Source organism: Micromonospora sp. CMU55-4 (assembly GCF_011602315.1).
Taxonomy (GTDB): domain Bacteria; phylum Actinomycetota; class Actinomycetes; order Mycobacteriales; family Micromonosporaceae; genus Micromonospora; species Micromonospora chalcea.
Window position 1 is genome coordinate 1 of the sequence record NZ_JAAOLH010000008.1, and the last position, 56922, is coordinate 56922.

Here is a 56922-nt window from a genome sequence, read left to right on the forward strand (position 1 = left end):
CGCTTGGGGCATTTCGTTCAACCACCCGCCGCTCTCGCGCCGGGCACTTTTACTACGTTACCTCACCGTCTCTGCCGTGTCAAACCGTGTGTCCCGGTCTGTCACGCTTCGTACGGGTCGGCACCGCTGAACCCACGCAGCAGTCACCCGCTGCGTCTGATCATCGGATTTGGCAGGCCGGCCGCTGCGGTCTCCCGCTAGCTCGCCCGGTTCCCTGCCGGTCGACAACCTTACCCGGTCGGTTTCGCTCCGCCAAATCCGCCCTCCGGCATCTTGGCGAGCATCGCCCGGACCAGGTCTTGCGGAGGTGAGAACCTCGTTCGGACCCGGCGCCAATCCCGGTTCGGCGCTTCAGGACTTTCGTCCCGTTTGCCCCGTTCCGCGCTGGCAGAGAGAAAGTTACGCGGCCACAGGTTTGATCGTCAAATCGGTGGGTAGCGGCGCGCGTCACACCCGTCCGACGCGGGCAGGGCGGCGGGAGGCACGGTAGGCGCGGATGCCCAGGACACCGACAGTCGTGCCGATCGCCAGAGAGGCGCCGATCAGCAGGGCGTGCACCCAGAGGAAGCCCGTCGGACTGCCCTCGCCGACGACGCCGGCAGGCCAGGCGCGCTCGTCGTTCCAGATGGCGACCGCGAACCTCGGCCAGATCGCCCAGGTCCACACGCCGACGGCGACCAGGAACAGTGACCAACCACGTGACAGGACCATGGTCGGCCAGTATGCCAGCGGGCCGTACCTGCAGGTCAGGGCGTCGGGGACGGCGACGCGTGTTTCCGGCGTGGCCGCCGGGGCACTGTTCCCGGCGTCGAGCCGATGCGCGGGAGGTGCCACCTATGCAGCCGTTCAACCCCTGGGCCTGGCGGGACCCGTCCGCCCTGGCGGGTGGGTACGACCAGACCCGGCCCGGAGACGTACCGCGGCAGCGCGCCGCGGACACCGACGACCAGCTCGACGCCCCCGGTCCCGGTACGCCGCTCGACCTCACCGGCTACCGGGTGGAGGCGACTGACGGCCGGATCGGGTCGATCGACGAGGCGAACGAGGACGCCGACGCGCGCTACCTGGTGGTGGACACCGGGCCGTGGATCTTCGGGAAGAAGGTGCTGCTGCCGGCCGGCACCGTGGCCCGGGTCGACCACCTGGACCGCGTGGTGCACGTGGACCGCACCCGCGACCAGGTGAAGGAGTCGCCCGCGTTCGACAGCGACCACTTCGCGCACCCGGAGTACCGGGAGCGGGTCGGCAGCTACTACTCCGAGAGCTATCGACAGCAGTAAGCGCGGCAGGAGGCAGCGGCGCGGGCCGGTGAGCGGTTACCGTGTCAGGCATGGTCCGGCCGCGCAGCTGCCTCCCGGAGACCCGTAGCGGTCTTCCGGGCCACGCTGTCGACGGCCGGGAGCAGATCCTCGACGTACTCCGTGCCGGCGGACTCCGATTCCGCGCCGGCGGGCGATGGCGGCGCTCGTTCTGACGAGCCCGCTCCACCGACCCGGGTGACACCCGGGTCGCTTCTCCCCGCCAGCGACCGGCACGAAAGGCGTACGACCATGTCCTCTGCACGCATGCTCACCGGAGACCGCCCGACCGGGCGGCTGCACCTCGGCCACTACGTGGGCAGCATCGCCAACCGGGTGCGGCTGCACCAGCGCTACGAGAGCTTCTTCATCATCGCCGACCTGCACATGCTCACCACCCGCAACAGCCGCGCGGACATCGAGCAGGTGGCGCACAACGCCCGCGAGATGGTCACCGACATCCTCGCCGCCGGGGTGGAGCCGGAACGGGCGACGTTCTACCTCCAGTCGGCGATCCCCGAGGTCGGCGACCTGAACACGCTGTTCCAGAACCTGATCACGGTGCCCCGGCTGGAACGGGTGCCGTCGCTGAAGGAGATGACCCGGGACGCCGGCAAGGACGAGATGCCGTACGGCCTGCTCGGCTACCCCGTCCTCCAGGCCGCCGACATCCTCTGCGTGAAGGGGCAGGTCGTGCCGGTCGGGAAGGACAACGCCGCGCACGTCGAGGTGACGCGGGAGATCGCCCGGCGGTTCAACCATCTCTACGGCGAGGTCTTCCCGGTGCCCGACATGTTGATGTCGGAGACGCCCACGCTGGTCGGCACGGACGGCGCCGGGAAGATGAGCAAGAGCAAGGGGAACGCGATCGCGCTCTCCGACGACGCGGCGACGGTGCGCCGCAAGGTGATGGGGATGTACACCGACCCGAACCGGGTCCGCGCCGACGTGCCCGGCACTGTCGAGGGGAACCCGGTCTTCGAGTACCACGACATCTTCAACCCGGACCGGGCGCAGGTGGCGGAGTTCAAGGACCGCTACCGTGCCGGGCGGGTCGGTGACGTCGAGGTCAAGGAGGCGCTGGCGACGGCGCTCAACCGGTTCCTCGACCCGATCCGGGAGCGCCGGGCCCGGTTCGAGGCGCAGCCCGGCCTGGTCGACGAGCTGATCGTCACCGGCACCGAGCGGACCCGCGTCGAGGTGCGCCGCACGCTCGTCGAGGTCCGCCGGGCGATGGGCCTGAGCAGCGCGTACGCCCAGGTGCGGCGCCGGGCCGAGCGCTACCGCAAGGCCGTCGCCACCTCGGCCTGACGACAGACCGGCCCGGGGTACGCGCTTGCGCACGCCCCGGGCCGGCCGGTTACGCTGCCGACATGGCCAGTTCGCACGCGTACCCGATGACGTCCTCCGACGTCCGGCTCGGCGCGCTGCGACGCCGGCGGTCCCGCGACCGCCTGCGCTGAGCCTTCCCTCCTGCGACCGGCGGATCGAGCCGCCGGTCGTCATCGACCGTTCTCGCTCCGCCGTCGCGTTCCCGTCAGGTGATCCGCGCGGCGGATCCACAGCGAGATCGGCGTACCCATGGATCTTGAAAGGTTGCTCACCGACCGGCTGGCGCCGGCGTTCGCGGCGGTGGCCGGCGTGCCGGTTGACCCGGCCGTGCGGCGCTCCCAGCACGCGGACTTCCAGTCCGACGCGGCGCTGGGCCTGGCCCGGCGGCTCAGCCGGCCGCCGCGGGAGATCGCCGCGGAGGTACGGGGGCGCGCGGCGCTGGCCGACGTCTGCGCGTCGGTCGAGGTGTCCGGTCCGGGTTTCCTGAACCTGACGGTGGCCGACCACGCGCTCGGCGGGCTGGTGTCCGCGCTGGCCGCCGACCCGCGGCTCGGCGTGCCGCCGGTGGCCGAGCCGGAGACTGTGGTGGTCGACTACTCGGCGCCGAACGTGGCGAAGGAGATGCACGTCGGGCACCTGCGGTCGACGGTGATCGGGGACGCGGCGGCCCGGACGCTGGAGTGGCTCGGGCACCGGGTGCTGCGCGCCAACCACCTCGGCGACTGGGGCACGCCGTTCGGCATGCTCATCGAGCACCTGCTCGACCTGGGCGAGGCCGGGGCGGCGCAGGAGCTGTCGATGGGTGACCTGGACGGGTTCTACAAGGCGGCGCGGGCGAAGTTCGACGACGACGAGGCGTTCCGGGAACGGTCGCGGCGGCGGGTGGTGGCGTTGCAGGGCGGTGACCCGGCGACGCTGCGGCTGTGGCGGCTGCTGGTGACGCAGTCGGAGAGCTACTTCCTGACCGTGTACGACCTGCTCGACGTGACGCTGACCGGCGACGACTTCCGGGGCGAGAGCAGCTACCACGACCAGCTCGCGCCGACTGTCGAGGAACTGGACCGGCTCGGCCTGCTGCGGCGCAGCGAGGGCGCGGACTGCGTGTTCCCGCCCGGATCGGTGGGCCGTGACGGCGAGCCGTTGCCGCTGATCGTGCGCAAGTCCGACGGCGGGTACGGCTACCCGGCCACCGATCTGGCCGCGCTGCGGCACCGGACCGGCACGCTCGGCGCGACCCGGCTGCTCTACGTGGTCGGGCTGCCGCAACGGCGGCACTTCGAGATGGTGTTCGCGGTCGGCGCGCAGGCCGGCTGGCTGACCGCGCCGGTGCGGGCCGAGCACGTCGGGTTCGGCTCGATCCTCGGCCCGGACGGGCGGATGCTGCGCAGCCGGGCCGGCGGGTCGGTGAAGCTGGTCGGGCTGCTCACCGAGGCTGTGGAGCGGGCCACCGCGCTGGCCCGGGAACGCAACCCGGAGCTGGGCGAGGCGGAGGCCGCCGAGGTGGGGCGCGCGGTGGGCATCGGCGCGATCAAGTACGCCGACCTGTCCGGGGACCGGCACAAGGACTACGTGCTGGACTGGGAGCGGATGCTGTCGCTGGACGGGAACACCGCGCCGTACCTCCAGTACGCGTACTCCCGGGTCCGGTCGATCTTCCGGCGGGCCGGCGCGGCGGCGCGGCCGGACGCGGACGTCTCGCTCGCCGAGCCGGCCGAGCGGGCGCTCGCGATGGAACTGGTCGGTTTCGCCGCTGTGGTCGAGGAGGTGGCGGGCAGCCTGGAGTTCCACCGGCTGACCGCGTATCTGCACCGGCTGGCTGTCGCGTTCAGCGCGTTCTACGAGCGCTGCCCGGTGCTGCGGGCAGACGGGCCGGTACGCGAGAGCCGGCTCGTGTTGTGCGAGCTGACCGGGCGGGTGCTGCGGCAGGGCCTGGACCTGCTCGGCATCCGCACCCCGGAACGGTTGTGAGGCAGCGGGGCCACCGGAAGCCCGTGCGGCGCTAGCGTGACGCATCGATCGAACGAGAGGCAGGCGGCCATGGCGGATCGACGCGCGGTACTCGCTCCGGGACGGGGCTACGACACCCGGGGGCCGCTGTTCGTCTACATCGGGGAGGCGTTGCGCCGGCGCGGTTTCGAGGTGCACGAGGTGACCTGGCGGTCGATCGGCGATCTGCGCCACGACGCCGCGCCGGAGTGGGTCGCCGAGCAGTTGGATCCGGTCCTCGACGCCGGGGTGGATCTGCTCGTGGGCAAGTCGCTCGGCAGTTTCGCCGCCCCGCTCGCCGCCGACCGGGGCATCCCGGCGGTCTGGCTGACGCCGTTGCTGACCGACCCCGCGGTACGGGAGCCGCTGGCCCGGGCCACCGCGCCGTTCCTGCTGGCCGGCGGCACCGCCGACCCGGTCTGGGACGGTGCGGTGGCGCGGCGGCTCACCCCGTACGTGGTGGAGGTCGCCGACGCCGACCACTCGATGATGGTGCCCGGACCGCTGGCGGCCTCGGCCGAGGCGCTGGGGCGGGTCTGCACGGCGGTGGAGGAGTTCGTCGCCGGCCGCTGACGGGTCAGCGGCGGCGTCGCCGCGTCCACACCACCCCCGCCACCGCAGCGATGAGCGGCAGCAGGCAGCAGAGCGTCAGGATGAACAGGTGCCACGGCTTGATCGCTCCCATGCCGCGAACGATAGGCGTCGCTGTCCACGCCCCGCTACGCGGCGGCTCGGGCGGCCTTGCCGTCCAGCCACAGCGTGTCGCTGTCGTCGCGGTGCGAGCCGGTGGAGCCGACGTGCTTGGCGCTGATCTTCGGCCCGTTCCTGATCACGTGGACCAGGGCCATCGCGTGTCCCCGGCCGAGGCCGTACTCGTCCTTGAGCCAGCCGACGATCACGCCGGCCTTCACGTCGGCGGCGTCGTAGCCACGCTCCCGGGCCTGGTCGACCAGGGCGCGCGGGGTCTTGCCGGTCTTGTCCTCGATCGCGTCGAGGTATGCCTGGAAGGACATCTGCTCAACCCTTCGTCCGGGAGGTGGTGACAACTCCACCCTCCCGGGCGGCGCGGGTCCGATCAACGACGGACCGGGCCACCGTCGTTGCCTCCAGGACAACGATCGGGCGAGACGCCGGAGAGCCCGGCCCGCGTGGTCGCGGGCCGGGCTCTCCACACCTCGGGGTACGCGCTCAGCGCTGAAGCGTGAGCAGTCCGGGGCGGTAGGGCAGGAGGCCGTAGTCGCCGCCGGAGTTGGGGGAGCGGCCCTGGTAGAGCAGTTGGAGGTTGCAGGGGTCGACGGTGAAGGTCTGGTCCGCGGTGGTGCGGATCAGCTCACCGTGGCTGATGTCGTTGGTCCACGTCGCGCCGCTGTTGACCTTGCCGGCGAACGGGTTGGACTCGGTGGCCGCCTGCGGGGTCCAGGAGCCGTTCAGGCTGGTGGCGGTGAACGAGCGGAAGTAGCGGCCCTGCGAGCCGATGGCCTCGACGATCATCAGGTAGCGGGTCTGGCCCTGCAGCTTGTAGACCTGCACGGCCTCGAACAGGTTGTTCGTGCTGTCGGACATGATCGTGGTGTAGTTCGAGCCGAAGCTGCCGGGGAAGTTCCCGATCGGCATGCTGGAGCGGTAGATCTTGCCGTTGTCACCGGCGAAGAACAGGTACATGTTCTGGTCGTCGGCGATCAGCGTCTGGTCGATCGGGCCGGTGCCGGAGCCGGAGATGCTGCCGGTGAACAGCGGCTGCGCCGACGACCACCCGTTGGGGTTGGTGGGGTCGTTGGAGGTGCGGTAGGAGAACGCGGTCGGTCCCCACTGGTACGCCAGGACCCAGATGTTGCGCGGCGCGAAGTAGAACAACGTCGGCGCCACGGTCCCCGACGACATCGCGTTCTGGCTGGCCGACGCCATCTGCGACCAGTTCGAGAACAGACCGAAGTTCATCGACCCCCACGACGACCCGGTGTCGTGCGTCGTCGCGTAGACCAGGTGCTGCCCGTTGTACGGCACCACCGTGAAGTCCTTCAACGACACCCAACCCGACCGCGGCTGCGCCAACGCGCCCGTCGACGACCACCGGTACGACGACGGCAGGTTGCACGTGCCACCCGGCGGCGGCGTGGTGGGAGGCGGCGTGGTGGGGTTGCCGCCACCACCGTCGACGCGGACGAGCTGCCACTGCTGGTTGGCGCCGTTCCAGTCGTCGTACTGGACGATGTTTCCGCCGTCGGCGGTCGAGGCGCCCTGCACCTCCACCACCTTGTTGCTGTTGCGGTTGATCAGCCGGATGTAGCCGCTGTCGGAGTCGGCCAGCCGGAACTGCTGGTTGGTGCCGTTCAGGTCGGACCACTGCACGATGCTGCCGCCGTTGGCGGTCGACCAGTTGTAGACGTCGAGCACCTTGCCGGACAGCCGGGACTTCAGCCGGTAGTAGCCGCCGCCGGAGTCGACGAACTGCCACTGCTGCTGGTTGCCGTTGTTGCGCGTCCACTGGGTGATCCGCGCGCCGTCGTTGGTGGCCAGGTTGTAGACGTCGAGCGCCTTGCCGCTGTTGCGGTTGACCAGGACGTACCAGGCGTTCGTGTCGACGCTCGCGGCGGCGGCGGGCGCGGACACGGCCGCCACGGCGGCGGCGCCGACGAGGACCGCGGCAGCGCCGGTCGCGACTACTCGCGGCAGCCATCCGCGCCGTCGCGGGGGCGACACCGTCGATGGGGATCTACCAAAAGCAAACATGTTCCTCCCTCAGATCACACTTGTGAGCGCTAACAATTAGCACTGGCGCACTGACCCCACACCCGGCCTGCCACGCGGCCGTCCGCGCCCGCTCGGCGACCCATCGCTCCCGCCGCCCCGTGCCATCGACTGTGAGCGATAACACGCCGTTCGTCAAGTCGTAACAGTCGATGGAAGGCGGGCGCGTGACGTTACCGGCCCATGTCAGCTTCTCGACCCAGCACTACCGCTGCCCGCACCACGGCTCGACAGTGCACACGGCTGGAGGGGGTGGGGGAATTGGGGCAGCCGGCGAACGAATCCGTCATGATCCGGGACTGGTTCAGCGTGCCGCGGGTGTCCGCCGAGGACCGGGCCGCGATCTTCGGCGTACGCACCCAGGACCCGCGGGTGGAGTTCGTCGCGCTGACCGTCAAGTACTGGCTGGACGCGCACGCCACCCGGTCGATGACCCGCGAGCGGGTCCTGACCGCGATGAGCGGGCGCATCACCGCCGACAACGTCTGGGACCTGGTCGCGATGCTGGCGAGACTGCGGCTGGCCGAGGCGTTCTTCGACCTGGCCGCCTCGGACGTCGACACCGACGGCGCGTTCCGCCGTCTCCTGCTCGGCCTCGACCCCGCGCTGCTCGACGCGATGCGGCACTACGCGGCCTGGAACGGGATCAACCCGAAGCTGTTCCTCGACGGGTTCGCCGTCGGCGTCGGGGAATCCGTCGCGACGGTGGTGGTCGACCTCGGCAAGCTCGTGCAGTTGATCGGCCGCCTTCAGCAGGAACAGTTCACCACGCTCATCGTGCTGACGGTCGACCCCCGCGCCGGTGTGCAACGCATCGCCGACCAGGCCACCGTCGTACGCCAGGCGCTGGCCGGGATCGTGGCCGCGCTGGACCCGACCACCGTCCCGGATCGGCTGCTGGCGCTGTGGCGCGGCTGGGCGGCCGAGTTCGCCCGCCACCTGGAGAACCTCGACCCGTTCGCCGCCGGCCGGCTGCTCGGCCGCGTCGCCGGCGACCTGTACCAGGTGCTCACCGGCCTGGTGCACCTCGCCCGGCTGCTCGGCGGCGTCGCGGTGCGCGCCGCCGTCCGGTACGTGCCGCTGCTGCTCGCGGGCGCCCGCGAGGCGCGCCTGCTGACCGCACAGATGGCCGCGCTGCTGGTGGCGATCGGCCGGGCCGCGATCGCCGCCACGCCCCGGGTGGGGCTGGCCGTCCTGCGCACGCTCTTCCCGCCGAAGGTGCTCGACGCGCTGTTCCGGCAGGGCCGGGTGCTGCTCGCCGACGCCGAGCTGACGTTGAGCGTGTTCAACCAGGCGGCGCACGCCGAGGCGTTCGCGGGCGCCGGCGCGGGCACCCGGCTCGGCGCGCTGGTCAGCCTCGACGGTCGGCCGGTGCTGATGGCGAGCATGTCGGAGGCGGTGTCGTCGGCCGGCCGGGCGGCGACCCGGGCCGAGCTGAGCGAGGCGCTGGACGAGATCATCAAGCGGGTCGAGGACCTGCGCGAGCTGAAGCCGCCGAAGACACCCCGGGACGTCCAGGCCGCCGTCGTGCGCGCGGCCATCGCCCGGCAACTGGAGCAGCGGCTGACCACCGCGTTCAACAGGGCGCTCCAGACCGCCGCGTACGAGGAGTTCCGCGCGCTGCGCAAGGCCGGGCAGGCGCAACCGTGGCGGCTCGGCCAGCAGGTGCACCGGCGGATGGCCGCCGAGGTCGCCCAGCTCGTCGGCCGGTCACCGGGCCTGGAGGCGTTCGCGGAGAAGTCACTGGCGACAGTGGTCGAGGCGGTCCGCACGGCCCACCCGGAGCTGGCACCCGCGCTGCGCGGCTCCGACGCGGTGCTGCGCCAGACCGTCGCCCAGATGCTGCTCGGCCACCCGGACCGGGATCTGCTGCTGCGCCTCGTCGGCTTCACCGGCAACCCGGCCGCGACCGGGGCGGAGAAGGCCCTCGCCGGCCACCTCGCCGAGCGGTTCCGGTGGAAGGCGTCCACCACCGTCGGGGACCTCCGCTCCGACCTGCTGCTCGTCGACCCCGAGGCGGCCCGCGTCACGAACGTCGACTGGACCTCCTCGACCAAACTGGAGCGCTTCGAGAAGACCTGGGGCACCGTCGCCGACGACCTCGGGGAGACGTTCGACGGTCGCTGGGAGGCGATCGCGGAGGCGTACCAGCGGGCCGCCAAGGGCGGGGTGCCGGCGGAGGTCGTCGCCGGTCTCGAAGAGCTGACCGCGCACGCCGTACGCGAGACGGTCGTCCGCCAGGCCGCCCTCAGCCAGTTGTTCCCCGGATTCTTCGTCACCTCGCACGAGATGACGTACCAGGGGCTGCACTCCCTGTTCACACTGCCGCTGTAGAGGAGCACCGATGGGCAGAGTCGTCGTCGCCGACGCCGATCCGGCGACGCTTGGTTTCAGCACCGCGCATTCCGACAGGTACGTCTACTCCAACTACTTCGTACCGGTCCGGCTCACGTTCGGCGGTGGCGAGACGCCCATCCTGCCGTTCTACGTCAAGCAGGCGCTGATCGAGGCGATCCGCTACGGCGGGCTCGACGGCGACCGGCTGCCGCACCTGCTCAAACAACTCGGCCTCTACGACCTGTGGAAGGCCAACGAGATGGACGCCGCCACCGAGGCGCTGCCCGGCGCCGACTCGGGCATGTCGCACCGGGAGCCGCCGGCGCGACGCCAGACGCTCCTCGGCGACCAGCAGGCGGAGTTCCTCGCCGGCCTGCTCCAGTCCGACGTCGGCATCGCGTTCCTCGACCGCACCCGGATCCGGCCGGTGGGCTTCGCGCTCGGCGAGCACGTCTACGCGCTGGCGCTCGCCCCCGGTGAGGAGGCCGTGCTGGAGCAGCGCACCTACACCAAGCGCGAGCTGACCCTGGAGGAGCAGAACGAGTCGGAACAGCAGACCGACGTCGAGCTGACCAGCGCGCTCACCACCGAACTCCAGGAGGGCTTCGAGCGGCAGAAGTCGCTCACCGACACCTGGGGGCTCAACGCGAGCCACACCGGCCAGTACACCAGCCCGACCGGCATCTGGGGCACCTTCAACGCCAGCCACACCATCGGCTTCGCCACCAGCGTCACCGCGGCGAGCCAGGAGACGAGCCGCCGCGCGGTCAAGGACAGCCGGACCGCCACCTCGAAGGTCGCGGCGCGCTACCGCACCCAGCACAAGACCGATTTCAAGCTCGTCACCGAGACGGGCACGGAGTCGTCCTCGAAGCGCACCGTCCGCAACCCGAACCGGGCCACGCCGATCACGCTGCACTACTTCAAGGTGCTGCAACGGCTGGAGCTGGCCCACGAGCGGTACGGCGCACGGGTCTGCTGGGCCCCCACGATCAAGGACCCGGCGCTCGCCTTCGCCCAGAAGATCACCGGCGGGCGGCAGCGGATCCGCGACAACGCGGTCGCCGCGCTGCCCCCGATGCCGGTGAAGCCGGAGCGCCCGCCGCGTGGCGCGCCCGCCGCGGTGGAGACGCGCGTCGTGTACTCCGCCGTGGTCACGCTCGACAAGTGGGGATTCACCGGCGACATGAGCGCCGACTACGACATCGACGTCACCCTCGACGCCGGCTGGGAGTGGGACGGCAACGTCGACACGATCCGGCAGAACCTCAACCTGATCACCCGCCGCCCGCCGACCGCCATCGCGGCCCAGGTCGTCGGTGTGCCGGTGGTGACGGAGGCGGACGGCCGACCGGTCCTGCGCGTCCGCATCCATGTGGGCGCGGCCAGCTGGCTGGGCGGTCCCGGCGCGCAGGCCCAGATCGCGGCCGGGTTCCGGCGTACCCCGACGGTGGTGGACCAGACCGCCGACGACGCGGCGTACAACGCGCTGGTCGCGGGCTACCTGACCGATCTTCAGGAGTGGCAGGACCGGCGCGACGCGGCGCTGGCGGCGGCGGAGACGGCGGGGGACGAGTTCGAGGCGCGGCTGCGGGCCGGCTTCTCCCCGGTCAACGAGATGGTCTCGCAGATCGTGGAGGCGCACTTCCCGGCCAGCGTGCGGGACGAGGCGTGGGAGATCGACTTCTGGCACCGGGTCTTCGACTGGGAGCGCGCGTCCTTCGTGGCGTACCCCGGGTGGTGGTCCGGCGGCGACGCCCGCGCCCCGGAGCGCGACCCCGGCGACTTCGTCAACGCCAGCTGGGCGAAGCTCTACCTGCCGGTGCGGGCCGGCATGGAGCTGACCGCGCTGCGGTGGATCTTCGGGAAGGTGGTGGCGACGCGCCTGGCGCCGGAGGTGGAGCGGGAGCTGGAGGCGTTCGTGGACGAGCTGACGGCGTACCGGGCCGGCCATCTCGGCACCGGCGACGAGATGCCCGAGCTGACCACCGAGTGCCAGGACGTGCCGGAGCGGGTGTACTGCCTGGCGAAGTGGACCGAGTTGATGCCCACCGACGGCACCCACCTGGAGGTGGTGCAGGGCGCCACGACCGCGGCCGACGCGGTGACCGCCAAGGAGATCAGCGACGCGGAGGCGCTGCGGGCGGCGCTGCTCGACGGCGAGGTGCAGACCAACCGGCTGCGGACCAGGGCGTACGACCAGATGACCGAGCCGGCCGACGTCGACATCCACCTCGGCACGCCGTCCGGGAGCAGCCCCACCGCCTGAGCCGCTCGTCCACCCCGATCCCTCGCCTGACCAGGGGATCGGGGTGGACGAATTCTGGCAAAGTCTGAACTTTCGATTCGTGGCCTAGATGGGCAAAAAGGCGCATAATTGATTCCTTACGGTCGCTCCCTCGGGGCGACGACGACGCCAGCCGGCGAACCGTCCAAAAAGAACCGTCTCCCCACCGGTGGGTCGATGGTGCTGGATCCCCAGAGGCACTAGGTTGGCCGTCGCCGCTGTGCTCGGCCGGCATTCACAAACCTAAGGAACACTCATGACGACCGCACCCTTGCGCCAGGATGAGCCCCCGGTCTCGCTGGTCAGGGTCCGCGCGGAGCCGCTCGACCGGCTCTCCGCCGCGGACATCTCCCCCATCGTGCGCCGGGTGATGGCGGCTCACCTCGATCAGACCCGGATCCCGGCGGCGAAGTTCTCGTCGTTCATCTGATCCGCGATGGCCCCGGGGCCCGCCCGCGCGGCGCTCACCGAGTTCGTCCTCAAGGTGCACGCCAGGTGTGACCTGGCGTGCGACCACTGCTACGTCTACGAACACGCCGACCAGAGCTGGCGCCGCCGCCCGGTACGGATGACGCCGGACGTGCTCCGGGCCGCGGCCGGAAGGATCGCCGAGCACGCGGCGGCCCACGGGCTGCCGGACGTCACAGTCGTCCTGCACGGCGGGGAGCCGCTGCTGCTCGGCCCCGACGGGCTGGGCCGGGTGCTCGCCGAACTGCGGCGCGTCATCGGGCCGGTCACCCGGCTCCGGATCGGCATGCAGACAAACGGCGTGCTGCTCTCCGAGCGGTTCTGCGACGTACTCGCCGAACACGACGTGGCGGTCGGCGTATCGCTCGACGGCGACCGGGCCGCCAACGACAGGCACCGGATCTACCGGTCCGGCGCCAGCAGCTACGACCAGGTGCTGCGCGCGCTCGCCCTGCTGCGCCGCCCGGCGTACCGGCGGCTCTGGTCCGGCCTGCTCTGCACGGTGGACGTGCGCAACGACCCGATAGCGGTGTACGAGGCCCTGCTCGCCCAGGAGCCCTCGCGGATCGACTTCCTGCTCCCGCACGCCACCTGGGACGCCCCGCCGTGGCGGCCGGCCGCCGGGGACACCGCGTACGCCCGCTGGCTGCGCGCCGTCCACGACCGCTGGCGCGCGGACGGCCGACCGGTCCCGGTGCGCCTGTTCGACTCGCTCCTGTCCACCGCACGCGGCGGGCCCAGCGGCACCGAATGGCTGGGCCTCGACCCGGTCGACCTGGCGGTGATCGAGACGGACGGCGAGTGGGAGCAGGCGGACTCGCTCAAGACCGCGTACGACGGCGCGCCGGCCACCGGCATGACCGTCTTCTCGCACGCGGCCGACGACGTGGCGGCCAGCCCGCTCCTGGCCCGCCGCCGCTCCGGCCGGGCCGGTCTCAGCGACGAGTGCCGGCGGTGCCCGGTGGTCGACCAGTGCGGCGGCGGACTCTTCGCCCACCGGTACGGCGCCGGGCACTTCGACCATCCGAGTGTCTACTGCGCCGATCTGAAAGAGCTGATCGTGCACGTGAACGAGAACCCACCGGAACCCGTCCGGCTCGACGCCGGCCTGCCCGACGACTTCATCGACCGTCTCGCGGCGCCGACCGGCGACCGGGTCGCCATCGGCCGGCTCGTCGAGGCACAGATCGCCATCGTCCGCGCGCTGCTCGCCGAGGTGGCCGACCGCCTGCCGGCCGGCGCGGCCGGAGCCGACGGCTGGGAGGCGCTGACCGCGCTCGACCGCAGCGCGCCGGAATCAGTGGCCCGGATCGCGGCCCATCCGTACGTGCGCGCGTGGGCTGTCGACTGCCTCGCCGGCACCGGCACCGGCGCCCGCCAGGGGCCGGGCTACCTGAGCGCGCTCGCCGCCGCCGCCGCGCTCGACGCAGGCGTTCCGGTACGCCTCGACGTGCCGGTGCGATCCGGCCGCCTGCACCTGCCGACGATGGGCACGGTTCTGCTGCCCGAGGTGGGTGACGGCACCGCCCGGGTGGAGATCGGCCCGGGCTCGCTGCGGGTGCGGGCCGGGGACGTGACGGTGGCCGTGAGTCCGGGCGCGGCGGGCGGGCCCCGCTGGTGGCCGACCCGCCGTCTCGTCGCACCAGACGTGTCGGTGCTGCTGGAGGACGGCGACCCGCACCGCGACTGCCACCGGCTGCCCGCCGATGACCGGCTCGACGACGCGGGCGCCGTGCGCTGGGCGGAGACGTTCGCGGCGGCGTGGCAGGTGATCCGGGACGAGGTGCCTGGCCACGCCGAGGAACTGCGTACCGGGCTGCGGGCGGTGGTGCCGTTGCGGCGCAGCGGCGACGGGGTCAGCGAGGCGTCGACCGCCCGGCAGGCGTTCGGCGGTGTCGCGGCCACGGAGACCGACGCCGGGTCGCTGGCGGTGCTGCTCGTGCACGAGTTCCAGCACAGCAAGATGAACGCGCTGCTGGACGTCTGCGACCTGGTCGACGGCACCGGGCCGATCGACATCACTGTGGGCTGGCGGCCCGACCCGCGGCCGGCGGAGGCCGTCCTGCACGGCATCTACGCGCACGCGGCGGTGGCCGACATCTGGCGCGTCCGGGCGGACCGCCAGGTCGACGGCGCGCAGGCGGTCTACCGGCAGTACCGGGACTGGACGGCCGAGGCGATCGGCGCGCTGCAACGGGCGGACGCGCTCACCCCGGCCGGCTCACGGCTGGTCCGGCAGGTGGCCCGCTCGATGTCCGGATGGCCGTCGTGACCACCGCCGTCCCGCCCGCGCACCGGGTCGACACGCTCGCCGCCGACCTGCGGGCGCTCGGGCTCGGCAGCGGTGACGTGGTACTCGTGCACTGCTCCCTGCGTGCCCTCGGACCGGTGGCCGGCGGGCCGGCCACGCTGGCCGACGCGCTGCGGGCCGTCGTCGGGCCGTCCGGCACCGTCGTCGTCCCGGCGCAGACCCCCGACAACTCGGTGAGCAGCCCCGCATACCACGCCGCGACCGCCGGACTCACCGATGAGGAACGCCGGGCGTACGAGGACCGGATGCCCGGCTTCGACCCGGCCGTCACGCCGTCGTTCGGCGTGGGCGCGTTCGCCGAGCACGTACGCCGGTTGCCCGGCGCGGTACGCAGCCCGCACCCGCAGACGTCATTCAGCGCCTGGGGCCCCCGGGCGGAGGAACTGATGCGCGTCCACGACCTGGACTCGCATCTCGGCGAGCGCTCGCCGCTGGCCGCGCTGGAGGCCGCCGGGGCCTGGACCCTGCTGCTCGGTGTCGGCTATTCGACATGTACCGCGTTGCACCTCGCCGAGTACCGGTTGCGCCGCCCGCCGCAGCGGCGTTCGTACCGCTGCTACGTGCTGCGCGACGGTCGCCGGGAACGGCTGGACTTCGAGGCGCCGCACCTCGACGCGAGCCCGTTCGCCGAGGTCGGAGTGGAACTCGACAGGGAACCGTTCACCCGGCGCGGCACGGTCGGGAGCGCCCCGGCACGGCTGCTGCCGATAGCCGCGGCGGTACGCGCCACGGTCGCGTGGATGGACGCCCACATCGGACGGTGAGGGCCTGGTAACCCGAGCGCAACCTCTCTACCCTGATCGATAGACGCCGTATCGTGTCGACCGGGGAGCAGCGCGTGATCATTGACGGTTGGGGGTCAGGCGCACTACCCGTGGAACGGTCGTGTCGCCGTGACCTCTGAGCGGCCCGCGCTGCCGGGCCCGCCCTATTTCTTCCTCAGCTACGTCCCCCCGCCGACGCACAACGACCGCACCCCGGGCGACCACTGGGTCCGCCGCTTCTACCACGATCTCAACCTGGCCATCGACGGCCGGCCCGGCGACCGGTTACGCCGGCAGGGTTTCGCCGACTTCATCGTGCGGCCGCCGGAGGACCGGACGGAACGAAAACGCACCGCGCTCGCCGAGGCCGAGGTGTTCGTGCCGCTGTACTCGCCGGACTATCTCAACCGGGACGACTCGCGCCGGGAACGGGAGTGGTTCCGGCAACGGCTGATCCGGGCCGGCCGCCCGCCCGACGGCGACAACATCCTGCCGGTCCTGTGGATCCCGTCGCCCGCCGCCGTGCACGCGCCCGACCAGGCCCGGGCGGTGGCGATGGCCGCCGACGTGGACGCGTACGCGGCGAACGGCATGAGCGCGCTCTGCCGGCTGCAGAAGTTCCAGCACGCCTACAAGGAGGTGCTGGGCCGGCTCGCGCAGCACATCGTCGACACCGCCGAGCAGACCCCGCTGCAGGCGGCCGAGCCGCCGACCGGCCCGACCGACCTGCCGTCGTCGCCGACCAGCGAGGTGCCGTTCCGGGCGGTGGTGATCGCGCCCGAGCAACCGCACGAGCCGGGCCGGCTCAACGGACGATCCGACACGCACGCCGGCCGGTGGCGCCCGTTCCACGGCCGGCCTCCCGTGGTCGACGACGTGACCGACGCGGTGCAGCGGCTGCGGATGCCGATCGACGTCCGCGACTTCGTACCCGATGCCGGGCTGTTCCGGGGCTGCCCGGGCGTACTCATGATCGATCCTCGGGTGGTCGAGACGCCGGACGGTGCGGAGGCCGTCCGCGCGGCCGCCGCCTCGCTGCACCGCTGGGTGGGCGTCGTGGTCGTCATCGAGGACCCGGCACCCGGCCGTCGCTCCCAGGCGACGGTGCTGCTCGACCGGGCCATCGCGATCTTTCCGGCCGCGGCACGCCCCCTGGCGATCACCACGTACGACGACTGGCGGGCCGGGATCCACGGCCTGGTCGACCGGATGCGCCGCCGCTACCTGGAGGCACGACCGGCCTACCCGCCGCCAGGACGGCCGATCAGCAAACCCCGGCTCTGGGAGAACCCGCCGCCCGACGAGGGAGTGGACACATGACCCGACGCGAGGGACAGGTCGTCACCTTCTACTCCTACAAGGGCGGCACCGGCCGGACGATGGCGCTGGCCAACGTCGCCTGGATCCTCGCCGCCAACGGCAAGCGGGTGCTCGCCGTCGACTGGGACCTGGAGTCCCCCGGCCTGTCGCGCTTCTTCGCGCCGTTCATCGACCGGGACGCGCTGGAGAGCACCGGCGGGGTGATCGACCTGATCCGCGAGTACGAGTGGGCGACCACCACCAAGCAGGACAAGGGCGACGACCGCTGGCACGAGCAGTACGCCCGCGTGCACAAGTATTCGTTCTCGCTGAACTGGTCCAACTTCCCCGGTGACGGGACGCTGGACTTCCTCGGCGCCGGCCAGCAGAACAACGACTACGCGGGCGCGCTCGCCGGGATGAACTGGGACGAGTTCTACGAGCGGCAGGGCGGCGGCTACTTCTTCGACGCGCTGCGTGCCGACATGAAACGCAACTACGACTACGTGCTCATCGACAGCCGCACCGGGTTCTCCGACGTCGCCGACATCTGCACCATCCAACTGCCGGACGTGCTGGTCACCTGCTTCACCCTCAGCGAGCAGGGCATCACCGGCGCGGCGAAGGTGGCGCGGCTGGTCGAGCACCGCTACGGGTCGCGGCGGATCCGGGTGCTGCCCGTGCCGATGCGGATCGACCCGGCGGAGAAGGTCAAGGCGGACACCGGGCGTGCGGTGGCGCGGCAGCGCTTCAGCGGGCTGCCGAGCGGGATGAGCGAGGCCGACCGGGACCGGTACTGGGCCCGGATGCAGGTGCCCTACCAGGCGTTCTATGCGTACGAGGAGCTGCTCGCCACGTTCGCCGACCAACCAGGCGTCAACGGGTCGCTGCTGTCCGCGTACGAGGTGCTGGCCCGGGAGATCACCCGGGGCGAGGTGGAGTCGCTGCCGCCGATGAGCAGCGCGGTACGCGAGCGGGTGAACGCCCGGTTCACCCGTACCTCCACGTCGGTGGAGAGCGAGATCGTGCTCCGGCACGCCCCGTACGACCGGGTGTGGGCGGAGTGGATCGGCCACCTGCTGGTCTCGGCCGACGTCCGGGTGACCGACCCGTGGTTCACCGACGACGAGGTGCCCCGGACCGCCCGGGAGCTGATCATCGTCTCCGAGTCCAACGCCAACGAGGAGGCGGTGCTCGCCGCGCCGGACCGCTCGCCCGACCAGGTGCCGCTCGTCGTCTACGTGGCGGACGTACGGCGCCTGGCGAACGTGCCCGCGGCGCACACCGTCTCGGTGGCCGGCCTGGAGGCGCGGACCGCCGCCGCGCGGATCCTGCGCCTGGTCGGCCGCGAGGGGGTGCCGGCCGACCTGGAGCTGCCCACCGGTCCCCGGTTCCCCGGCCGGGACAACACCGTGTTCGAGGTGCCGGGCCGCAACAAGCGCTTCACCGGCCGCGAGGCGGACCTGCGCGAGCTGCGGACGCTGCTGCGCAGCAGCCCGAAGGTGGTGCTCTCCGGCACCGGGCCGGTGGCGTTGCAGGGCATGGGCGGCATCGGCAAGAGCCAGCTCGCGCTGGAGTACGCCCACCGTTACCGCGCCGCGTACGACATGGTGTGGTGGATCGACGCCGACCAGGTGCCGTTCATCGAGTCGGCCATCGGTGACCTCGCGCCCTACCTGGGCGTGCCGTCGTCGGAATCGAACCGGGAGAACGCCCGTCTGGTGCTCCAGGCGCTGCGCCGCACCGACCTGCGCTGGTTGCTGATCATGGACAACGCGGACGAGATCGAGGGCGTGCTGCCGTACGTGCCGGACGGCAAGGGCCACGTCCTGATCACGTCCCGGAACCTCCAGTGGGTCGAGCGGGCCACCACCGTCCAGGTCGACGTGTTCAAGCGCGCGGAGAGCATCCAGCACCTCACCGAGCGGGTGCCGAACATGCGCGTCGACCAGGCCGACCGGATCGCCGCCCTGCTCGGCGACCTGCCGATCGCTGTCACCGCCGCCGCGGCCTGGCTCGCCGACACCGGCCACTCCGTCGACAGCTACCTCACCGAGATCGCCAAGTTCGGTCCGGGCGCGGTGATGGAGCCGAACAGCAACGTCTCGGTGGAGGCCACCTGGGAGCTGTCGCTCAACCACCTGCGCACCCGCAACCCGGCGGCCTACCGGGTGCTGCAACTCTGCTCGGTGTTCGCGCCGGAGATCTCCGCCGACCTGGTCTACAGCGACGAGTTCGCCGAAGCGCTGGTGCCGTTCCACCCGCAGGCCAAGGAACGGCTGGTCCGCCAGCAACTGGTCCAGCAGGCCAACCGGCTCGCCCTGGTGCGGGTCGACCTGCGGGCCGAGAACCCGGCGGGCGGCGAGCGGGGCCGTGGTGGGCTGGTGCTCATGCACCGCCTGCTCCAGCACGCCGTCCGGTCCCGGATGACGGAGGCGGAACTCGACGAGGCCCGCCGGCAGGTCCACCTCGTGCTCGCCGCCGCCCGGCCCGAGGGCGAGGTCGACGACCCCGACGGGTGGCCGCGGTTCCGGGTCATCTGGCCGCACCTGGAGGCGTCCAAGGCGCCGCTGAGCAGCAAGGTTGAGGTGCGGGCGCTGATGATCGACCGGGTCCGCTACCTCCAGTTGCGCGGCGACCTGGAGACCGGCCGGCGGCTCGGTCAGGAGGTCGCGCAGACCTGGGAGCAGATGCTCGCCGAGGAGACCGACCCGCGGGCTCGCGACGACCTGCGCCGGCAGTTGCTGCACCTCCAGTTCAACCTCGCCAACATCCTCGCCTTCCTCGGCCAGTTCACCGAGTCCCGGGCGCTGGACGAGGAGGTGCTGGCAGCCCAACGGGAACTGCTCGGCGAGGACCACCCGCACACGCTGATGACCGCCGGCGGGCTCGCCCGCGACCTGCGCGGCATGGGCATGTACAACGAGGCGCTGCGCCTCGACGAGATCACGTTCAACGCGTGGAAGCGGAACTTCACCGAGGAGCACCCGCGTACGCTCGCCGCGCTCAACAACCTCGCCAGCACCCAGCGCCTGATGGGCGACTTCCGGGAGGCCCGCAAGAACGACGAGATGGTGCTGGCCGGGCGCCGCGCGATCCTCGGGGAGAACCACCCGGACACGCTCGCCTCCTCCGCGTACGTCGGCATCGACATGCGCGACGCCGGCGACTTCGAGCAGTCGGTCACCCGCCTGCGCAGCGTCCACCGGGAACTGCTGAACACGGCCGGAGCCGAACACCTGATCACCCTGCGGACGCAGACGAACCTGGCGGTGTCGCTGCGCGCGGCCGGGCACGCGGTCGAGGCGGGCAAGCTCCTCGAAGCCGCCTACGAGCTGCTGAACGAGCGGTTCGGGCCGGACAACCCGGAGACGCTCACCTGCCGGCTGAGCCTGTCGATCAACCTGCTCACCGTCGACCTGTTCCAGCGCGCCAGCCGGGAACTGACCGAGGTGCACCGCATCTACCAGCGCAACCTCGGCCCGGCGCACCCGCTGACGCTGGTCTGCATGGTCAACCTCGCCATGGTGGCCCGCCGCGCCGGGGACTTCGCCGAGGCCCGGCAGCTCGCCGGCCGGTCCGCCGACGCGCTCGCCGGCGTGCTGGGCAGCGGGCACCCGTACCCGCTCTCCGGCTGGATGAACCAGGGCATCTGCATCGCCGAACAGCCCGACCCGCCGGAAGGTCGGGAGGCCGCCGACGTGGAGGCGCTGAGCCTGCTGCGGCGCGCGTACGACGGGTTGGTCCGGATCCTCGGCCGCGACCACACGAACACGCTGCGCTGCCAGGCGAACCTGGTGGTGATGCAGGAGCGGGTGGAGAGCGGCCGGCGCGCGGAGCTGGAGGCGGTCACCCGTGAGCTGACCTACCGGCTGGGCGAGAACCACCCGGCCGTCGAGGCCGTCCGGGAGAGCCGGTTGCAGCGGCGCATCATCGACCCGCATCCGATCTGACGGTGGCCCGCTCCACCGGGTTGGCCAGCCAGGCGAGGATCTCCGGCAGCACCTCGACCGCGCCGAAGTGCGCGCTGCGCGGCTGCACGTGCAGTTGCGCGCCGGGGATCTGCTCGGCCAGCCACCGGGTGTGGCTGGCCGGGGCGAAGTTGTCGTCGGCGCCGTGCCAGAGCCGGACCGGCATCCGGATCTCGGCCAGCGTGACGCCCCAGTCGGCGCGCAGCGCCAGCACGTCGTCGATCCAGCCGTCCGGCCCCTGGCGCAGCGCCTCGGCGTAGGCGTCGGTGAGCTGTCGGCGGATCGGCACCCCGGCCACCACCCGGCGGTCGGCCTCGGTCATCTGCTCGACCAGCAGCGCGAGCAGCGAGCTCGGATCGTCCATCGTGCGCTCGGCCCGCAGCCGCAACTGCTCGGCGAGCACCGGCACGGCGCGCTCGGCGGCACCGTAGTCACGGACGTTGGCATCGGTCATGCCGCCGAACCAGTCCAGCCCGGCCGCCCCCGCCGGGGCGAGACCGACCAGGACGGCGGTACGCCGTACCCGCTCCGGCAGCAGCGCGGCGCAGGCCAGGGCGTGCGGGCCGCCGCCGGACCGGCCGACCACCGAGAACCCGTCCAGGCCCAGGTCGTCGGCGATGGCCGCGACGTCGGCGGCGGCGTCCGCGACCCGGCGGCCGGGCAGCCGGCTGGAACCGCCATAACCCGGCCGGTCGTAGGAGATCAAGCGTACGCCGAGGCGGTGGAGCACGATCGAGCGTGGTCGTGGACCGTTCCGGCTGCCGGGTGTGCCGTGCATCAGGAACACGGGCCAGCCGCGTTCCGCCCCGGCGATGTCGACCGCCAGATCCCTCCTTCCTGTTCGGACGATGTGCTCTCGATGCCGGGGCGAGTGTGCCAATCGGGGCCTCCGAACGGGTGGTGGCGGTACGGGTGGCGTGGTCAGACCGCCTCGGCGGCCGGGACCTGGTCGGGCTGGTCGGGCTGGTCGGGCTGGTCGGTCGCTGCGAGGACGCGCAGCGTGTCGAGGGCGGACACCAGCGAGACCTCGGCCGGCGCCCGGTCGTGCGCCCGCAGGTAGTCCACGAGCAGCCGGCACAGGCTCGCCTCGTCGAGGAACTCGTCCGGCAGCCGGTGCGCCAGCAGCTCGGCCATCGTCCGGGGCGGTATCTTCCGCCAGGCCAGGTCGCCGTACTCGGTCAACGCCATGAGCAGCCACAGCGCGGTGCGGTTGTCGACCCGCGCGGCCGCGAACTGCTCGGCCATCTCGGCCGAGACCACGCCGTCCTCCAGCGGCAGCTCCGCGAGCCGCCCCTCGATGTCGGTGAGCACCTCCCGCACCCGGGCCACGTACCGCTGCGGCAGCCGGTCGAGCCCGTGCCGCAGGATGAGCGCGTGCAGGACCGCGTGGTCGTCGGTCGTGCCGAGCGAGTCGACCAGCTCGGGGAACTCGTCGATCAGGTACGGACACGAGATGATCAGCTCCGGCGGCGCTGTCGGTGAGCTGGGCAAGCGGCTCAGCGCCACCCGGGTCAGCCCGCACACCACCTCGCGTGGCAACTGCGCGCCGTCCTCGGCGAGGCATTCCAGCAGGACCGTGGCGCTCGTGCTGGACACCGCCTCCGGGAACTCGACGGCACGCGCCCACAGTCGCCGGTAGCTGCGCTCGTCGTACAGGATCAGCTGGTGCAGTGACGGCACCGGCCAGCGGCGGGTGGCCAGCTCCACCAGGTCGGCGTGGAACCGGGCCGCCTCGAAGCTGGTCGGCGCCTGGCCGCGCCACGTCCGCGCGCCGGCCTGCAACTGGCCGTAGGTGGTGACGTCGCCGAGCAGCCGGGCCTCCTCGGCCGCCACGTTCACCTTCTCCCCCCGCCGTTCCCGCCGCAGCCCGGCGACGATCCGGCCGTCGGCGTCCCGGCGCAGCCAACTGATCATCGCGAGCTGGCCCTTCTCGTCCAGGCCCGCCCGCCACAGCCGCACCGTGGACACCCAGGTCTCGTCGTCCATCAGGTCGCTGTGGCGCACCCCGTCCGGTGACACGAGCGCGGCCAGCGCGACCAGGTTCGCGGTGTACGCGGCGAGCAACCGCACCGGGTCGTACGGCGCGGGCCGGTAGCCGTCCACACCGGCCAGGTTGGTCCGCTGCCGGGCCTCGGCCAGCAGTCCGGCGACCGTCTCCACGATCGCGTCCCGGTCCCCTGGGTGCCGGAAGGCGAGTTCCCGCGCGAAGCCCACCACCGCCTCCCGCTTGACCAGCGGCTGGTGCGAGAGAAGCGCCCGGAACTGGCCGGTGTCCAGCTGATAGCCGAACCCGGCCGGGCTGAGGGTGCGCCGCCGCAGCTCGGCCAGACTCCGCAGCGCCCCGATGACGTACTCGGCGATCAGGAAGTCGCCGATGGTGGTGTGCAGGAACTCGTACGTGCGCCGGGCGTCCTCGCCCTGCACGTCGTCCGGGCCGTACACGACGAAGAAGGCGGCGGTGACCAGTTGCTCCGGGCCGAGCACGTCGCCGAGTTCGAACCGGGAGCCGTCGCCGGCCCCGGGCCCGAAACAGTCGAGGTCGGCGCGGAGCGCGGCCCGGTTCACCAGTTCCCGGTTGCGGTTGAACATGGCGAACGCGGTGATCGCGAGATCGCGCCGCAGTTGGTGTTCGCGGGCCTCCCGCTCGTGCGTCGGGAGGGCGGTCGGCGCCTTCTCGCTCACCTGCCGTCTGATGAACGCGGTGAGCAGGCCGGTGAACAGGTCGGACGATGACATGGCGCCGGGACGGCGGTCGGCCCAGTGCTCGTTGTAGTAGATGGCGAGCAGTGTGAGCAGCAAGGGCTGGCGGGCCAGCTCGCCGTGCCACAGCAGCTCGCGGGCGGAGAGCCGACGGTAGCCGGGCCGGTCCTCGTTTGCCGCGTTGACGGCGGCCAACCAGGCCGTCACCTGGGCGTCGGTCAGGTCTTCCAGCCGCACCAGCGCGGTGCCCTGCGGCACGCTGGCGCGGTCCATCACCAGCATCCGGGACGTGATGATCGGGATGACGGAGTAGCCCAGGTCCCACTGGGTCTCCTGGAACTCGGCCACCCGGTCGATGTACTGGGAGTGGGCGGTGCCGGTGACCTGGACGAGTTCGTCGAACCCGTCGAAGATCACCACCACCGTGGTGTGCTCGGTGGCCCGGCGCAGGTCCGCCCAGCGGATGCGCTCGTCCATCACCTGCTCGATCGCTGCTTCGATCTGCTCGGTCGGCGACGAGTCCCCGGACATCCGGCGCAGCGGCACCACTATCGCGGTGAACCGGCTCGCCGGCAGCCGGGCCGCGATGACCCGGGTCAGCAACGTCTTGCCGGCGCCCGGCTGACCGAGGAGCAGCAGCGGACGGTGCAGGCTCGCCGGATCGGTCAGGTATTCGGAGAGGAAACCGACCAGGTCGCCCCGGCGCGGCTGGTCGTCCCACCAGGCATCACGCTCCGGGGACGTGTGCTTGCCGTACTCGGCGGCCCGGAAGTCCGGGCTGATGAACCCCTCCTCCACCGTGGGCAGACGCAGGTGGAAGTCGACGTCCTTGATCCGCAGCAGCGGCTGCCGGAACACCGCGGCCAGCGAGCCGGTGAGCCGGTCGAGTGACTCCCGGAGCAGGTCGGGTCGGTCGGCCGGGGCCGGGCCGGACAGCTCGGCGAGATTGCGGTACAGCTGCGCCAGCGCGTCCAGCCGGGCCGAGACCTCGGTGGTCAGGTTCCGGTTGTCGATCAGGTTGTGCTCGATCGCCTGCCGGAGCATCCGGAACCCGAACTCGGGGAGGTCCGCGGCGAGCCGGTCGAAACGGTCCTCGTAGTGCCACATGGCGCGGCCCACCACCCGGGACCGCAGCGACGTGAGGTCGAGCCCGCGCCGCACCGACGGCCATGCGGCGAGGCCCTCGCAGAACGCGATGGTGGCGTCGTACAGCTTGACGTAGGCGGCCTCGACGTCGCGCCGGGTGTCGTCCATGCCGTGGACCGAGGACGGCAGCGGGAAGTATCCGCCGTCGATCTCCTTCGGCAGCGTGTGCTGGCGACGGTCGGCCGCCACCATGCCCACCTTTTCCTCGTCGGTCAGCTCCAGCCGGTCGAAACCCGGCCCGACCTCGTCGCGGAAACCGTCGAAGAACGCGGAGAGCGCCAGCACGGTATGGCTGGCCTCCAGCAGCTTGTAATACGATTTTCCGCCGGTCGTGCGGATGCGGCCGGCCTGGTTTCCGGTGGCGTCCCGGACGAGTTGCATGAGCGCGTTCTTCGGGCCGAGCAGAGCGAGCGCCGCGCCCTGGGTGAGCGCCCCGGCGCCGAGGATCCCCGCGCTGACGACCTTGTCGGTCTCGGTGATGCGCGTGCTGCCCGGGGCCAGCAGCTTCAACGCATCTCGATAGCTGAGGCTCGAACGGCGCGGCATGCCGCCCCTTCCGCTGCTGGCGATCGGGATTCTTCAAGGATAGAAACTTCAGTGACGGAAAGCTATCGATTCCGCACCGGGCGGCTGCTTTGCGACGACTTTTCCATTCATTCATCTCATTCATCTGCTAAATGCGGCCAAGGCGTCGGACCCCTATGGTCGAGCGGTGGACGACACACGGGTACGGCAGGCGTACGGGGCGGTCGCGGAGCTCTACATCGAACTGTTCGGCAGCACCGCCGCGGTGCACCCGGACGACCTCGCCCTCATCGGGCGGCACCTGGCCGGCCGGACCGGCCCGGTGCTCGACCTCGGGTGCGGACCGGGGCACCTCACCGACCACCTCCGGTCGCTGGGCGTCGACGCCACCGGGATCGACATGGTTCCCGAGTTCGTCGCGCACGCGCGGGCCACCCATCCGGGCGGCGCGTACCGGCTCGGGTCGCTGGACGACCTCGCCGTCCCGGACCACTCCGTCGACGGCATCCTCGCCTGGTACTCGCTGATCCACCTCCCGCCACCGGATCTCGACGGCGTGCTGGCCGGGTTCCGGCGCGCGATCGTGCCCGGTGGACCGCTCGTGGTCGGCATCTTCGTCGGTGACGAGGTAAGCGCCTTCGACCACAAGGTCGCCACCGCGTACCGCTGGCCGGTGGACGAGTTCTCCGCGCGGCTGCGGCAGGCCGGGTTCACCGAGGTCGAACGCCTGACACGCCTGTACGACGAGACCCACCGCACGCACGCCGCCATCGCGGCCGTGGCGTCCGGCGCCTGAGCGCGCGCCGTCGTCGGCGCCGGGAAAATGGGCGCGAACGTCTGCCGTCCGCTGTGTCAGGATCGGCGTTCGGAGTTCGACGGCCGGAAGGACACCATGCCCGCGTACGCCATCGCCCACCTCCAGGACGCCGCCCCGCACCCGGACATCGCCGAGTACATCGAGCGCCTCCCGGCCACCCTCGCCCCGCACGGCGGCCGGTTCCTCGTGCACGCCACGCCGCACGAGGTGAAGGAGGGCGCCTGGCCCGGCGCGGTCGTGATGCTCGGCTTCCCCGGGATCGCCGAGGCGCGCGCGTGGTGGGACTCGCCCGCGTACCAGGAGATCGCGCCCCTGCGCTCCCGGCACATCGAGGGCGACATCATCCTGGTCGAGGGCGTCCCCGACGACTACTCACCGACCGGCATCGTGCAGGCGATCCGGGCGGCGCTGCCCTGAGCCGGACCGGCCGGCGCGCCCGTGACCTCGGCGTCGTCGTCGGAACGCTGCTCACCGGACGCCACAACGCGATCACCGACGTCCCCGGCGTCCTGGTGGGGCACACCACCGTGGACGACGGCGGCGACCTGCACACCGGCGTCACAGCGATCGTGCCGAGCGGGCTCGGCCCCGGACGGTGGACGCTGCCGGCGGCGGTGTTCTCCGGCAACGGGCACGGGAAACTCGTCGGCTCGACCCAGGTGGACGAACTCGGCGTACTGGAATCCCCGGTCGTGCTGACCGCGACGCTGTCGGTGTTCCGGGCGGCGGACGCGCTGCTCGGCTGGTTGATGGAGCGCCGGCCGGACGGGGTGTCGTTCAACCCCCTGGTCGGCGAGACGAACGACGGGCACCTGTCCGACATCCGCCGCCGCCCGATCATCGAGGACCACGTCCTGGCCGCCATCGCTCAGGCGACCGACGGGCCGCCCGCCGAGGGCTGCGTCGGTGCCGGCGCCGGCACCACCGCGCTGGGCTTCAAGGGCGGCATCGGCACCTCGTCCCGGACCGTGCGGGCCGCCGGCCGTACGGGGACTGTCGGCGCGCTGGTCCAGTCCAACTTCGGCGGCGTCCTCAGAGTGCTCGGCGTGCCGATGCCGGCCGACGAACTGGTCCCCGCCGCCGACCGGGCCGAGCCGCCCGGCAACTCGTGCATGATCGTGGTGGCCACCGACGTACCGCTGGACGCGCGACAGCTCGGGCGGGTCGCCCGCCGGGCGGTGTTCGCCATGGCCCGGGTCGGCGCGTCCTTCAGCGGCACCAGCGGCGACTACGCGATCGGGTTCACCACGTCGGATCAGCAGCCGATCCCGGACGGGGAGATCGACCCGGTGTTCGCGGCCGTGCTGGACGCGGTCGAGGAGGCGCTGCTGAACTCGCTGTTCACCGCAGTCACCACCACGGGCGTGGGTGGCCGTACCAGTCACGCGGTTCCGCACCGGGCCGTGCTCGAGCGGCTGGCGGCGGCTGGCCGGCTGATTCCGGAATCACCGGCGGAAACGCGCTGATTGCTCGCAACCCGGCCCGCCCCGCCCAGCCGCGGTGGCTACGGTTGACGCTGCCGGAGGGTCCGGCCGAGGAGGCGTCGAACTGGCCGTGGACGGCTATGGCGTGCAGGTCACGCTCGTGTTCGTGTTGGTGTTGGTGAACGCGGTGTTCGCGGGCAGCGAGATGGCGTTGGTGTCGCTGCGGGAGAGCCAACTGCAGCGCCTGGAGCGGACCTCCCGGGGCGGCCGGGTGCTGGCGAAGCTGGCGCGGGATCCGAACCGCTTCCTGGCCACCATTCAGATCGGCATCACGCTGGCCGGTTTCCTCGCCTCGGCCGCCGCCGCGGTGTCCCTCGCGGCGCCGCTGGTGGGCCCGCTGGGATTCCTCGGGTCGGCCGCCGAGCCGGTCTCGGTCGTCGTCGTCACCATCATCCTGACCTTCGTCACGCTGGTGCTCGGCGAGCTGGCGCCGAAGCGGATCGCGATGCAGCGTGCCGAGGGCTGGGCGCTGCTGGTGGCCCGCCCGATCGACGCGCTGTCGACGTTCTCCCGCCCGGCGGTGTGGCTCCTGAGCAGGTCGAGCGACGCCGTCGTACGCCTGGCCGGCGGCGACCCCCGGGCGCGCCGGGAGGAGGTCACCACCGAGGAGCTGCGGGACATGGTCGCCGCGCAGCGCAACCTCACCCCGGAGCACCGCACGATCATCTCGGGCGCGTTCGAGGTGGCCGAGCGGATCCTGCGGGAGATCCTCGTCCCACGCCGCGACGTCGTCACGTTGTCGGCGGATCTGTCCGCGCCGCAGGCGCTGCGCGAGCTGGGCAGGTCGGGGCAGACACGCGCCCCGGTCGTGGGTCGCGGCGGACTGGACGACACCGTCGGCGTGGTGCACATGCGGGACCTGCTCGACCAGGAAGGGCCGGTCGCCGACCACGCCAGCCCGGCGGTGTACCTGCCGGAGACGCTGAAGGTGACCGAGGCGATCCGGGAGCTGCGCGCCCAACGGCAGCAGTTCGCGCTCGTGGTCGACGAGCGCGGGTCCATCGACGGCATCGTCACGATGGAGGACCTGGTCGAGGAGATCGTCGGGGAGATCTACGACGAGACCGACCGGGACGTGCAGGCCGTCGTACGGGAGGCGGACGGCGCGCTGCTGATGCCCGGCGGGTTCCCGCTGCACGACCTGGTCGACGTGGGCATCGACCTCGACGAGGCCACCCTCGAAGCCGGGGACTACACGACGGTGGCCGGCCTGGTCCTGGCGCATCTCGGCCACATCCCGAAGGCCCCCGGCGAGACGGTCGAGCTGCCCGGCCTGAGCGCCGAGGTGGCGGAGGTGACGGGCCGGGCCATCACCCGGGTACGCCTGCGGACGACGCCGACGCGCGACGAGCCGGGCTCCTGAGGTCCGGCAGTACTCGTCAGCCTGGCTCGGCGTCGAAGCTCCGGCGGGCCTGCTCGATCTGGGGCAGGTGCGCGTCGGCCCAGTCGAGCAGGACGTCGATCGGCGCACGCAGGGTCTTGCCCAGCCGCGTGATCCGGTACTCGACCGCGACCGGCCGGGTCGCCACCACGTGGCGTTCGACGATGCCGTTGCGTTCGAGCCGTCGCAGCGTCGCCGTGAGCGACTTCTGTGTCACCGCCGGGATCGCGCGGCGCAGCTCGTTGAAGCGACAAGGGCGTTCGCACAGCTCGTTGAGGACGCTCAGCGACCACTTGTCCAGCACCTGATCGAGCAGCTCGCGGTGCGGGGCGTCGATGCGCAGCTCGTCGGCGCGAGCGCCTGCGGTATCGCCCATGAAACCAGGTCTCCTTGAAGTGTCCTTCGTCAACTAGGTATCAATGGTAAACCACCTAGGTCCCCATGGAGGAGACACGATGTCCGTCACCCGCTTCAGCCCTGCCGGTCTTCAGCCGCACACGCCGTACCACCACGTGGCGGTGGGCACCGGCGCCCGTCACATCCACGTCAGCGGCCAGGTCGCGCGACTGGGCGACGGCACCCCTGTCGCACCGGGCGACCTCGGTGGGCAGGTCGCGCAGGTGCTGCGCAACACCGGGCGCGCCCTCGCGGGCGCCGACGCCTCGTTCCAGGACGTGGTCCGGCTGACCTTCTACGTCACCGACTGGACGCCGGACAAGATCGGGCCCTTCATGGCCGGCATCGAGTCGGTCGCCGAGGAACTCGGGCTGCCCCAGCCGCTTCCGCCGGCGTCGCTGATCGGCGTCGAGTCCCTCTTCGAGCCCGACGTGCTCGTGGAGCTGGAGGCGACCGCCGTCGCGGAGTGAGATGGGGCAGGCAGCATCACCGGACAGCGACCCGGGGCCGCGGTCGGCGGATTTCCGCCGGCCGCGGGTTGCCGCGTGGTCGAGGGGATCGGTGAAATCTGATGGACGCCCGCAACGTTGCGATCAGGCCGCGCGTGTAGTCGCCGATGAGGGACTTCGACGACTTTTACGCGGCGAGCTACGCGGACCTGACGGTGCAGGTGTACGCCTACTTCGGCGACCTGCACGAGGCCCAGGACGTCGTTCAGGAGGCGTTCTGCCGGGCGCTCGCCCGATGGCGGCAGGTCTCCGGCTACGACGACCCCGCCGCCTGGGTCCGGCGGGTCGCCTGGAACCTCGCGACCAGCCGCTGGCGGAGACTGCGCGTGATGCGGGCGTTCCACCGACGCCAGCGCGGCGAGCCGGTCGTCGCGGGACCGGAACCGGACCACGTCGCGCTGGTCGAGGCCCTGGCCTCGCTGCCCGCCGCGCAGCGGCGGGCAATGGTGCTTCGCTATCTCGCCGACCTGCCGGTCGCGGAGATCGCCGACCGCGAGGGGGTGCCCGAAGGCACCGTCAGGTCATGGCTGCATCGCGGTCGGGCCACGCTCGCCGCCCGGCTCGGCCCCGAACACATGGAGAAGTCGCATGCCTGAGGACATCACCGAGGAGCAGACCCGGAACGCTTTCGCCCTCATGCGCGCGGAGACTCTGACACACATCCGCCCACCGGGAACCGCGGCGGCGCAGCGGACCGTACGAAACCGGCGCCGCACCGGAATCGCCGCCCTCGCCGCCGGCGTCGGGATCGTGGTGGCGGGTGGCTTCGCCGTGACCCACCTGGCCACCAGCGAGCGATCCGCCACCCCGCCTGCGGCACCGAGCCCGTCGCCGTCCCCGTCGGAACTGCCCGCCGAACAACTCGACCGCATGGCCGCCACAGCAGCCGCCGCGCTCGGGATCACCTCCGTGGACAACAAGCAGCGCAGACGTGAGGGAAAAGGGCCCATCCTCATGATCGGCTCCGAGCCCGCCCGGCGCGGCGGCATCAGTGGCACCGGGTACAACGAGAACAAGACCGGCGTCTACGTGCTCGACGTCCTGTGCGTCGGGGAAGGGACGCTCCGTACGCGGTTCTGGGCCGCGACCTCGGGGGCGGACGAGGCCGGGAATCCGGCCCCCATCCCTCCCGACGCCGCCGAGGCGCGGGTGCCCTGCAGTGACGAGCCGGAGCGCGTAAGCCTCAGCGTGCGCGCGCCCTGGCCCAAGAAGGTCTACGTCTCGATCGAGCCGGACCAGGCGGCCGAGGGGCGCGCCGCCCACGCGTCACTCGTCCGCGTGCCGTAGCACCGCCCTCGGGGCCTCGCTCGGTGCCCTGACCTTTCGCAACTGTCCGGCACACGGGTGGACGGACCAGGGTCGCGTGGTCAGTTCGACCGCTCGAGGAAACGCATGACGAGTCGAATCAGGTACTGACGCGCAGACAGGAGCGGACCAACTTTGCCCCACCGTGGTGGACGCTCACCTCGACCGATGCGGATCATCGCCACCCTGCTTTCTGAGACCTTCCTGTTGAGAAGCTCGTCCGGCACACCGCAACTGGGTTCATCCGCCTCGGTCTCGTTCCACTCGCGGAGGTCGCCGATCGCCGTCAGGATTTCCGTGCGCTCCTCGGTCGATGCCGCGGAATCGGCAGCCCGGCCCAGTTCGGCTAGCGCCTCGGCCGTCCTACCTCGAAAGCCGCTGATGACTTCCAGCGCACCGAGGCGTGCGCCCGGATCGGAGAGGTAACTCAGATAGAGCGTGAGGCTGCTTTCCACGAGTTCTCGGCACAGCGACAACAGATCAACTGCCCGCCCATGCCAGTTGATCAGCTCTGGATGGGCCGCTTCCCCGTTCCCGAGGGTCCTGAGCAACGCGAACGCCTCGTTCGGATGCGGGACGTCACGCCGCTCCAGGCGTTCGACAACATCGCAAATTGCGTACGGTGTTGCTTCGAAGACGTTCTCGTTCCAGGCAAGGTCTTGCACCAGCAGCCTGAACGCGTTCAGGCGGACCTGTTCATCGGGGGATGAGAGGTCGGCAAGCGCGGCTGGAATGTGACTGGATCGCCCGACGAAGCAGACGAGCTCTGACCAGCGAACGTCTTCCGAAGGCATGGGAGGCATGGTCTCGCAATCAGCCAGGCAAGGCTACGGCGATAGCGAGGGCCTTGCCGCGTACATCATGATCCTGCCTTGCCAAGGTCACGACCTGTTGGGGAAGTTGAGACCGTGATCCGGCGGAACGACCCGCTCGCTCTGATGACGATCGTCATGTGCACGGCGGCCGGCGCTTTCGGCCTCGTAACGCCCTCCCGCATCGTCGACACCCAGCAGTTGCTGCTGATGGTTCTCACGCCACTCGGCACGTGCGTACTGCTCATGTACCTCGCGGGGCCGGCTGCCTTCGTGGCGGTGACCCGCACGCATGTCGTCGTGGGCAACCCGCTCGTCAGATACAGCGTTCCACGGTCACTGGTCGACGGAGTACGGCTCGACGGGTTCGACATCGAGCTGCGAGTCTCCGGGCACCCGCCTGTTCCGATTGCCGCCCTGACCCCCAGCGTGGGTGGCCATCACCGGGTGCATCCGGGCGGGTACCAGACGCGCTTGAACAAGATCGCGGCGCTCCTGGACCACACGCCGGCGACGCCCGTAGCCGGCACGATGGTGCGCCGCTACCGGTATGCGCACCTCGGTCTCTTGACGGTGGACGTGCTGGCTCTGGTCGGAATGGTGCTTCACATCAGAACCGAAACGCTCGCGTAGAAGCGAACCGTGCCCCTACGGTCCAGGGTCAGCTGGACCGTAGGGGCACCTGGTCGACCACGCTCACCCGAGCCGTTTCCGGTGACCTGGGTGGGCCACCGGGATCAGCCCGCGGTGCAGGAACGGATCTGCGGTCTGGCGCCGCTGTTGCCGTTCATCATCGTGGTGAAGCCGAAGGTGTTGCCGCTGCCGTTGGACCGCATCGTCATCACGTAACCGGTGCTGTCCCAACTGGGGGAGCCGTTCCAGGTAGTGGAGACCCGCTGCGGCGGGGTCAGAGCCACGACCACGGTCCAGTTGCTGGCCCCCTGAACCGTCACCGAGGTGTTGTACCGGTCACCCCAGACGTTGGGGGTCGTCGCCGTCGCTGTGCATCCGCCGCTGGGAGGCGGAGTGGTCGGCGGCGGAGTGGTCGGCGTGCCGGTCGGCGGCGGAGTGGTCGGCGGCGGAGTTCCGTCCGGGGCCACCGCTCGGCCGGTGCTCGGTGAGATCATGCCCGGGCAGAGGTTGCGGCTGGTCAGGTTGGCCATGATCTGCGGAATCGCGTCGCGGGTGTTCTGAATGCCGTCGTGCATCAGGATCACCTGGCCGTCCTGAAGACGGCTGGCGTTGGAGACGATCTGGCTGACGCTGGCGCCGTTCCAGTCCTGGGAGTCGACGTCCCAGATCACCTGGCGCAGGCCGAGCGACGAGGCGACCGACTGGAGGGTCGAGTTCGTCTCCCCGTAGGGCGGGCGGAACAACTGCGGCCGGACGCCGGTCGCCGACTGGATCGCCGAGTTGGTCTGGGAGAGGTCCGACTGCATCTGGCTCTGGTTCATCGAGGTCATGTGCGCGTGGTTCCAACTGTGGTTGGCCACCCACATGCCCGCGTCGACCTGGGCCCGCGCGGCGGACTGGTTGTTCTGCACGTTCTGGCCGACGTTGAACATGGTCGCCCGTACGTTGTTCGCGCGCAGCACGGACAGCAGCGCGCTGGTGCTGCCGGTCGGCCCGTCGTCGAAGGTGAGGCCGACGTACCCGTTGCAGGTGGCGGCGCTGGACGGAGTGGCGGCGACCGCAAGGCCGGCGGCGCCCAGCGCCACAGTGGAGGCGAGCACTGCCAACCGGAAGGTGAGACGCGATTTTCGGGGAGTGGACGGGCGGCGGGAGCCGCGGATGCTGGCGTACATGCGCAGGTCCTCCTTGGGACGAGTGACACCTGACGACGCATGGCTTCAATCGACGCATGCTGATGTCGCAGTGTTCGGAGTATTGCAGCGGCGTTTCGAACAGGTCAATGATTTTCCGGAAGTTTTCCGGAAGGATCGACTCCCAGCCAGTCGCTGCGCATCCGGACCCATCAGTTGCCATCGCTCGGTGGCTGGGCGACGCGAGGCGGCATGACCGCCGGCGGAGCGCACGAAAAAGGGCCGCCCCGGTTTCCCGAAGCGGCCCCTCAACTGCTGTGCGCCCGAAGGGACTCGAACCCCTAACCTTCTGATCCGTAGTCAGATGCTCTATCCGTTGAGCTACGGGCGCTTGTGCTCGGCCAGTCTACACAACCGGCTTTCGCGCGGAGACTCCGGGATTCGAACCCGGGAGGGGCTTTAAGACCCCAACCGCATTAGCAGTGCGGCGCCATAGACCAGACTAGGCGAAGTCTCCCTGGTGACCCTGAGGTCACCGCGCCCGAGGATACAGGCCCGCACCCGCCCGGGGCAAAGCGGATGCCGGGACCGGCCCTCACGACGCGTTTCCGTCGTGTGCCAGATCACGTCCACGGCTACGCTCCATCGATATGCAGGAGCAGCCGCCGAGCGATCCGCCCCGTCGCGAGCCTGCCGCGAAGGCCCGGCGGACCCGCTCCACCCGACCCACGTTCAGCCCGCCACCCACGCCGGAGCCTCCCGCCGGGAGCGCGACGAGCGACACACCGCCACCCCGGCGTCCGCGCCGGGCCGCGCCGACTGTCGTCTTCCAGCCGCCGGCGGCCGACGCCGCAGCGCCGGCACCGCGACCACGCCCGGCCGCCGAGCCTTCGACAAACGATCCGGGTACGCCTGCCGCCGCGCAGCCCGACCCCGTGCCCGCCGAGCCGGACGTGAGTACGCCTTCCCCCGAGCCGGCCGCGCGATCACGCCGTCCGGCCGAGGAGTCGGTGCCGACCGAGCCGCCGAGCGAGGACGAGACGCCGAAGCGGACCCGCCGTGCGCCCGCCGCGAAGAAGGCCGTCCCGAAGAAGGCCGCTCCCCCGGTCAAGAAGGCCGCTCCCGCCGTCAAGAAGGCAACCCGGACCGCCAAGAGCGCCAAGACCCCCACGACCACGGAGGCCTCGACGGCGGCCACGGACGCCACCGCCGTCACGGCGACCCCTCCGGCACCGGAGACACCCCCGTCAGCGGTCGACCCCGCCGAGCCCGCAGCCGCAGCTGGCGATCAAGCCCTGGCCGTCGATCAACCCGCCGTCAACGAGAGTCGCAAGACCGAACCGCCCGCCCTGGACTCGTCGATAGAAGAGCAGCCGTACGACAAGACCGAGACCCTGTCGGTCACCGTCGACGGCCGGCACGCTGCGCGTACCCAGGAAAAGGGCTGGCGGGCGGTGGGGCCGCAGCTGCGCGACCACCCCGGGTTCGCGCCGGAGCTGCTGGCGCTGGCGGCGGTGGACGCGCTCGGGCCGCGCGCCCGGGAATGGGTGGCGCAGGTCCGGCGGGCCTACCCGGAGGCGGACGCCGACGGGGTGGCCCGGCTGGCGACGCGGCGGTTCGTCCGGATGGCCGGTACGGGTGGGGCGCTGGCGGCCGGCGCCGGGATGTTCGCGCCGGTCGCGGAGCTGGCAGCGGTGCTGTGGACGCAGGCGAACCTGGTGCTGCACCTGGCCGCCGCGTACGGGCGGGATCCGGCGCATCCGGATCGGGCGGCCGAGCTGCTGGTGCTGACGTTGGTGCACCCGGACGAGGGCACCGCCCGGGCGGCGCTGGGGGCGGCTCGCGCGGCCGACGAGCCGGCGGACGGGCCGTGGGGGCGGGTGGCGGAGGCGGCGTGGCGGCTGGCGACGCCGGTGGCGGCGCAGGCGGGCGGGTGGCTCGGGCTGCGGCTGGCCGCCCGGCGCCTGCCGGGTGCGGCGGCGTTGGCGGCGACGATCGGCGGTACGGCGACGGCCGAGCGGGTGGCCGCGCGGGCGGTCGCCCGGTACCGGCCCGGCCGTACCTGATCGACGCCGGTTCGGCGAGGTGGCGGGGTCCGTCGGGCCGCGATACCGCCACCTCGCCGACCCGGCGAAGCCATCAGGCCGGCAGCCGGGATCAGAGCCAGTCGAACCAGGACTTGGGCAGCATCGCGTACCCGACGAACGCGAAGATGTCGAGCAGCGTGTGCGCGACGATCAGCGGGGCGACCCGGCGGGTGCGCAGGTAGAACAGCCCGAAGATCACACCCATGACGGCGTTGCCGACGAACGCGCCGAAGCCCTGGTAGAGGTGGTAGGAGCCGCGCAGCAGGGCGCTCGTGGCCAGCACCGCGCCGATGCGCCAGTTGAGCTGCCGCAGCCGGGTGATCAGGTAGCCGACCACGATCACCTCCTCCAGCACGGCGTTCTGCACGGCGGCGAGGATCAGCACCGGCACCGTCCACCAGAGGTCCGGCAGCGCGGCCGGGACCAGGGTGGCGTTGAGGCCGAGCTGCGCCGCCGCCCAGAACAGCGCCAGCCCGGGCAGGCCGATGAGCGCGGTCAGGCCCGCGCCCCGGGCCAGGTCCGAGCCGGGCCGCCGGAAGTCGACGCCGAGCGTCCGTGCCGGGTCGCCGGGGTCGCGCGCCAGCAGGTGTACGGCGAGCAGCACCGGCAGCAGCGCGAAGACGATCCCGAGCAGCTGGTACGTCAGATCGAGGTAGGGCCGGGCGGACGCTGAGGTGTTCAGCGCGGCGGTCTGCTTGGACAGCCCACCGGTCGCGGTGAGCTTCGCGATCAGCGACACCAGCGCGTACACGGCCGACTGGCCGAGGGACAGACCGAGCACGAGCAGCGTCTCGGTGCCCAGCATCCGGCGGGAGACCGGGCGGGCCAGCTCGTCAACCGTCACCGGACCATGAAATCACTTCGGCGTCCCGGCCCGGCGATCGCACAGTCTGTGCGACCGACGTACACGCTCCGTGGAGATTCTATGGCTGCCGATCCGCCCGTACGGAGAAGGAGCGTGCCCCTGTGGAGAACTTCGCGCGGCTGCTGAAGGAGAGCTGGGCCCTGGTCGAGGAGGACCGGGAGCGGCTCAGCGGTCACTTCTACGCCCGGCTGTTCCTCCTCGACCCGGAGCTGCGCAAGCTCTTCCCGGTGCAGATGAACGGGCAGGGCGACCGGATCCTGGAGGCGATCGTCACCGCCACCCAGACCGTGGGCGACCCGGAGAGCTTCGACGAGTACCTGCGGGCGCTGGGCCGGGACCACCGGAAGTACCACGTGACGGCCGAGCACTACGCGACCATGGGTGTCGCGCTGCTGGACGCGCTGCGCAGCACCGCCGGGGACGGCTGGAACCTGGAGTACGACCAGGCATGGCGGGAGGCGTACGCGAGCATCAGCGCGCGGATGCTGGCCGGCGCGGAGGCGGACGGTAACCCGCCGTACTGGCACGCCGAAGTGCTCACCCACGAGCGGCACGGCCCGGACACGGCGGTGCTGACCGTACGCGCGCTCCAGCACCCGCTGCCCTGGCAGGCGGGGCAGTACGTCAGCGTGGAGGTGCCCCGCTACCACCCGCGGGTGTGGCGGACGTACTCGGTGGCGAACGCCCCGAACGAGGAGAACGTGCTGGAGTTCCACGTGCGGACGCCGCCCGGCGCGGCCGGCTGGGTGTCCGGGGCGCTGGTGCGCCGCACCAAGCCGGGTGACCTGCTGCGGGTGGCCGCGCCGATGGGCTCGATGACGCTTGATCCGGAGTCCACCCGGGACGTCCTCTGCGTGGCCGGCGGGGTCGGGCTGGCGCCGATCAAGGCGCTGGTGGAGGAGCTGACCCGGGTCAACCGCACCCGCTGGGTGCACGTCTTCTACGGCGCGCGCCGCCCGGACGAGCTGTACGGGCTGGCCGGCCTGGAGGACCTGGTCGCGACCCACCCGTGGTTGTCGGTGACGCCGTCGTGCAGCGAGGACCCGGACTTCGGTGGCGAACTCGGTGACGTGTCCGAGGTGGTCACCCGGTACGGGCCGTGGACCACGCACGACTGTTACGTCTCCGGCTCGGCCGCGATGGTCCGGGCCACCCTGCGGGCGCTCGCCGCCGACGACGTCCCGCCGGACCACATCCGGTACGACACGTTCGGCAACCTCTGAACCTTGCTCCCCCCGAGCCGGGTCGCGTGCCCCCGCCCCCTGGGGCACGCGACCCGGCCCCCCGTTTCAGTAGCGCCAGGGGGTGCCGGTCTCGCGGTACTCCTCCACCGGCACGAGCGGCACGCCGGGCGCCATCCGGTCGACGTAGAGCCGCCCGTCCAGGTGGTCGATCTCGTGCGCGACCAGCCGCGCCATCGCGTACTCGAACGAGGTGATCACCCGGCTGCCGTCCCAGAGCGCGTGTTCCACGTCGATCCGCAGCGGCCGGGGCACCAGGCCGCGGTGGTCGAAGAAGGAGAGGCACCCCTCGTACTGCTCGTCGGTCTCGGCGGCGGTGTCCACGACGCGCGGGTTGAGCAGCACCACCGGTTCGGCCGCGCGGTCGGCGGGCCGGACCAGCGCGGCGGACCAGCCGATGCCGAGCTGGGGCGCGGCGAGGCCGACGCCCTTGCTGAACGGGTGCAGCTCGTCCAGCCGGGCCAGCATCGCGGCGAGCCGGTCGATGACCTGCCGGGCGTGCCGTTCCTCGGCCGGCAGGTCGAACTGGCGGGCCGGCTGCCGCAGCAGGTCGTCGCCGCGCTGCACGATGCCCACGGCACGCATCCGGTCGCTGGCCCGAACCCGGGCGCCGCCGGTGGGCGCGCTGTCCGGCTCGGCGTCCGCCTGCGGGCTGCGGAACCGCCACTGCATCCGGTAGCGGGCGTTGAGCGGCGGGTCGTCGGTCCCCCAGTCGAAGATCACCCGGTCGCCGTCGGAGGCACGCTGGATCGGCGTACGCAGCGGTCCTTCCTCGGCCGACAGCGAGGTCTCCGCACCCCACACCTTGGGGTCGAGGTCCGCGGGCAGGTCGAGCCGCACCGCCAGGTGCCGGGTGGGCAGGCGTACGGCCCGCTGGAACCAGGGGCCCCACTTGTCCTGGCCGACCCGGTACGCGTACTCGATGGTGACCCGGTCGCCCGGGTAGAGCGGGAAGCGTCCCTCGTCGTTCTCGAAGAGCAGCCAGATCTCCTTGAACGCGTCCCGGTCGTGCTTGGCCCGCCAGTGCATCGGCTCGCGTCCGTTGCCGTCGTCCCGGTACGCGGTCAGTTGCAGCTCGGCGAAGGTGAGCGGGTGTTCCCGGTGGTGCCGGTTGGAGCGGCCCGGGTCGTTCGGGTAGCGGTCGACGGCGACCCGGACCAGGTAGCGGGTGACCGGTTCGGTGCCCGCGTTGTACAGCTCCCGCCGGATCGCGCAGTGGTAGCCGTCGCCGATGTGGGTGAGCGTGGCCACCTCGCGCTCGACCACGAGGCCGGTGCCGGGCGGCAGCCACTGCCCGGGGACCGGCGGGTCGCGGTGCGCTCCGCCGGCGCGGCCGTGCCGCAGCTCGTCGTACTCCCGGAAGCGCTGCCAGATCGCGCCGCTGGCCTCCAGGACGGCCTCGGCGCGGCGGGCGAAGTCCTCGGTGGGCCGGTGCCGGCGCCCTTCGACGTGGCTGACGTAGGACGGGTCGAAGCCCATCAGCGTCGCCAACTGCTTCTTGGACAGCCCTCGGCCGGTCCGGTGCCGGGCAAGTTCCGCCGCGAACGAGTCCGCGGCACGCTCGATCGGTGAGGTCGTCATCAGCTTCCTCGTGGCGGGAAGCCCATTTTCACGTTGGGTGGCCGAACGTGTACGGAAACTGCCTCGTATTCGACATACACCTTGACATCTGAACGGAGCGCATCGATCCTTACACCGTGCGTCGCCGTTTCCGGCGGCGTTTTTCGTCTTCCGGGCCGGGTAGTACGCGACCGGCGCCGGAGTGACCGGGACCTCCCCGCGACACCGCGACGTCACTTCCCCTCCCGCCGAGGGAGTGGTTAGGCTAGCCTTAGCTTCGGTCGACGGCACGCGCCGGCCGACAGGGCGACCAGACAGGGGACGGCCAGGTGACTGCGGTGATGCCGGGGCGCGACGCCGCCACCCCGTTCGCCCCGGTGACCGCGACCCTGCGCGCCATGTTCGGCACCGACGACCTGCCCGGGCTCGCGCCCGGCCTGCTGGTCCGCGACGAGCTGGACCGCTGGTCCCCGGCCGCCCGGCTGATCGACGGCACGCTGCTTCCCGAGTTCCTGACCCGCGCCGGCCGCCGCTGGGGCGGCACCCCGCACGCCTGTGCCGCGCTCGCGTGGAAGTCCTACAGCTACTGGACGGCGCTCCCAGCGGTGCTCGGCTGGGCGTCGGCCCGGCGGGTGCCGCTGCTCGACCCGGCCGACGTCCTCGTGCACTTCGAGGACCACCACCAGCTGCTCACGCTGGGGCTGCGCGCGTCCACCCCGGTGGCGGTGCTGCCCGGTGACCCGCTGGCGCTGGCCGGCGCGCCGGGTGTGGTCGTGGTGCCGGACGAGGCCGCGCTGCTCGGCGCGCTGCGCGCGTCCCTGCTCGACGCGCACTTCGCCCCGCTGATCGCCGCCATCCAGGGCGAGGTGCGGATCGGCACCCGTACGCTGCTCGGCTCGGTGGCCTCCGGCATCGCGCACGGCATCCTGCGCGCGGCGGACGCGCTGCCCGGCTCGTCCGTGGCGACCGTCGGCACGCTGCTCGGCGCGCTCGACCTGAACGACCTGGTCGAACTGGTGCCCGGCCCGGCCGGCGAGCCGACAGTGCAGCGGCGCACCTGCTGCCTGGCGTTCACGCTGCCCCGGCCCAAGGTGTGCCAGGGCTGCTGCGTCCGCCAGGGCTGACCGCTCAGTCGGCCAGCGGCCGGACGTCCCACAACCACACCCCGCCGGTACGGGTGGGCGTGATCCCGCTCAGCTCCGTCATCGCCCGGCGCAGCGCGTCGGCCTGCGGCAGCCGGGGGTCGAGGATCACCGCGCCGGCCCGCCAGTAGCGCAGGTCGTCCACGGCGGCCACCCGGTCCTGCGGCGTGATCGGCGGAACCGCGTCGGTGCGCCGTACCGTCTCGAAGAACGTGCTGGTGGGACGCGGCGGCGCGGTGAACAGCGCGATCCGGTCCCCGCCGGGGCGGGTGTCCGGATAGAGGAAGTAGCCGCGGGCCAGCGGCATGTCCAGCCGGGTCTCGGCGGACCAGCGCAGCGGAACCGCGTACGTGGTGTCGGGCAGCGGCAGCGTGACGATGCTGCGTCCGTCGGCGACGTAGGGGCGCCAGGCGCCGGAGGTGACGAACGCCGGGGTCGGTTCGAGGCGCTTGGCCGGCAGCGGGGTGGGCAGGATCGGCAGCAGCGCCATCGCGAGCACGGTGACGGTGGCGAACCGGATCTGCCCGCGTGCGTCCGGATGCCGGGCGGCCAGCCGGCGGACCCGCTCGGCGCCGAGCGCGAGCAGCACACCGATGATCGGAGTGAGCGCGAGCGACCAGCGGGTGGGCACCACCGAGTGCAGGACCGGCAGGTTCTCCAGCGCGGCCCACGGGCCGGGGATGCCGGTGTCGCGTCCGTCGTAGCGGATCTCCCGGCCGAGCGAGAAGAGCGCGAACACGAGGCCGACCGCGGCCAGGCCGAGCACCACCGCGTTGCGGCGCATCCACCAGACCAGCGCGGCCACCAGGATCACCAGCGGCCAGCCGAAGAACGCGTTCTCCTCGGTGGCGTTCTTGACCAGCGGTTCACTGCCCCGGGCGTCACCGGCCACCGACTCCCGGGACCAGGCGACGTACGCGGCGAGGTCGGTGGAGTAGCCCCGGATCAGCGTGGAGAGCCCGCTGTACGCGCCGGGACCGAAGAACTGGACCCAGAGCGGGTACGCGAGCAGCGCCCCGGCGACCACCGCGGCCACGGCGAGTCCGGCGGCGAACGGGCGGGCCGCCGAGCGCAGCGCGGGACGGCCGAGTACGAGCGCCAGCACCACCACGCCGAGGCCGATGGCGGTCATCAGCAGGATCTCCAGGTTGAGGAACGCCTGCCAGACGATCACCAGGGCGAGCAGTACGCCGTTGCGCAGCCACCGGCCGGGCTCGGCCAGGCGCAGCGTCCGCCAGATGATCAGCGGCACCACGAACTGGCTGACGATGTTGGGGTGCGAGTTGGCGTGCGAGATCATCGCCGGCGCGAACGCACAGAAGGCGGCACCCAGCCAGGCCGGACCGCGAGACCGCACGACAACTCGGGAGAGAAGGAAATACCAGGACACGCCGGTGGCGGCGAGCCCAAGGGTGAGGAAAATCAGGAATGACCAGCGCGGACCCGCCCAGAGCGTGATCGGGGTCAGCGGCAATGAAACAGATAATACGGACGTATTGGCCATGAGATTGACGACATCCGGCACATTCATCCGGTCCGAGGTGAACGGATAGGCGAAATCGGTGACGACGCGCGCACCATGCGCCATCATCCATTCGAATTGCGCCTGATCTGTCCGATTGTCCCGAATCCCGTTGCGGGGGTCCACCCACAACCGGGCGGTGACCCAGAGCGCGAGCAGCACGAAGCTGAGCACGGCGAGCACATCGATCCGCCTGCCGTGCCCCGTTTTCGCCGGGTCCGCCGCTGATTCCGGAGTAGTCATGACATTTCAGAGCGTAGTCAGGGTATGACCGGCAGGTGCAATGTTCCGCAGACTCACGTACTATGTGCCGAGTTCGCCGACCGCCGATCAGGCACCCCTCCGCATCACAATTCGGCCCCCCTCCGTCCCCCGATTTCCCCCTCAGCCATCCAGATGGTTGACTCTGACGGTCCAGGCGCGGGTCAGTCATATCGTGAGGAATCGACGCATGGCAGAAATCACTGGGGACCAGCGCGTCCAGTCCGAGGTGCTCGAAGGCCTCGCGACCGCTGTCAACCACCGGCAGTGGTTCGTCGAGCTGGCGGTGCCCTACCTCGGTGACAACCCGATCGAAATCGGCAGCGGCCTGGGCGACTACGCCTCCGCGTGGGCCGAGCAGGTGCCCCGGATCACCGCCACCGAGGCGGACCCGGACCGGCTGGTCCAGCTCAAGGAGCGGCTGGCCGACCACCCGGGCGTCGAGGTCCGGCAGATGCTGCTCCCGCACCACGAGCGTGGCGACTACAGCGCGGCCGTCTCGTACAACGTGCTGGAGCACATCGACGACCACGTGGGCGCGCTGCGCAGCATGCGCGACCTGGTCCGCCCCGGCGGCGCGGTGGTCATCATCGTGCCGGCGTTCCAGTTCGCCATGAGCCCCGCCGACATCGCCACCGGCCACGTCCGCCGCTACACCAAGAAGACGCTCGCCGCGGCCATGACCGAGGCCGGCCTCACCGTGGAGCGGATCCACTACGCCAACGCGCTCGGCCTGATCGGCTACTTCATGGCCACCAAGGTCTTCCGGCTGATGCCGAAGGAGGGCCCGATGGTGAAGGTGTACGACACGCTCGTGCTCCCCGTCACCAAGGCCGCCGAGCAGCGCGTCCGCCCGCCGTTCGGCCAGTCCGTCTTCGCTGTCGCCCGCGTGTAAGGAAGGGCCCCTTGTTAACAGACGTCTGTTAACAAGGGGCCCTTCCTTACACCTCACTCCTTGATCTGGTACGTCGGGCGGATGACCGCCCGGGCCAGGGTGTGGAACGCCAGATTGAAGCCGACGAAGGCCGGGCTCGCCCCGGCGGGAATGTCGAGGCGGTCCACGTCCACGGCGTGCACCGCGAACACGTACCGGTGCGGGCGGTCCCCGGCGGGCGGCGCGGCGCCGCCGTAGCCGGTCTCGCCGTAGTCGTTGCGGACGCTGAACGCGCCGCCCAGGTCGCCCTCGTCAACGCCGCTGGGCAGCTCGGTGACGGACGCGGGCACGTTCACCAGCACCCAGTGCCAGAAGCCGCTGCCGGTCGGGGCGTCCGGGTCGAAGCACGTGACCACGAAGCTCTTGGTCTCGGCCGGGAAGCCCGACCAGGACAGCTGCGGGGAGACGTTCTCGCCGCCGGTGCTGCCGTGCGCGTACCGCGCGTCCATCGGCTCGCCGTTGTGCACGTCCTCGCTGGTCAGGTCGAACGACGGCACCGTCGGCAACAGCTCGTACGGGTCCGGGGCGATCGGTCGTTCCAGGGTCATCGAAACGGTCCTTCCGGGTACGCGAATGTCCTGCGCCCCTTCATACCCCGTTGTCCGGGCCGCCGTGCTGTCGGCGCACCATCTCGTTGATCCAGACCGGCGCGTACGGCGACGTGCAGCCCGGCGGCGTGGGGTAGTCCTTGAGCACCCCGAGCCGCTCGCCGATGCCGACCGCGCGTTCCCGGTACGCCGGATGTTCGATCCCGATCTGCGCGAGGCAGTGGTTCATCGCCCACTGGAGGCGCTCCGGCGCGCCGGCCATCTCCGCCTCGATCACGTCGAGCAGACCGGCCAGGTCCAGCCCATCCGGGTTCCGCGCCACCCGCTCGGTGGTCAGCGCCCAGCCGGCGCTCGCCACCACCGGATCGGGATCGGCCGACCAGGCCAGGCGCAGCGGCTCCGCGTGCGGGCTCTTCTTCACCACGTAGCTGACGAGCCAGTCGTGCACCTTCGGCGTACGCGCCTCGCGCAGCATCGCGTCCAGCTCGTCCCGCCCGTACGCCTTCGGCCGGCAGATCAGCAGCGCCAGCAGCCGCGCCGCGCTGTCGCCGGTCGCCCACAGCTCCCGCGCGAGGTCCTGCTGCGTCTTCAGCCGCTTCGCTACCGCCCGCAGCTTGCCCAGGTTGACCCCGTGGTCGTCGCCGTGCCGCTCGTTGACCGCGCGGATCTTCGGGTCGTCGAGCGCGGCCAGCTCGGCCGTCACCTCGGCCAACGTCGTCGTCTCCGCCACCAGGCCCTCCCGCCGTATCCGTGTCCCGCAGCCTACGGCCGCGCCCGGCGCTCCCGCTGTTCCGCCGCCCCGCCGGTCAGCGTCGTCCCGTCTCATCGCGTTCCCCCGATTCCGGCAACTCGCTCGGTGGCAGGCACATCCGGTGCGGCCGAGACTCGCCGTGGGGGTCGCCGAAGAAGAGAGCAGTCATAAGCCGCAGAGGCGATGGTTACTTCCGGGGCGACACGCCCATGTGTCCGCACGCGCGGCAGACCGAGGCGAGGCGGGGTGGGAGTTGGCGGAGGGTGTGGGATTCGAACCCACGAAGACATCGCTGCCTTACCGGTTTTCAAGACCAGCGCCATCGGCCACTAGGCGAACCCTCCCGGCACGCCCCCGAGGGGTGCGCGACCGGGACCCAGTCTGCCACGAACCCCGTACCGGGCAAGCCGCCGTCCCACCTCCGTTGCGAGAATGTGTGCGTGTGGGAGAGTCCGGCAGTGGTGCTGATCAGCGGAATCATGGCCGCAGGCAAGTCCACAGTGGCCGAAGGGCTGGCCCGGCGGCTGCCCCGCTCGGTGCACCTGCGCGGCGACGTGTTCCGCCGCGTGATCGTCAACGGGCGGGCCGACATGACCGCCGAGCCGAGCGACGAGGCGCTGCGGCAGCTCCGGCTGCGCTACGACCTGGCCGCCTCGACCGCCGACCGGTACGCAGCGGCGGGCTTCACCGTCGTACTCCAGGATGTGGTCCTCGGCGCGGACCTGCCGGCCATGGTCGGCCGGATCCGGCACCGGCCGCTCGCCGTGGTGGTGCTCGCGCCCCGCGCCGAGGTGGTCGCGGCCCGCGAGCGGGACCGGCCCAAGACCGGGTACGGGGACTGGCCGGTGGCGGACCTGGACGCCGGGTTCCGGGCCGACACGCCCCGGATCGGGCTCTGGCTGGACACGTCCGACCAGACGCCGGACGAGACGGTGGCCGAGATCCTCGCCCGCGCGTGGACCGAAGGGCAGATCGGGTAAGACTGAGTCATGCGCGCGATCACGATCACGGAACCCGGCGGACCCGAGGCGCTCGTCTGGACCCACGTGCCGGACCCGGAGCCCGGCCCCGGCGAGGTGGTCGTGGAGGTGCGGGCCAGCGCGGTGAACCGGGCCGACCTGTTGCAGCGGCAGGGGCACTACCCGCCGCCGCCGGGCGCGTCCGCGTACCCCGGTCTGGAATGTTCGGGGACGGTGCGGGCGCTCGGTCCCGGCGTGACCGGCTGGTCGGTGGGTCAGGAGGTCTGCGCGCTGCTCGCCGGCGGCGGCTACGCCGAGCAGGTCGCGGTGCCGGCCGGGCAGTTGCTGCCGGTGCCGGCCGGGGTGGAGCTGGTCGACGCGGCGGCGCTGCCGGAGGTGGCCTGCACGGTCTGGTCGAACGTGGTGGACCTGGCCCGGCTGACCGAGGGTGACACGCTGCTGGTGCACGGCGGCGGCAGCGGGATCGGCACGTTCGCGATCCAGCTCGGCGTGGCGCTCGGCGCGACAGTGGTGGTGACCGCCCGCTCGGCGAAGCACGACCGGCTGCGGGAGCTGGGCGCCGCGCACACGATCGACTACCGGGAGCAGGACTTCGTGGACGAGGTACGCCGGGTGACCGACGGCCGGGGCGCGGACGTGATCCTGGACATCATGGGCGCGTCCTACCTGCCCCGGAACGTGGCGGCGCTGGCCACCGGCGGGCGGCTCGTGGTGATCGGCATGCAGGGCGGCCGCAAGGGCGAACTCGACCTGGGGATGCTGCTGGCGAAGCGGGCGGCGGTGCACGCGACAGCGCTGCGGTCCCGTCCGGACGAGCAGAAGGCGGCGATCGTCCGGGGCGTACGCGATCAGGTGTGGCCGCTGGTGGAGGCGGGCCGGGTCCGGCCGGTGGTGCACGCCCGGGTGGACATGGCCGACGCCGCCGCCGCGCACCGCCTGGTCGAGACCAACGACCACCTGGGCAAGGTGCTGCTGGTCCGGTGACGGTCAGCCCTGGCCGGGGCGCGGGAGCATGAGACGCGGGCCGGGGCCCTCGTCGGCGAGCGAGTCGCCGGGGTTGTAGAGCGTGCAGCGCTGCAACGACAGGCAGCCGCAGCCGATGCACCCGTCCAGGTCGTCGCGGAGCTTGCCGAGCAGCCGGATCCGCTCGTCCAGCCGGTCCCGCCAGGCGCGGGACAGCGCGGCCCAGTCGTCGGGCGTGGGGGTACGCCCCGACGGCAGCGAGTCGAGCGCCGCGCGGATCTCCTCCAGCGAGACACCTACCTGCTGGGAGATCCGGATGAACGCGACCCGGCGCAGCTCGGTGCGGGCGTAGCGGCGCTGGTTCCCGCCGGTGCGGGCGGCGTGGATCAGGCCGAGCCGCTCGTAGTAGCGCAGCGCCGAGGGGGCGACGCCACTGCGGTCGGCGAGCTGCCCGATGGTCAGTGTTGCTTCGTGCATCACACGGCCTTGAGTTGAAGTTCGCTTCAAGTCCGAGGCTATCGGTATGACGACGACCACCGCCACCGAGCTGGGCGCGCTGCTGGACCGGGTGCGCGCCGGCCGCGAGTTCGGCGCCAACGTGTACTCGACGCTGGACGTGCTCCAGGTGCTCTACGACCGGGTGCTCCGGATCACCCCGGCCACCGTGGACGACCCGGACCGGGACCGCTTCCTGCTCTCCAAGGGGCACGCGGTCGCCGGCTACTACGCGCTGCTCGCCGCCCGCGGCTTCGTACCGCCCGAGTGGCTGGACGACCAGGGCGGCCCGGCGAGCCGCCTCGGCGACCACCCGGACCGCACGCTCGTGCCGGGCGTCGAGATCGGTTCCGGTTCGCTCGGCCACGGCCTCGGGCTGGGCGTGGGCACCGCGCTCGGGCTGCGGGCCCAGGGCCGCACCGAACCCCGGGTGTACGTGCTGCTCGGCGACGCCGAACTGGACGAGGGCTCCAACCACGAGGCGATCGCGTACGCGGGCGCGACCGGGCTGGGCAACCTGACCGCGATCGTGCTGGACAACCGCTCGGCCACGTACGGCTGGCCGGGTGGCGCGGCGAGCCGGTTCACGGTGAACGGGTGGAGCGCCGCCACCGTCGACGGGCGCGACCACGACGCCCTGCACGCCGCCCTCACCGGGCACGACGATCACCGGCCGCACGTCGTCGTCGCGGTCGTCACGGACGGAGAGTGAGCATGAGCAGCACCATGCGGGACGCGTTCGTCACCAGCACCGAGGAGGTGCTCGCCGATCCGCGTACGACAGTCGTGCTCGCCGACATCTCCGCCGCCGCGTTCGAGCCGGCCGCCGCCCGGTACCCGGACCGGGTGATCAACGTCGGAATCCGGGAGCAGTTGATGGTCGGGGTCGCCGGTGGGCTGGCGCTGACCGGGCAGCGGCCGATCGTGCACAGCTACGCCCCGTTCCTGGTCGAGCGGGCGTACGAGCAGATCAAGCTGGACCTCGACCACCAGGGCGTCGGCGCGGTGCTCGTCGGCATCGGCGGCTCGTACGACCGGGCGGAGGCGGGACGCACCCACCTCGGTCCGGCCGACGTGGCGCTGATCGACACGCTCCACGGCTGGACCGTGCACGTGCCGGGGCACCCGGACGAGGTCCGGCCGCTGCTGCGCGACGTCGTGTGCGGGCAGGACTCGGCGTACCTGCGGTTGTCGATCCGGGCCAACGCGCGGGCGTACCCGGAGGCGGGTGACCTGCGGGTGGTGCGCGACGCCGGGCCGGGCGCGGCGCTGCTGGTGGCGGTCGGGCCGGTGCTGGACGCGGCGCTGGCCGCGACCGCCGACCGGGCGGTGACCGTGGCCTACACCCACCGGCCACGCCCGTTCGACACGGCCGGGCTGCGGGCGCTGGCCGGAACCGAGGTGATGGTGGTCGAGCCGTACCTGGCAGGCACCTCGGCGCGGGTGGTGTCGGAGGCGCTGGCCGACCGGCCGCACCGGCTGCTGTCGCTGGGGGTGGGTCGCGAGGACCTGCGCCGCTACGGCAGCGCCGAGGACCACGAACGCTGGCACGGCCTGGACGCCGCCGGGCTGCGCCGCTCGGTGGACGCGTTCCTCGGCTGAGCGCCCTGGACACGACGCAACCCCGCGGCCTCGGCTCGTGCCGGGATCGCGGGGTTGCGGCGGTGCGGGCTCAGTGCGCGGCGGCGGGAGTGGCCGGGCGGCGGCGGGCGCGCTCGCGGGCCAGGATCCAGATCGCCTCGACGCCGTCCTTCCAGGTGATCTTCTTGCCCTCCTCGCGGCCCCGCGCGCGGTAGCTGATCGGCACCTCGTAGGGGCGAATGCGCTGGCGGAGCAGCTTGCCGGTGACCTCCGCCTCCATGCCGAAGCCCCGGGAGCGGACCTGCAGCGAGCGGTACAGCTCCAGCGGCATCAGCTTGAAGCAGGTCTCCAGGTCGCCGATGTAGGAGTTGTAGAGCACGTTCGCGGCGAGCGTGACGCCCTTGTTGCCCATCACGTACCAGAAGCTGTACGAGCTGTGGCTGCCGAAGGTCCGATTGCCGTAGACGACTGTCGCCCGACCGTCGAGCACCGGCTCCAGCAGACGCGGGATGTCCTGCGGGTCGTACTCGAGGTCGGCGTCGAGGATGACCATGTACTCGCCCTCGGCGCTGTCGACGGCGGTCTTGATGGCCGCGCCCTTGCCGGCGTTGCGCTGGTGGGTGATCACCCGGAGGCGCGCGTCGTCGACCCGGCCCAGAATCTCGCCGGTGCCGTCCCGGCTGCCGTCGTCCACGACGACAAGCTCGATCTCGCACGGGTAGTCGACCGCCAATGCCTGCTTGAGGGCATCCGCGATACGTTCTTCCTCGTTGTAGACCGGCATGAGGATCGAGAGCTTCACGGATTCTCCACGGAGGCGATGTCGGGTCGGGGCATAGCGTAGCCTGGCACATTGCTTCCGTCACGACAGCCCAGGCACCTATTCCTGGCGAATCGGAACCACCACGAGCCGGGCCACGTTCCCGCCGCCGTCCTTCGCTCCGGCCACCGCGACAGTCGTGCCGATCTTGATGTCGTTCGATCGGATCGCGGTCCGGCGCTCGACCACCCGCAGTTTGTCGCCGAACGTCCAGGTCGCTGTGAAACCGTCGGTGGATTTCACGGTCATCGACCGTTCGTCGATCGCGGTCACCTCGCCGCGCTGGACCGCCACCGTCCTGGTGCCGCCGTCCCTGGTCCGCACCACCGCCTCGCCGTGCAGCGTGTTGCGCCGCAGCAGCACCCGGGCCCGGTGGCGCTTGTTCCCCTCCGCCCGCTCGCCCTTGCCGTCCGGCCCGGCCTGCGGCGTACCGGTGGACGCCGGTGCGGCTACCGGTTCCACGTCCAGGTCACCGGCGTCGAGGCCGAGCGCGGCGAGCGCCTGGCCCTCCGCGCCCATGGCGGCGCTCACCTCGACCGCCCGGTCGGGTTCCGCGCCGGGCCGGCTCGCGCCGCACCCGGCGAGTCCGAGCGCGGCGGCGGCGAGCAGCGCGGTGGCGCCGGTGACGATTCGCTGACGTGCCATCTGTGGTCCTTTCCTCGCGGTGACGACCCCGAGCGTTCCGCACCGACACGAGGGAACGGTCAAGCCGATGTTCGAGCCCGGTAAGGATCCGGGGGCACCACGACAGTGAAGGCGGCCCCGCCCTCCGGGGCGTGCCCGGCGGTGATGTCGCCGCCGAGCCGGCGGACCAGCCCGGCGGCCAGCGCCAGGCCCAGACCGCTGCCCACCTTGCGCACCCCCCGGTACCGCTGGTGCAGCGCGCCCCGCTCGAACGCCACGTCCAGGTCGTCGTCGGTGAGGCCGGGTCCGCCGTCCCGGACCTCCAGCGTCCCACCGCCCGCCGGACCGGCGGCCCGGACCGCGAGCACCACCGGCGCCCCCGGCGGTACGACCCGCAGCGCGTTCTCCAGCAGCCCGTCCACCACCTGCCGGATCCGGCCCGGATCGGTGTACGCCGGCACCGGCGCGTCCGGCGTCTCCAGCCGGAACGGCACCCCGAGCGACGCACACCGGCCGGACCAGGCGCGCTCCGCGTCGGCGGCGAGCCGGGTCAGGTCGACCGGCACCGGTTCCAGCGGGAAGTCGACCGCCTCCAACCGGGCCAGCGCCAGCAGGTCGCGGACCAGCCGGTCCAGGTGTTCGGCCTCGGCGAGCACGGTCCGGCCGGTCGCCGGCACCGCGTCGGCCTCGATCACCCCGTCGGCCAGCGCCTCGGCGTAGCCACGGATCGCGGTCAGCGGGGTCCGCAACTCGTGCGAGACGGAGAGCAGGAACTCGCGCTGCCGACCCTCGCTCGTGGCCAGCGCGGCGGCGAGGCCGTTGAGCGCGTACGCCAGGTCGGCCACCTCGTCGGGCGGCTCGACCGGCACCCGGACCGTCCGGTCCCCGGCCCGGAGCCGCGCGGCGGCGGTGGCGGCGGTACGGATCGGCCGGGCCAGCCGGCGGGCGAGCAGCAGTCCGGCGGCCGCCCCGGCGGCGAGTCCGGCGAGCAGCGGCAGCCAGAGGCCGCGCAGCACCTGCTGCCAGGGCGCGGCGCTGCGGGCGCGGGTCAGCACCACCCCGTCCCCGCCGGGCAGCGCCCGCGCCTCGACCAGCCGGCGTTCCCCGTCGACGAGCCGCCGGCCGGAGACGTTGTCGCCGCCGGCCACCCGTGTCACGAGCGGTCGGGGCAGGCCCGGCCGGTCGGCCTGCCCGTCCCGGATCAGGTACACCTCGATCCGCTGCTGACCCAGTTGGCGGATGAGCCGGTCCCCGGCGCCGTCGCGCTGGCGTACCGCCCGCACCCGGAGCACGTCGGCAGCGAGCCGGGCCTGGGCGGCCAGCGCCTCCTGGTCCCGGCGCTCCGCGCCGCGTACCGCCAGGGGCACCGCCACCAGCGCGGTGACGAGCACCGACACGAGCGCCACCGCGCAGGTGGCCACTACCGCGCGGGCGGTGAGCGTCCGCCCGGGGCGGCGTGGCATCGGTCCGGCCGGCTGCTCAGGCATCGGCGGCGTACCCGACGCCCCGGTGGGTGCGGATCACGCTGTCCGGGCCGAGCTTGGCCCGGACCTGCGCCACGTGCACGTCGACGGTCCGGGTGCCGGCGTGCGCCGCGTACCCCCACACGCCGGCCAGCAGTTCCTCCCTGGTGAACACCCGGCCCGGACGGGCCATCAGGTGCGCGAGCAGGTCGAACTCGGTGGAGGTGAGCTGCACCGGCGTACCGGCGGCGGTCACCGTGCGGCGGGCCGGGTCGAGCGTGACGGCGCCGAGCGTGCGGGGCTGCTCGGCGGACACGCCGGACGTGCGGCGCAGCACCGCCCGCAGCCGGGCGAGCAGCTCGCGCGGGCTGAACGGCTTGGTGACGTAGTCGTCGGCGCCCAGTTCCAGCCCGACGACGCGGTCCACCTCGTCGTCCCGGGCGGTGAGGAAGATGACCGGCGTCCAGTCGCCGGCCGCGCGCAGCCGGCGGCAGATCTCGGTGCCGGCCAGGCCGGGCAGCGCGATGTCGAGCACGCAGGCCACCGGGCGCAGCCGCCGTGCGGCGGCCAGCCCGGCCTCGCCGTCACGTTCCAGGTGTACGCCGAACCCGTCCCGGGTCAGGTAGAGCCGGACCAGGTCGGCGATGGCGGGCTCGTCCTCCACCACGAGGACGAGCCCGGGCGGGGCGGCGGTGGTCACCGGCCCATGATGACCGACGGTCGACCGCCCGGCCGGTCAGGAAATGTTCGGATCCGGTAAGGAGAGTGTCAGCGGGCCGGTGCCGGCCGGAGCACTGTGGGCCGGGCGCTCGCCGGCGGCTCGCCGATCGTGGCGACGACCCGCTCGGCCGGAGTCCGCAGGCGGGTACGGAAGGCGTGGTTGAGCAGCGTGTCGAGCTGCCACACCTGCTTCGGGTGGTGGGTACGGATGACGAAACGCTCCCGCGCCCCGTCGATGGCGGTCGCTGCCAGCTCCACGCTGTGCGCCCGCGGGTCGGGGCTCCACGTCACGTTGCTCAGCTCGCGCAGCTCCGTGTTGAGGTGCAGGCGCAGCCGGTGCAGCACGCGGGTCTGCCGGGTGACCACCAGGCGGCGGTGGGTGAGCAGCATCAGGTAGTCGCCGCCGACCGGGTCGTCCGGGCGGCTGCACCGGGTGACCAGGATGGTGGCGTCGCCGGAGCCGACGCACCGGCGGAACACCGGCATGTGCCGGGTGACGGTCTGGGTCGCCAGGCCGGTCTCGGCGGCGGCCGGAAGGAACGTTCGCGAGAACACGTCCATGCCCGGTCCAACGACGCGATGACCAGGGGTGATATGGGTCACGCCCGATTTCTGGAACTTCCACACGTGCAAGTCGCACCTGAGGTGCGACACCGGCGGCCGGTCGGATCAGAGCAGCTCGACGATGGTGGCGTTGGCCATGCCGCCGCCCTCGCACATGGTCTGCAGGCCGTAGCGGATGCCGTTGTCCCGCATGTGCTGGAGCATCGTGGTCATGATCCGCGCGCCGGACCCGCCGAGCGGGTGACCGAGCGCGATCGCCCCGCCCCGGGGGTTGAGCCGCTCCGGGTCCGCCTCGGTCTCGGCCAGCCAGGCCAGCGGCACCGGGGCGAACGCCTCGTTCACCTCGTACACGCCGATCTCCTCGATGCCCAGCCCCGCGCGGCGCAGCGCCTTCGCGGTGGCCGGGATGGGCGCGGTGAGCATGGTGACCGGGTCGTCGGCGGCGACCACTGCGGTGTGCACCCGGGCCAGCGGGCGCAGGCCGTGCCGGCTGGCCCACTCGGCGGTGGTGACCGCGAGCGCGGCGGCGCCGTCGGAGATCTGCGACGCGGAACCGGCGGTGACCACGCCGTCGGCGCGGAACGGGGTGGCCAGCTCGCCCAGCTTGGCCAGCGAGGTGTCGCGGCGGATGCCCTCGTCGGCGGAGAACTTGCCGCCGTCGGCGAGCGCCACCGGCGCCAGCTCGGCCTCGAACGCGCCGGCGTCCTGCGCGGCTGCCGCCTTCTCGTGGCTGGCCAGCGCGAACTCGTCCAGCTGGGTACGCGAGAAGCGCCACCGCTGGGCGATCAGCTCGGCCCCGACGCCCTGGTTGAACGGCAGCGGCGAGTCCGCCGCGACGCCCTCGACACCCCGGTAGCGCTCCAGGATCGCCGCGCTGAACGGCATCCCACCGGCGACGCTGGACCCCATCGGCACCCGGGTCATCGACTCGACGCCACCGGCCACCACCAGGTCGGCCTGGCCGGAGAGAACAGTGGCGGCGGCGAAGTGCAGCGCCTGCTGGCTCGACCCGCACTGACGGTCGAGCGTGGTGCCCGGGACCGACTCCGGCCAGCCGGCGGCCAGCACCGCGTTGCGGGCCACGTTCCAGGACTGCTCGCCGACCTGCGACACACAGCCCCAGATCACGTCGTCGACCAGGCCGGGGTCGATGCCGGTGCGCTCGGCGAGCGCACGCAGCACGTGCGCCGAGAGGTCGACCGGGTGCACTCCGGCGAGGCTGCCCTTGCGCCGCCCGACCGGGGTCCGTACCGCGCCGACGATGACCGCGTCACTCATGTCTACTCCCGGGTAACCTCGCTTGCCCCGATAGTACGTGCTGACCGGACCGGCCGTCCTCCCCCGGCGTGCCGACGGTACGGCTGGCATGCTGGTCGGATGGATCCACAGTCGCCACCGGTCCGGCAGTGGCGGGTGCCCCGGGAGGCGCCGGTGCTCAAGGCGCTCGGCGCGCTCGCGCTGCTGGCCCTGGGGCTGCTCTTCGCCGGCGGTGACCCGGTCCGCCCGGGGCTGGCCGGGCTGGCCGCGGCCGGCCTGCTCCTCTGGGCGCTGCGCGACGTGGTCGCGCCGGTCCGCCTCGCCGTCGACAGGGACGGGCTGACGGTGCTGCGGGGGTTCGCCGGGCGACGCCGGCTGCCGTGGGACTCGGTCGAGGCGATCCGCCTGGAGCGGCGCGCCCGGCGCGGAATCACCGCCGAGACGCTGGAGATCGACGCCGGGGAGTCGCTGCACCTGTTCGGCCGCCGCGACCTGGACGCGCCGCTGGACGAGGTGGCGGCGGCGCTGGACGAGGCCCGCCCCGCCGCGGGCTGAGGCTCAGCCGAGCAGGGCGGCGGTACGGACCAGGGTCAGGCCGATCATCGCGACCAGCACGATCGCGCAGCCCGCCACCTGGAATGCGGTCCGGCGTGACCGGGGGGCGTACGCCAGGATCAGCGACACCACCGCGCCGGCCGCCAGACCGCCGAGGTGCCCGGCCACCGAGATGCTCGGCACGGTGAACGTGAAGATCAGGTTGATCACCAGGATCGGGACGATCGCCGAGGTGTCCCGGCCCAGCCGCCGCATGATCACGAAGATCGCGGCGAACAGGCCGAAGACCGCCGTCGAGGCGCCGGCCGTGGTGCGGTTCGGCGCGGTGAACACGTACGCCGCGACGTTGCCGCCCAGCCCGGCGAGCAGGTAGAGCGCCAGGAAGCGCAGCGGCCCGAGCACCGCCTCCAGCGTCCGGCCGAGCACCCAGAGCGCCCACATGTTCAGCAGCAGGTGCAGCACGCCGAAGTGCAGGAACATGGCGGTGACCAGCCGGTACCACTGGCCGTCGGCCACTCCGCCGATGGTGCCGTCGGGGAAGGCGGCCAGCCCCAGCACCGAGCCCCAGTCGGTCAGCGGGGTGCGGTCGCCCATCAGGCCACCGAGGCCACCGCCGGCCACCGCGTTGCCGCTGCGGGCCGAGGCGATGGAGACCAGCATCATCAGCACGTTCAGCGCGATCAGCGCCTTCGTGACGTTGCCCTGGCGGCCGGCGGCACCGCCACCGAAGGCGGTACGCGCCGGCCGCACGCTGCGGCGTCCCTCGGCGACACACTCCGGGCACTGGTGGCCGACGGAGGCGTCCCGCATGCACTCGGTGCAGATCGGCCGGTCGCATCGAGAGCAGCGGATGTACGTCTCCCGGCCGGGGTGCCGGTAGCAGACCGGAGTGGTCGGCACCGGGTCCCCGGTGGTGTCGCCGGGCTGGCCGGAGCGCTCAGTCATGCGAGCAAAGGTACCCGCGTGTCGCTCAGGCCTGCTTGTGCTCGATCTCGACCCGCTCGATCACCACGTCCTGCAGCGGCCGGTCGCTCGGGCCGGTCGGGGTGTTGGCGATCGAGTCGACGACCTTGGCGGACTGCTCGTCGGCGACCTGGCCGAAGATGGTGTGCCGGTTGTTCAGGTGTGGCGTGGGCGACACCGTGATGAAAAACTGCGAGCCGTTGGTGCCCGGCCCGGCGTTCGCCATGGCCAGCAGGTACGGCCGGTCGAAGCGCAGCTCGGGGTGGAACTCGTCGCCGAACTTGTAGCCCGGGCCACCGCGTCCGGTGCCGGTCGGGTCGCCCATCTGAATCATGAAACCGCTGATCACGCGGTGCGAGACGGTGCCGTCGTAGTACGGCCCGCTGCCCGGCTGACCGGTACGCGGGTCGATGTACTCCCGGGTGCCCTCGGCCAGCTCCACGAAGTTGCGGACGGTCTTCGGCGCGTGGTTCGGGAAGAGCTCCAGCCGGATCGGGCCGGCGTTGGTGTGCAAGGTGGCGTAGACAGCCTCGGCCACGGGTACTCCTCACTCGTTGGTCAGTTCCTTGCGGATCCTCCCATGTGCCCGATCTGGCCATGCGGAGGCATCCGAAGGTGGAGGATGACGAAGGAACAACTCCCAGGAGGTGGGACCGTGTTTGGAATCGGGCGGCGAAAGACCCAGGGCCAGCTCGCCAAGGTGGAGCTGAACCAGGGCATCGGTCACCTGAGGCAAGCCGCCACGCACGCGGCGAAGGGTGCCGGCGCCACTGTCGGCCCGCGGGTCCAGGCAGCCCGGGGCGCCGTCGCGCCGACCGCGGTCATGGTCCGGGACCGGGCGTCCAGCGGGTTCGCGTCGACCGCCGCGGCGCTCGCGCCGGTGCTGCTGGCCGTGCGCAACGCCCGGGTCGAGGCCGCCGGCAAGGCGCAGGGTGGCCGCAAGGCGATGACCGCGAAGCAGTCCGCGATGACGAAGAAGGCGAAGAGCATGAAGGCCGGAAAGAAGAAGCAGCGCAGGTCGCGGGGCATGACCGCGGGCCTGCTGGTGGCCGGCACCGTCGCCGGCCTGGCCGGTGCGATGGCCATGCGCCGCCGCCGCGAGCAGCAGGAGTGGGCCGAGTACGACCCGACCGGCACGCTCGGCACGACGGGCACGCTCGGCGCGACCGGCCGGGACAAGCTGGAGCCGATGCGGGAGGACGTGGACACGATCGTGGTGGAGACCCCGGACGCGAGCGCGAAGGTGACGCAGGCCGGCCCGACCGGCGCCGGCTCCTCGGCCGTGGCCAAGGGCAGCAGCGCGTCGACCGCCACCTCCGGCAGCCAGCCGGTGATCCACCCGAACGACCAGGTCCCCGCCGTCGCCGAGGGCGCCCGGGACGTCTCC

General features: G+C 72.1%; 51 protein-coding genes and 3 tRNA genes (1 of these 54 only partly in view). 29 read left to right on the forward strand and 25 right to left on the reverse strand.

Annotated elements, in window-relative coordinates; genetic code table 11:
* Positions 1–447: 447 nt before the first annotated feature.
* Positions 448–711, reverse strand: a complete 264-nt coding sequence (locus HA073_RS15535) for an SCO4848 family membrane protein (protein ID WP_166456740.1) — start codon at positions 709–711, stop codon at positions 448–450.
* Positions 712–836: 125 nt separating this feature from the next.
* On the opposite strand from HA073_RS15535, the gene HA073_RS15540 reads away from it, so the two are divergent.
* From HA073_RS15540 to HA073_RS15555, 4 genes are all read left to right on the forward strand, one after another.
* Entirely contained in the window at positions 837–1280 is a 444-nt protein-coding gene (locus tag HA073_RS15540) for a PRC-barrel domain-containing protein (RefSeq protein WP_064448820.1), read from the forward strand.
* 270 nt (positions 1281–1550) lie between these two features.
* Positions 1551–2609: a tryptophan--tRNA ligase gene (trpS, locus tag HA073_RS15545; protein WP_064448821.1), complete on the forward strand. Its 1059-nt coding sequence runs from the start codon at positions 1551–1553 to the stop codon at positions 2607–2609.
* Positions 2610–2879: 270 nt separating this feature from the next.
* Positions 2880–4598, forward strand: coding sequence for an arginine--tRNA ligase (gene argS / locus HA073_RS15550; RefSeq protein ID WP_166456741.1), 1719 nt, complete (start codon positions 2880–2882; stop codon positions 4596–4598).
* A gap of 69 nt (positions 4599–4667) precedes the next feature.
* Complete coding sequence (locus HA073_RS15555; protein ID WP_069089879.1) at positions 4668–5189, forward strand: alpha/beta hydrolase; 522 nt, start codon at positions 4668–4670, stop codon at positions 5187–5189.
* Positions 5190–5335: 146 nt separating this feature from the next.
* Here the strand turns inward: HA073_RS15555 and HA073_RS15560 are convergent, their stop codons facing one another.
* Positions 5336–5629 (reverse strand): DUF4287 domain-containing protein, encoded by a 294-nt coding sequence (locus HA073_RS15560; protein ID WP_069089878.1) that lies wholly within the window; start codon positions 5627–5629, stop codon positions 5336–5338.
* 175 nt (positions 5630–5804) lie between these two features.
* Complete coding sequence (locus HA073_RS15565; RefSeq protein WP_166456742.1) at positions 5805–7346, reverse strand: non-reducing end alpha-L-arabinofuranosidase family hydrolase; 1542 nt, start codon at positions 7344–7346, stop codon at positions 5805–5807.
* 306 nt (positions 7347–7652) lie between these two features.
* On the opposite strand from HA073_RS15565, the gene HA073_RS15570 reads away from it, so the two are divergent.
* The 7 genes from HA073_RS15570 to fxsT all read left to right on the forward strand — a co-directional run bounded on the left by HA073_RS15570 (position 7653) and on the right by fxsT (position 20783).
* On the forward strand, positions 7653–9698 hold the full coding sequence (locus tag HA073_RS15570; protein ID WP_205797524.1) for a hypothetical protein: 2046 nt from the start codon (positions 7653–7655) through the stop codon (positions 9696–9698).
* A gap of 10 nt (positions 9699–9708) precedes the next feature.
* Complete coding sequence (locus HA073_RS15575; RefSeq protein WP_166456744.1) at positions 9709–11970, forward strand: hypothetical protein; 2262 nt, start codon at positions 9709–9711, stop codon at positions 11968–11970.
* A gap of 274 nt (positions 11971–12244) precedes the next feature.
* Complete coding sequence (locus HA073_RS15580) at positions 12245–12418, forward strand: hypothetical protein (protein WP_166456745.1); 174 nt, start codon at positions 12245–12247, stop codon at positions 12416–12418.
* Positions 12419–12424: 6 nt separating this feature from the next.
* A complete protein-coding gene (locus HA073_RS15585; RefSeq protein ID WP_166456746.1) occupies positions 12425–14728 on the forward strand; it encodes an FxsB family cyclophane-forming radical SAM/SPASM peptide maturase in 2304 nt (767 codons plus the stop codon).
* Positions 14716–15531: an aminoglycoside N(3)-acetyltransferase gene (locus tag HA073_RS15590; RefSeq protein WP_166456747.1), complete on the forward strand. Its 816-nt coding sequence runs from the start codon at positions 14716–14718 to the stop codon at positions 15529–15531. Before HA073_RS15585 ends, HA073_RS15590 begins: the two co-directional genes overlap by 13 nt.
* Before the next feature lie 129 nt (positions 15532–15660).
* Positions 15661–16851 carry a TIR-like protein FxsC gene (locus HA073_RS15595; protein ID WP_166456748.1) on the forward strand — a complete coding sequence of 397 codons (1191 nt, stop codon included), beginning with the start codon at positions 15661–15663 and terminating at the stop codon, positions 16849–16851.
* Positions 16848–20783 (forward strand): FxSxx-COOH system tetratricopeptide repeat protein, encoded by a 3936-nt coding sequence (fxsT, locus tag HA073_RS15600; RefSeq protein ID WP_064448830.1) that lies wholly within the window; start codon positions 16848–16850, stop codon positions 20781–20783. Before HA073_RS15595 ends, fxsT begins: the two co-directional genes overlap by 4 nt.
* Here fxsT and HA073_RS15605 read toward each other — a convergent pair.
* Positions 20761–21681, reverse strand: a complete 921-nt coding sequence (locus tag HA073_RS15605) for an alpha/beta fold hydrolase (protein WP_166456749.1) — start codon at positions 21679–21681, stop codon at positions 20761–20763. The genes fxsT and HA073_RS15605 overlap by 23 nt on opposite strands.
* Positions 21682–21722: 41 nt before the next feature.
* The gene (locus HA073_RS15610; RefSeq protein ID WP_166456750.1) at positions 21723–25193 is read right to left on the reverse strand and encodes an NACHT domain-containing NTPase; all 3471 of its coding nucleotides are present in this window, start codon (positions 25191–25193) and stop codon (positions 21723–21725) included.
* A gap of 166 nt (positions 25194–25359) precedes the next feature.
* On the opposite strand from HA073_RS15610, the gene HA073_RS15615 reads away from it, so the two are divergent.
* From HA073_RS15615 to HA073_RS15630, 4 genes are all read left to right on the forward strand, one after another.
* Positions 25360–25968 carry a class I SAM-dependent methyltransferase gene (locus HA073_RS15615; protein WP_166456751.1) on the forward strand — a complete coding sequence of 203 codons (609 nt, stop codon included), beginning with the start codon at positions 25360–25362 and terminating at the stop codon, positions 25966–25968.
* A gap of 96 nt (positions 25969–26064) precedes the next feature.
* Positions 26065–26406: a DUF1330 domain-containing protein gene (locus HA073_RS15620; protein WP_166456752.1), complete on the forward strand. Its 342-nt coding sequence runs from the start codon at positions 26065–26067 to the stop codon at positions 26404–26406.
* Between the two features lie 47 nt (positions 26407–26453).
* Positions 26454–27455 (forward strand): P1 family peptidase, encoded by a 1002-nt coding sequence (locus HA073_RS15625; protein WP_205797540.1) that lies wholly within the window; start codon positions 26454–26456, stop codon positions 27453–27455.
* 88 nt (positions 27456–27543) lie between these two features.
* Entirely contained in the window at positions 27544–28836 is a 1293-nt protein-coding gene (locus tag HA073_RS15630) for a hemolysin family protein (protein ID WP_166456753.1), read from the forward strand.
* Positions 28837–28852: 16 nt separating this feature from the next.
* On the opposite strand, the gene HA073_RS15635 is transcribed toward HA073_RS15630, so the two are convergent.
* Positions 28853–29230, reverse strand: a complete 378-nt coding sequence (locus HA073_RS15635) for a helix-turn-helix domain-containing protein (protein ID WP_166456754.1) — start codon at positions 29228–29230, stop codon at positions 28853–28855.
* A 79-nt stretch (positions 29231–29309) separates the two neighbouring features.
* Between HA073_RS15635 and HA073_RS15640 the strand changes: the two genes are divergently transcribed.
* The 3 genes from HA073_RS15640 to HA073_RS15650 all read left to right on the forward strand — a co-directional run bounded on the left by HA073_RS15640 (position 29310) and on the right by HA073_RS15650 (position 31046).
* Positions 29310–29720: a RidA family protein gene (locus tag HA073_RS15640; RefSeq protein WP_043327791.1), complete on the forward strand. Its 411-nt coding sequence runs from the start codon at positions 29310–29312 to the stop codon at positions 29718–29720.
* A 146-nt stretch (positions 29721–29866) separates the two neighbouring features.
* Positions 29867–30355, forward strand: a complete 489-nt coding sequence (locus HA073_RS15645; protein ID WP_064448837.1) for a SigE family RNA polymerase sigma factor — start codon at positions 29867–29869, stop codon at positions 30353–30355.
* The gene (locus HA073_RS15650; RefSeq protein WP_166456755.1) at positions 30348–31046 is read left to right on the forward strand and encodes a hypothetical protein; all 699 of its coding nucleotides are present in this window, start codon (positions 30348–30350) and stop codon (positions 31044–31046) included. The genes HA073_RS15645 and HA073_RS15650 overlap by 8 nt, the downstream gene beginning before the upstream one ends.
* A gap of 80 nt (positions 31047–31126) precedes the next feature.
* On the opposite strand, the gene HA073_RS15655 is transcribed toward HA073_RS15650, so the two are convergent.
* A complete protein-coding gene (locus tag HA073_RS15655; protein ID WP_166456756.1) occupies positions 31127–31858 on the reverse strand; it encodes a hypothetical protein in 732 nt (243 codons plus the stop codon).
* 144 nt (positions 31859–32002) lie between these two features.
* Here HA073_RS15655 and HA073_RS15660 point away from each other — a divergent pair, with 144 nt between their 5' ends.
* Positions 32003–32509, forward strand: coding sequence for a hypothetical protein (locus HA073_RS15660; RefSeq protein WP_166456757.1), 507 nt, complete (start codon positions 32003–32005; stop codon positions 32507–32509).
* Positions 32510–32613: 104 nt separating this feature from the next.
* On the opposite strand, the gene HA073_RS15665 is transcribed toward HA073_RS15660, so the two are convergent.
* The 3 genes from HA073_RS15665 to HA073_RS15675 all read right to left on the reverse strand — a co-directional run bounded on the left by HA073_RS15665 (position 32614) and on the right by HA073_RS15675 (position 34156).
* Entirely contained in the window at positions 32614–33681 is a 1068-nt protein-coding gene (locus HA073_RS15665; protein WP_064448839.1) for a polysaccharide deacetylase family protein, read from the reverse strand.
* Between the two features lie 276 nt (positions 33682–33957).
* Positions 33958–34030 (reverse strand) — tRNA-Arg (locus HA073_RS15670).
* A gap of 35 nt (positions 34031–34065) precedes the next feature.
* Positions 34066–34156: transfer RNA gene (locus HA073_RS15675), tRNA-Ser, on the reverse strand.
* A gap of 436 nt (positions 34157–34592) precedes the next feature.
* On the opposite strand from HA073_RS15675, the gene HA073_RS30625 reads away from it, so the two are divergent.
* Entirely contained in the window at positions 34593–35705 is a 1113-nt protein-coding gene (locus HA073_RS30625; protein ID WP_240925798.1) for a hypothetical protein, read from the forward strand.
* A 91-nt stretch (positions 35706–35796) separates the two neighbouring features.
* Here HA073_RS30625 and HA073_RS15685 read toward each other — a convergent pair whose 3' ends face one another.
* Positions 35797–36570, reverse strand: coding sequence for a CPBP family intramembrane glutamic endopeptidase (locus tag HA073_RS15685; RefSeq protein ID WP_030499361.1), 774 nt, complete (start codon positions 36568–36570; stop codon positions 35797–35799).
* A 122-nt stretch (positions 36571–36692) separates the two neighbouring features.
* On the opposite strand from HA073_RS15685, the gene HA073_RS15690 reads away from it, so the two are divergent.
* Entirely contained in the window at positions 36693–37814 is a 1122-nt protein-coding gene (locus HA073_RS15690) for a globin domain-containing protein (RefSeq protein WP_043327787.1), read from the forward strand.
* A gap of 66 nt (positions 37815–37880) precedes the next feature.
* Here the strand turns inward: HA073_RS15690 and HA073_RS15695 are convergent, their stop codons facing one another.
* The gene (locus tag HA073_RS15695; protein WP_064448840.1) at positions 37881–39413 is read right to left on the reverse strand and encodes a peptide deformylase; all 1533 of its coding nucleotides are present in this window, start codon (positions 39411–39413) and stop codon (positions 37881–37883) included.
* Positions 39414–39733: 320 nt separating this feature from the next.
* Between HA073_RS15695 and HA073_RS15700 the strand changes: the two genes are divergently transcribed.
* Positions 39734–40516 (forward strand): hypothetical protein, encoded by a 783-nt coding sequence (locus tag HA073_RS15700; RefSeq protein ID WP_064448844.1) that lies wholly within the window; start codon positions 39734–39736, stop codon positions 40514–40516.
* Between the two features lie 4 nt (positions 40517–40520).
* Here HA073_RS15700 and HA073_RS15705 read toward each other — a convergent pair whose 3' ends face one another.
* Positions 40521–42299: a hypothetical protein gene (locus tag HA073_RS15705; protein WP_166456758.1), complete on the reverse strand. Its 1779-nt coding sequence runs from the start codon at positions 42297–42299 to the stop codon at positions 40521–40523.
* Between the two features lie 208 nt (positions 42300–42507).
* Between HA073_RS15705 and HA073_RS15710 the strand changes: the two genes are divergently transcribed.
* A complete protein-coding gene (locus HA073_RS15710; protein WP_043327784.1) occupies positions 42508–43212 on the forward strand; it encodes a class I SAM-dependent methyltransferase in 705 nt (234 codons plus the stop codon).
* Between the two features lie 53 nt (positions 43213–43265).
* On the opposite strand, the gene HA073_RS15715 is transcribed toward HA073_RS15710, so the two are convergent.
* From HA073_RS15715 to HA073_RS15725, 3 genes are all read right to left on the reverse strand, one after another.
* Entirely contained in the window at positions 43266–43799 is a 534-nt protein-coding gene (locus HA073_RS15715) for a YbhB/YbcL family Raf kinase inhibitor-like protein (protein ID WP_043327783.1), read from the reverse strand.
* Positions 43800–43839: 40 nt separating this feature from the next.
* Entirely contained in the window at positions 43840–44529 is a 690-nt protein-coding gene (locus HA073_RS15720; RefSeq protein ID WP_166456759.1) for a DNA alkylation repair protein, read from the reverse strand.
* Positions 44530–44804: 275 nt separating this feature from the next.
* Positions 44805–44894 (reverse strand) — tRNA-Ser (locus HA073_RS15725).
* A 96-nt stretch (positions 44895–44990) separates the two neighbouring features.
* On the opposite strand from HA073_RS15725, the gene HA073_RS15730 reads away from it, so the two are divergent.
* Positions 44991–45530, forward strand: a complete 540-nt coding sequence (locus HA073_RS15730) for an AAA family ATPase (RefSeq protein ID WP_309228031.1) — start codon at positions 44991–44993, stop codon at positions 45528–45530.
* Positions 45531–45539: 9 nt separating this feature from the next.
* Positions 45540–46514, forward strand: coding sequence for an NAD(P)H-quinone oxidoreductase (locus tag HA073_RS15735; protein WP_166456760.1), 975 nt, complete (start codon positions 45540–45542; stop codon positions 46512–46514).
* 3 nt (positions 46515–46517) lie between these two features.
* On the opposite strand, the gene soxR is transcribed toward HA073_RS15735, so the two are convergent.
* A complete protein-coding gene (gene soxR / locus HA073_RS15740; protein WP_030499370.1) occupies positions 46518–46970 on the reverse strand; it encodes a redox-sensitive transcriptional activator SoxR in 453 nt (150 codons plus the stop codon).
* Between the two features lie 46 nt (positions 46971–47016).
* Between soxR and HA073_RS15745 the strand changes: the two genes are divergently transcribed.
* Both HA073_RS15745 and HA073_RS15750 read left to right on the forward strand, forming a co-directional pair.
* Entirely contained in the window at positions 47017–47700 is a 684-nt protein-coding gene (locus HA073_RS15745; protein WP_104115615.1) for a transketolase, read from the forward strand.
* Between the two features lie 14 nt (positions 47701–47714).
* On the forward strand, positions 47715–48590 hold the full coding sequence (locus HA073_RS15750; protein WP_064448141.1) for a transketolase family protein: 876 nt from the start codon (positions 47715–47717) through the stop codon (positions 48588–48590).
* Between the two features lie 70 nt (positions 48591–48660).
* Here HA073_RS15750 and HA073_RS15755 read toward each other — a convergent pair whose 3' ends face one another.
* The 6 genes from HA073_RS15755 to HA073_RS15780 form a co-directional block, all read right to left on the reverse strand.
* Positions 48661–49371: a glycosyltransferase family 2 protein gene (locus tag HA073_RS15755; protein ID WP_043327778.1), complete on the reverse strand. Its 711-nt coding sequence runs from the start codon at positions 49369–49371 to the stop codon at positions 48661–48663.
* Positions 49372–49449: 78 nt separating this feature from the next.
* Complete coding sequence (locus tag HA073_RS15760; protein WP_166456761.1) at positions 49450–50034, reverse strand: hypothetical protein; 585 nt, start codon at positions 50032–50034, stop codon at positions 49450–49452.
* A gap of 59 nt (positions 50035–50093) precedes the next feature.
* A complete protein-coding gene (locus HA073_RS15765) occupies positions 50094–51500 on the reverse strand; it encodes a sensor histidine kinase KdpD (protein WP_166456762.1) in 1407 nt (468 codons plus the stop codon).
* Entirely contained in the window at positions 51493–52176 is a 684-nt protein-coding gene (locus tag HA073_RS15770) for a response regulator transcription factor (RefSeq protein ID WP_064448115.1), read from the reverse strand. The genes HA073_RS15765 and HA073_RS15770 overlap by 8 nt, the downstream gene beginning before the upstream one ends.
* Before the next feature lie 68 nt (positions 52177–52244).
* Positions 52245–52757: a hypothetical protein gene (locus HA073_RS15775; protein WP_043327775.1), complete on the reverse strand. Its 513-nt coding sequence runs from the start codon at positions 52755–52757 to the stop codon at positions 52245–52247.
* A 108-nt stretch (positions 52758–52865) separates the two neighbouring features.
* Positions 52866–54038: an acetyl-CoA C-acyltransferase gene (locus HA073_RS15780; protein WP_043327774.1), complete on the reverse strand. Its 1173-nt coding sequence runs from the start codon at positions 54036–54038 to the stop codon at positions 52866–52868.
* A gap of 99 nt (positions 54039–54137) precedes the next feature.
* Here HA073_RS15780 and HA073_RS15785 point away from each other — a divergent pair, with 99 nt between their 5' ends.
* On the forward strand, positions 54138–54572 hold the full coding sequence (locus HA073_RS15785; protein ID WP_051611318.1) for a PH domain-containing protein: 435 nt from the start codon (positions 54138–54140) through the stop codon (positions 54570–54572).
* Positions 54573–54575: 3 nt separating this feature from the next.
* Here HA073_RS15785 and HA073_RS15790 read toward each other — a convergent pair whose 3' ends face one another.
* Positions 54576–55517 (reverse strand): rhomboid family intramembrane serine protease, encoded by a 942-nt coding sequence (locus HA073_RS15790; RefSeq protein ID WP_069089219.1) that lies wholly within the window; start codon positions 55515–55517, stop codon positions 54576–54578.
* Positions 55518–55542: 25 nt separating this feature from the next.
* Positions 55543–56073: a peptidylprolyl isomerase gene (locus tag HA073_RS15795; protein ID WP_030499381.1), complete on the reverse strand. Its 531-nt coding sequence runs from the start codon at positions 56071–56073 to the stop codon at positions 55543–55545.
* Positions 56074–56157: 84 nt separating this feature from the next.
* Between HA073_RS15795 and HA073_RS15800 the strand changes: the two genes are divergently transcribed.
* Positions 56158–56922: the 5' portion of a hypothetical protein gene (locus HA073_RS15800; RefSeq protein ID WP_166456763.1), read on the forward strand. 75 nt of this gene lie beyond the right edge of the window; 765 of the gene's 840 nt are visible here — the first part of the coding sequence; the start codon lies at positions 56158–56160; its stop codon lies off the right edge, out of view.

Excerpts from the sequence above, each read along its gene's own strand:
- HA073_RS15535 (WP_166456740.1), bottom strand. The coding sequence starts at position 711 with ATGGTCCTGTCACGTGGTTGGTCACTGTTCCTGGTCGCCGTCGGCGTG.
- HA073_RS15540 (WP_064448820.1), top strand. The coding sequence starts at position 837 with ATGCAGCCGTTCAACCCCTGGGCCTGGCGGGACCCGTCCGCCCTGGCG.
- trpS (WP_064448821.1), top strand. The coding sequence starts at position 1,551 with ATGTCCTCTGCACGCATGCTCACCGGAGACCGCCCGACCGGGCGGCTG.
- argS (WP_166456741.1), top strand. The coding sequence starts at position 2,880 with ATGGATCTTGAAAGGTTGCTCACCGACCGGCTGGCGCCGGCGTTCGCG.
- HA073_RS15555 (WP_069089879.1), top strand. The coding sequence starts at position 4,668 with ATGGCGGATCGACGCGCGGTACTCGCTCCGGGACGGGGCTACGACACC.
- HA073_RS15560 (WP_069089878.1), bottom strand. The coding sequence starts at position 5,629 with ATGTCCTTCCAGGCATACCTCGACGCGATCGAGGACAAGACCGGCAAG.
- HA073_RS15565 (WP_166456742.1), bottom strand. The coding sequence starts at position 7,346 with ATGTTTGCTTTTGGTAGATCCCCATCGACGGTGTCGCCCCCGCGACGG.
- HA073_RS15570 (WP_205797524.1), top strand. The coding sequence starts at position 7,653 with ATGATCCGGGACTGGTTCAGCGTGCCGCGGGTGTCCGCCGAGGACCGG.
- HA073_RS15575 (WP_166456744.1), top strand. The coding sequence starts at position 9,709 with ATGGGCAGAGTCGTCGTCGCCGACGCCGATCCGGCGACGCTTGGTTTC.
- HA073_RS15580 (WP_166456745.1), top strand. The coding sequence starts at position 12,245 with ATGACGACCGCACCCTTGCGCCAGGATGAGCCCCCGGTCTCGCTGGTC.
- HA073_RS15585 (WP_166456746.1), top strand. The coding sequence starts at position 12,425 with ATGGCCCCGGGGCCCGCCCGCGCGGCGCTCACCGAGTTCGTCCTCAAG.
- HA073_RS15590 (WP_166456747.1), top strand. The coding sequence starts at position 14,716 with ATGGCCGTCGTGACCACCGCCGTCCCGCCCGCGCACCGGGTCGACACG.
- fxsT (WP_064448830.1), top strand. The coding sequence starts at position 16,848 with ATGACCCGACGCGAGGGACAGGTCGTCACCTTCTACTCCTACAAGGGC.
- HA073_RS15610 (WP_166456750.1), bottom strand. The coding sequence starts at position 25,193 with ATGCCGCGCCGTTCGAGCCTCAGCTATCGAGATGCGTTGAAGCTGCTG.
- HA073_RS15620 (WP_166456752.1), top strand. The coding sequence starts at position 26,065 with ATGCCCGCGTACGCCATCGCCCACCTCCAGGACGCCGCCCCGCACCCG.
- HA073_RS15635 (WP_166456754.1), bottom strand. The coding sequence starts at position 29,230 with ATGGGCGATACCGCAGGCGCTCGCGCCGACGAGCTGCGCATCGACGCC.
- HA073_RS15640 (WP_043327791.1), top strand. The coding sequence starts at position 29,310 with ATGTCCGTCACCCGCTTCAGCCCTGCCGGTCTTCAGCCGCACACGCCG.
- HA073_RS15645 (WP_064448837.1), top strand. The coding sequence starts at position 29,867 with ATGAGGGACTTCGACGACTTTTACGCGGCGAGCTACGCGGACCTGACG.
- HA073_RS15650 (WP_166456755.1), top strand. The coding sequence starts at position 30,348 with ATGCCTGAGGACATCACCGAGGAGCAGACCCGGAACGCTTTCGCCCTC.
- HA073_RS15655 (WP_166456756.1), bottom strand. The coding sequence starts at position 31,858 with ATGCCTTCGGAAGACGTTCGCTGGTCAGAGCTCGTCTGCTTCGTCGGG.
- HA073_RS15660 (WP_166456757.1), top strand. The coding sequence starts at position 32,003 with ATGACGATCGTCATGTGCACGGCGGCCGGCGCTTTCGGCCTCGTAACG.
- HA073_RS15665 (WP_064448839.1), bottom strand. The coding sequence starts at position 33,681 with ATGTACGCCAGCATCCGCGGCTCCCGCCGCCCGTCCACTCCCCGAAAA.
- HA073_RS15695 (WP_064448840.1), bottom strand. The coding sequence starts at position 39,413 with ATGACGACCTCACCGATCGAGCGTGCCGCGGACTCGTTCGCGGCGGAA.
- HA073_RS15700 (WP_064448844.1), top strand. The coding sequence starts at position 39,734 with ATGCCGGGGCGCGACGCCGCCACCCCGTTCGCCCCGGTGACCGCGACC.
- HA073_RS15705 (WP_166456758.1), bottom strand. The coding sequence starts at position 42,299 with ATGACTACTCCGGAATCAGCGGCGGACCCGGCGAAAACGGGGCACGGC.
- HA073_RS15710 (WP_043327784.1), top strand. The coding sequence starts at position 42,508 with ATGGCAGAAATCACTGGGGACCAGCGCGTCCAGTCCGAGGTGCTCGAA.
- HA073_RS15715 (WP_043327783.1), bottom strand. The coding sequence starts at position 43,799 with ATGACCCTGGAACGACCGATCGCCCCGGACCCGTACGAGCTGTTGCCG.
- HA073_RS15735 (WP_166456760.1), top strand. The coding sequence starts at position 45,540 with ATGCGCGCGATCACGATCACGGAACCCGGCGGACCCGAGGCGCTCGTC.
- soxR (WP_030499370.1), bottom strand. The coding sequence starts at position 46,970 with ATGCACGAAGCAACACTGACCATCGGGCAGCTCGCCGACCGCAGTGGC.
- HA073_RS15745 (WP_104115615.1), top strand. The coding sequence starts at position 47,017 with ATGACGACGACCACCGCCACCGAGCTGGGCGCGCTGCTGGACCGGGTG.
- HA073_RS15750 (WP_064448141.1), top strand. The coding sequence starts at position 47,715 with ATGCGGGACGCGTTCGTCACCAGCACCGAGGAGGTGCTCGCCGATCCG.
- HA073_RS15760 (WP_166456761.1), bottom strand. The coding sequence starts at position 50,034 with ATGGCACGTCAGCGAATCGTCACCGGCGCCACCGCGCTGCTCGCCGCC.
- HA073_RS15765 (WP_166456762.1), bottom strand. The coding sequence starts at position 51,500 with ATGCCTGAGCAGCCGGCCGGACCGATGCCACGCCGCCCCGGGCGGACG.
- HA073_RS15775 (WP_043327775.1), bottom strand. The coding sequence starts at position 52,757 with ATGGACGTGTTCTCGCGAACGTTCCTTCCGGCCGCCGCCGAGACCGGC.
- HA073_RS15780 (WP_043327774.1), bottom strand. The coding sequence starts at position 54,038 with ATGAGTGACGCGGTCATCGTCGGCGCGGTACGGACCCCGGTCGGGCGG.
- HA073_RS15785 (WP_051611318.1), top strand. The coding sequence starts at position 54,138 with ATGGATCCACAGTCGCCACCGGTCCGGCAGTGGCGGGTGCCCCGGGAG.
- HA073_RS15790 (WP_069089219.1), bottom strand. The coding sequence starts at position 55,517 with ATGACTGAGCGCTCCGGCCAGCCCGGCGACACCACCGGGGACCCGGTG.